This is a genomic window from Pseudomonas sp. (assembly GCF_035512415.1).
In the GTDB taxonomy this organism is placed as follows: domain Bacteria; phylum Pseudomonadota; class Gammaproteobacteria; order Pseudomonadales; family Pseudomonadaceae; genus Aquipseudomonas.
Genome location: NZ_DATKDZ010000035.1, coordinates 1 through 57,671, shown reverse-complemented (window position 1 = coordinate 57,671; position 57,671 = coordinate 1). Strand labels below are relative to the sequence as shown.

The window sequence follows — 57,671 nt, the reverse complement described above, 5'->3', positions numbered from 1 at the left end:
CTTCGCGAAAGCGCCCCTCGCGTACCATCTCATCCAGATTGAGGTTGGTGGCCGCGAGGATCCGCACGTCGGCCTGGCGGGTCACCGGGTCGCCGACGCGCTCGTAGGCCTTGTCCTGGATAAAGCGCAGTAGCTTGGGCTGCAGGATCAAGGGGAAGTCGCCGATCTCGTCGAGAAACAGGCTGCCACCATCGGCCTGGCTGACCCGTCCCAGGGTGCTCTCGCTGGCCCCGGTAAAGGCCCCGCGGCTATGGCCGAACAGTTCGCTCTCGAGCAGTTCGGCGCTCAGCGATGGGCAATTGATGGTCACGCAGGACTTTTTCGCGCGCTTGCTCCAGCGGTGGATGGCCTGGGCCAGTTCGCCCTTGCCGGTGCCGGATTCGCCGAGAATCAGGATATTGGCATCGGTGTCGGCTACCTGCCGGGCAGTCTCCAGCACCGCCATCAGCGCCGGGCTTTGCGAGTCGAGGTCGGTGCCGGGCTTGCGCACATAGCCTTCCAGGCTTTCCAGGCGCTCGACCATCTGCCGCGCTTCCAGCTGCTTGGCGGCGGCCAGACGCAGCTGCTCGGGGCTGCAGGGCTTGACCAGATAGTCCGCGGCACCGGTCTGGATGGCATCCACCGCGCTGTCCACCGCCGAATGGGCGGTGACGATCACCACCCGCATCCAGGGGGCCTGCTGACGCATCTGTGCCAGCACTTCGAGGCCATCATCCGCGCCCAGGCGCAGGTCGAGAAAACACAGGTCAAAGACCTGGCGCAGCAACAAGGCATGGGCTTGGGCCGCGGTGGTGGCAGTGCTGACCCGATAGCCCTGGTCTTCCAGGCAATAACGGAAAGTTCGCAGAATGGCCGACTCGTCATCGACCAGCAGAATGCGCCCGTTGTTCTGTTCCATCGCCGTTGCGTGCATGTCCTTCTCCATATACCGAGTGCAAGGGGTTAGTCCGCGGGATGTCGTGCAAGTTGCACGGCGCTGCACGGACGATCATGCAAGCTGCATGCAGGCGCTCATCTGTTTGATTGAATAAGTATTTGATAACAAAAGGTTTATTTATTAATTGAGGCTGGCACGGGGCTTGCGAAGTATGGGTAACAGCTGCGACAAGCGGCTGATTGATCGTGACTAAATTGGAGCAACTGCCATGCATAAACTGAAAACTCTGGCCCTGGCCACAGCAACCGCAGGCCTGATTGGCCTAGTGCCATTTAGTGCCTTCGCTGCCGAGGGCGATACCAGCCGTCAGCTTACCGAGGCCCGCCAGGAAGGCTCGATCTGGACCACCTTCGCCCTTAACCGCCACCTCAATCCCTTCACCATCGACGTGGATGTGGAAAACGGCAGCGCCAAGCTCACCGGTAGCGTCGAAACCGACGTCGAGCGCGACCTGGCCGAGCAGCTGGCCCTGGGCATCGAAGGCGTGACCAAGGTTGATAACCAGCTCAAGGTCGACCCCAACGTCGAAAGACAGACCAACAGTAAGCCGACCATGGCGCAGCGTTTCGATGACGCCACCACGGTCGCCACGGTGAAATCCAAGCTGCTGTGGAACAGCAACACCGAGGGCCTGGATATCAAGGTGAAGGCCGACAACGGCAACCTCACCCTCAGCGGTGATGCCCAGAGCCAGGCGGCCAAGGACCTCGCCGGCAGCCTGGCGAGCAACACCGATGGCGTGCGCAAGGTCGATAACCAGATCAGCGTCAGCGGTGACGCCACTGCCGCGGCCAAGACCCAGAACGCCGCTGATGATGCCGGCCAGGCCATCAGCGATACCTGGATCACCAGCAAGGTGAAATCCAGCTTTATCTACAACCGCAATCTGGACGGCCTGGACATCTCGGTCACCACCAAGGCCGGCCAGGTCAGCCTCGGCGGCAGCGTATCGAGCAGCGAACAGAAGCAACTGGCCGTCGAAACCGCACGCAATATCCGCGGCGTTCGCGGGGTCAAGGCCGACGCCCTGAGCGTCGCTGGCTAACCCATTCGGACAGCGGCCCTGTGGCCGCTCAACCCGCCCAATAGCGTGCAACCCATGCACGCCCAAGGAGTTACAAGATGAGCGACAAGACTGCGCAACTGAATGAACTGATCGAAATCACCCGTGACGGCCAGCAGTTTTATCAACATGCCCACGATGAAGTGAAGGACGTGCGTCTGCAGGTGTTGTTCCGCGACATGTCGCAGAGCAAAACCGAGTTGATTCGCGCGCTTTCGGTAAAGGTCGCGGCCAATCAGGAAACCCCGGCTACCGGTGGCACCTTTACCGGCAAACTGCGCCAGGTTTATGCCGATACCAAGGCGAGCCTGACCAGTGACAAGGAAGCCACCTACGTAGCCCAGCTGGAAGAAGCCGAAGATCGCATCCTGCATGCCTTCGAGGATGCGCTGGAAAGCGCCGAGCCGGACGTGCACGCACTGCTGACGGTAGAAATGCCCAAGGTCCGTGCCAACCATGACCGCATGCGTGCCCTCAAGCACTCCCTGCAGTAACCTCTAACGGGGCGGCCCGCCCGCCCCGTTCGTCAACAGGCCATCGCGGCCAAGGAGCAAGACCATGTTAAGTTGGGCCATTACCTTTCTGATCATCGCCATCGTCGCCGCCGTACTGGGCTTTGGTGGTATCGCCGGCACGGCTACGGGTATCGCGAAGATTCTCTTCGTGGTGTTTCTGGTGCTGTTTGTTGTGTCCTTTATCATGGGCCGCCGCCCTCGGGGCTAAAGCCACGGGCCTTGCTGTACGGGCTTAACGCCCTGCAGCGGGCCCGCCCATCGCCGCCAAGCATGCTCCGTTCAGCCGCGCTATCATCGCGCCCATCGCATTTAAGGGGGATGGGGCATGCTTAACGGCTTGTGGCTGGGATTTTTCGTGGTCGCGGCGTTCGCCGCGCTGACGCGCTGGCTACTGGGCGACGACCCGGCGGTGTTTGCCGCCATGGTCGAAAGCCTGTTTGCCATGGCCAAGCTGTCAGTGGAAATCATGGTGGTGCTGTTCGGCACCCTCACCCTCTGGCTGGGCTTTCTACGCATCGCTGAAAAAGCCGGCCTGGTCAATTTGCTTGGCCGCGCCCTCGGCCCGCTATTCGCGCGGCTGATGCCGGACGTCCCCCGCGGCCATCCGGCGCTGGGTTTTATCACCCTCAACTTCGCTGCCAACGGCCTGGGGCTGGACAATGCCGCCACCCCGATCGGCCTCAAGGCCATGCGCGCCCTGCAGGAACTCAACCCCAGCCCGACCGTGGCAAGCAATGCGCAAATCCTCTTTCTGGTGCTCAACACCTCATCCCTGACCCTGCTGCCGGTGTCGATCTTTATGTACCGGGTGCAGCAAGGCGCGGCCGACCCGACCCTGGTGTTTCTGCCGATTCTGCTGGCCACCTGCGCCTCCACCCTGGCGGGGCTGCTGGCCGTGGCCCTGGTCCAGCGCCTGCGTCTGTGGGATCCGGTGGTGCTGGCCTACCTGATTCCCGGGGCGCTGCTACTGGGCAGCTTTATGGCGCTGCTGGCGGGGCTGTCGAGCACGGCCCTGGCGGCGCTGTCCTCGCTGCTTGGCAACCTCACCCTGTTCGGCCTGATCCTGCTGTTTCTGCTGGTCGGCGCGTGGCGTCGGGTGCCGGTCTACGAGAGCTTTATCGAAGGGGCCAAGGAAGGCTTCGACGTGGCCAAGAGCCTGCTGCCCTATCTGGTGGCCATGCTCTGCGCCATCGGCGTATTCCGTGCTTCCGGGGCCCTGGATTTCGGCCTGGACGGGGTGCGCAGCCTGGTCCAGTGGCTGGGTTGGGACACCCGCTTTATCGATGCCCTGCCCACCGCGCTGATGAAGCCCTTCTCCGGCAGCGGCGCGCGCGCCATGTTGATCGAGACCATGCAGACCTTTGGCGTCGACAGCTTCCCCGCCTTGTTGGCCGCGACGGTACAGGGCAGTACCGAGACCACTTTCTACGTGCTGGCGGTGTATTTCGGCGCGGTTGGCATCCAGCGCGCCCGCCATGCCGTGGGCTGCGCGTTGCTGGCGGACTTTGCCGGGATACTCGCGGCCATTGGCGTATGTTACTGGTTCTTCGGCTAAGCGGCGCAGCCGCCAGGGCGCGCTCCGGGGCTGGTGAGGCTCTGGGTGGGAGGGGCTTTCGGCTCGGGCATCCTGCTTCGCTCTACCTCCTGCATCCCGGCAGTCGTAGCCACGAAAGCCGCGATCAAGGGCGCTGCGCGCCAACGCCGCTAAAGCGCCTCCCACGGTCAATTTGCAGTGCTCCAACCTACCCGCTACTCCGCCACCTTGAAACGCAGCACACCGATCATCTGCCCGGCTTCGGTCAGCACCTGCACCTGCCAGTTGCCCGCCGGTTGCCCGGGGAAGTTCTGCTTGTGGGTCCAGGCGCGATAGCCCTCCTTGCGCCCACCATGGATATCTAGGGCGATCCGTTCGATCTCGCGGCCATTGTGCCGCCAGACGTGGTAGATCCGCTCGCTCAGCCCGCGCGGGGCGTTGATCGCGGTATAGGCGTACAGCCCCTCGCTGCGCAGCTGGGCGACGCTGATCAGCTTGAGGCTTTGGCCCGGGGCACGGTTCTTGTTATCCAGATGGATGGTCACCGCCACCTCGGTCAGCCACAGAGTCGCCGGTGGTACCCAGACCCGCGCCAGCCAGCCGCCCGCAGCCAGCACCAGGGTCAGGCCGACCAGCAGCAGGCCGCGCCACCAGCGCCGCACGGTGATGATGGCGAACAGCGAGGGGAACGACAGTACCGCCGACGCCGCCAGCGCCAGCTGGTAACTCTGCGGGGTGGTCAGTTGGAAGATGATCGGCAGCGCCGTAAGCAGCACCGCGAACAGCGCCAGGCTGTGATAGGCGAGAAACAGCCAGCGCTTGGGGGCCAGCCAGCGGTAATACAGCGGGTCGATGATCGACAGCAGTGCGGCGATCCCCAGCAGGCCGGTGAACAGGGCCTGGCCGCTGTTCCAGGTGGTGGTGATAAAGAAGAACGGCAGGACGAAGAACAGACTTTCCTGGTGAATCATCTGGGTCGCATAGCGCAGCAGGGGCGGCGGCAGCTCGAAACCGAACCACTGGGCAATGCGCTCGCGCAGGATGTTTTCCAGCATCAGCCATAACCAGCTGACCAGCATCACCGAGGCCAGCACCTGGGCCAGTTCGGCATGGCGTTCGACCAGCAGGAAACTTGCCAGCCCCGAGGCAAAACCGAAGATCGCCACCAGCCCGGGGTGACGCTGAACCAGGGCGACCAGGCTTGGTAGCAGGTTTCTCCAGATCATCAGCGAGCACTCGGCATGGCGGTCGTACGGTCAACGGCTTGCCAGCGGTGCATGGCGCTACTCCTGGAACGGGCAGATAAGACGAGGCGCAGAGCATAGCGCGGCGCACCGGCAAAAGAACCAGCCCTTTGGCGCAAATAGTCACGGCCACTGGCCCGGCCTGCCACTGTCGTCTGGCAGCTGCCGTTTTAGGCTGCAGGGACAACCCGCCAATCCACGATCAAACCAGCGCAGGACGCGCCCGGAGTACTGCATGCGTGTCTTGATCACCGGCGCGGCCGGCTATATCGGCCAGCAACTGCTCAACCAGTTGGCCATCCAGCAGCCGCAATGGACGCTGATCGCCGCCGATATCCGCGCCCAATCCAGTGCCGCCCTGCCGGCCAATGTCGAACCGGTGCTGCTGGATATCAGCCAGACGCTGGCGGTGCAGCAGTGCGTGGCCCGCCACAAGCCCCAGGCCATCGTGCACCTGGCCTCGGTGATCACCCCGCCGCCGGGCATGAGCGAGGCGCAGCTGCACGCCATCGATGTCGGCGGCACCCGGGCGATCGTGCAGGCGGCCGTGGCTCAAGGCGTCGAGCAACTGATTGTCACCAGTTCCGGAGCCGCCTACGGCTATGACCCGCGCAATGCCGAATGGCTGGACGAAGACCAGCCCCTGCGCGGCCATGCCCAGTTCGCCTATGCCCGGCACAAGCTCGAAATCGAACAGTTACTGGCCGACGCGCGCCTGCACCAGCCGCAGCTCAAGCAGCTGGTGCTGCGGCCGGGCACCATCCTCGGCAAGCAGGTCAACAACCCGATCAGCGACCTGTTCAAGAAGCCCGCGGTGCTAGGCATTCGCGGCAGCGACAGCCGCTTCGTGTTTATCTGGGATCAGGACGTGATCGACATCATCTGCCGCGGCCTGCGCGAGCGCAGCGAGGGGATCTTCAACCTGGCCGGGGATGGCGCACTGTCGCTGCGGGAAATCGCCGCGCTGCTCGGCAAACCCTACCGCGCCCTGCCGGCCTGGCTGGTACGCGCCGCCCTGAGCCTGCTCAAGCCCCTGGGGCTAAGCCAGTACGGCCCCGAGCAGCTGGACTTTCTGCGCTATCGTCCGGTGCTTAGCAACAACCGGTTGAAACAGGACTTCGGCTATAGCCCGCGCTATAGCTCGCGGGAGGCGTTTCTAGCGTTTCTCCAGGCTCAGGGCATGGCCAGCCGCAGCTGATCCTAGTCGGGCTGTTGCCGACTGCGATATTCCCCCGGCGTTAGCCCAGTCCATTGACGAAACGCGCGGAAAAATACACTGGGCTCGGAGTAGCCCAGCAGCAGGGCTATTTCCGCGGCTGGCAGTTTGCCGCTGTTCAGGTGGTGCTCGGCCAGTTGGCGGCGGGTGTCGTTGAGCAGTTGCTGGTAATTGCAGCCCTCATCCGCCAGGCGTCGTTGCAGGGTTCGTTCGCTCAGGTGCAGGTGGCGCGCCAGCTCGGCGCGATCCGGTTCGCCGCGGGCCAGCTGTTCGCCGAGCAGGGCCACCACCCGGGCGCTCAGGCCGGCGCTGGGCAAGCGTGCAAGCAGGGCCTCGGCATGCTGGCGCAACAGGTTCTGCAGCGGCGGGTTGGCCTGGATCAGCGGCGCGTCGGCCAGGGCTCTGGGCAGAACCAGGCCGTAATCGGCGGCGGCAAACTGCAGCGGGCAGGCGAACACCGTCTGGTAGGCCTGCAGGTCCGCCGGCTGGGCGTGGACGAACTGCGCTCGGAGTAATTGCCACTCATTGAGCAGCGGTTGGAACATTTGCACCCAACAGGCCATCAAAGCCAGAACCCGGGTGCGGGTGGCCGGCAGGTCCGGGTGCAGGGGGCGATACAGCAGCTGCAACTCATCGGCCTGCTCGCGCAGTTGCACTTCGCCGCCTTCGCCGACCAGACGCTGGTAACGCAGCCCGGCAGCCAGGGCATCGCCCAGGGTTGGGCTACTCTGTAGCAGGTATCCGAGCACGCTGAACGGGCCGGGGGCGAGGTTGCTGCCCAGGGCCAGCCCGGGTTCGCCGTGGGGCATGCGGCTTAAAGCCTGCCACAGGCGCTCCTGGGTGCTGAAGGGTACGCGGGCGTCGGGGTCGCTGAGCTGGCTGTCATCCAGGCCGCATTCGCTCATTAGCTGGCTGCGCACCAGGCCCATGCGGCTGGCGGCATGCAGTACGGCCAGGGTGATGCTGGCGCTGACGGAGGTGTGTTGCGAGTCGAGTGGTGAGTTTGCCATCGCCCGATTCTGCCCAAAGCTGTGGCCTGAGGGTAGTTTTTAGACGTCTAGCTGCATAGGGCGTTGTGCAGGCCGGTCAAGCGGTCGGTTAATACTCGGTAACCAGCGCGGTGCTATTACGCCGTGCAACTTCTGACCGAGCGGTTAGACTCTCGTCCTTCCGGTGCGGCCCACAAGGTTCGATCGGTTTTAATAACAAACAGAAAAGGAGAACACCCCATGAAAGGCAAATCCCTGGCATGGGCCCTGTCCGTCGCACTCGCAGGTATCACCCTGAGCAGCGCGGCACAGGCCGAAGAGAAATTCGTGACCATCGGCACCGGCGGTCAAACCGGCGTCTATTACGTTGCAGGGCAGTCGATCTGCCGCTTCCTCAACCGTGGCGCAGCTGACCACGGCATCAAGTGCAACGCACCCGCCAGCGGCGGCGGCGTGGCCAACGTCAACGGCATCCGCAGTGGCGAATTCAACTTCGGCATCATGCAGTCGGATCACCAGTACAAGGCCCTGAACGGCGCTGCGCCGTTCGAGAAAGAAGGTGCCATGGCGGACATCCGTGCGGTGTTCTCGCTGCAGAGTGAGGTGTTCACCATCCTCGCCCGCCGCGATGCCAAGATCACCAGCTTCGATGACCTCAAAGGCAAACGCGTGAATATCGGCAACCCGGGTTCCGGTCAGCGCGACACCCTGGAAGAGATCATGCAGGTCAAGGGCTGGGATCGTTCCGCCTTCTCCCTGGCCGCCGAGTTGAAGCCCGCCGAGCAGGCGTCTGCCCTGGGCGATAACAATATCGATGCGATGACCTACTTCGTTGGCCACCCGAACGGTGCCATCCAGGAAGCCACCACCACCACCGACGCGGTACTGGTACCGGTGACCGGTGCGGAAATCGACAAGCTGCTGGCCGCGAAGAGCTACTACACCAAGGCCGATATCCCTGGCGGCGTGTACAAGGGCAACGACGCGCCAACCCCATCGATCGGCGGCAAGGCGGTGCTTTCCACCTCGGCCAAGGCCAGCCCGGAAGTGGTCTACCAGCTGGTTAAATCGGTATTCGACAACATTGATCGCTTCAAGCGTCTGCACCCTGCATTTGCCGACCTGAAGGAAGAAGACATGATCAAGGTCGGCCTCAGTGCAGAGCTGCATGAAGGTGCAGTGCGTTACTACAAGGAACGTGGCTGGATGTAAAAACCTGCTGACGATCTGCTGCGCGTCGGCCCTGCTGCGTTAAAAACAGGCTCGGAATGCTCATGTACAAAAGTACACTCCGCTTCCTCGCCTGTTTTTGCCTTGCAGGGCTCTAGCTCGCGAGATCGTAAACAGGTTTGACGCTTCCCCTTGCCCATAAACGGGTAGTGTCTCCAGATAAGCAAACCCGCAGCTGTACGGCTGCGGGTTTTGCCGTTTTCCGTACTCTCGAATGCAGGTTCAACCCATGCATGACAAGCAACTGTCCACCGAAGAACTGATTGCCCAGGATGTCGGTGCGCGCATCCCGCTGGGGGCCATGGCGCAGGTGATCACCGGCCTGGCTCTGCTCTGGTCGCTGTTCCAGCTGTGGATCGCCTCGCCGCTGCCGTTCGTGTTCGGCATTGGTGTGTTCAACGACACCGAAACCCGCTCTATCCACCTGGCGTTTGCCCTGTTATTGGCGTTTCTCGCCTACCCGGCCTTTCGCAAGTCGCCGCGTGATCGTGTGCCGCTGCTGGATATCGCCCTGGGCCTGGTCGCTGCATCCAGCGCCGCCTACCTGTTTATTTGCTACCAACAGTTGGCCTTGCGCCCCGGCAGTCTGACCACCGCGGATATGCTCACCGCGTGCATCGGCATCCCGTTGCTGCTGGAAGCCACCCGCCGAGTGCTTGGCCCGCCACTGGCGATCATCGCCCTGCTGTTCCTCGTTTACAGCCTGGCCGGGCCCTATATGCCGGGGATGCTGGCGCACCGTGGGGTCAGCTTCAATGCCATGGCCAACCACCAGTGGATCACCACCGAAGGCGTGTTCGGCATCGCCCTCGGCGTATCCACCAGCTTCGTGTTTCTCTTCGTGCTGTTTGGTGCCTTGCTCGAGCGCGCAGGCGCGGGGCATTACTTTATTCAGCTGGCCTTCAGCATGCTCGGCCACTTCCGCGGTGGCCCGGCTAAGGCAGCCGTAGTGGCGTCGGGGCTGACCGGGCTGATTTCCGGCTCGTCGATTGCCAACGTAGTAACCACCGGCACCTTTACCATTCCGATGATGAAACGCACCGGTTTCTCCGCGGAGAAGGCCGGCGCGGTGGAAGTGGCGTCGTCGGTCAATGGCCAGATCATGCCGCCAGTGATGGGCGCGGCGGCCTTTCTGATGGTCGAGTACATCGGCATGCCCTATGTCGAGATCATCAAACACGCCTTCCTGCCGGCGGCGATTTCCTATATCGCGCTGCTGTATATCGTCCATCTGGAATCCCTCAAGCTCGGCCTGCAGCCGGTGGGCGGGCACCAGCCCAAACCCTGGCTGCGCCGCCTGACCGGCTTCGCCTTCGGCGCGGCGCTGATCAGTGGCCTGTCACTGGCGGTGTATTACGGCCTCGGCTGGCTCAAGCCGGCGCTGGGTGAGTACGCCCTGCCAGGTGTCGGCGCGTTGCTGGCGCTGGTCTACCTGGGCCTGCTGAAAATCGCCGCCAGCGTGCCGGTGCTACCGGCAGAAGACCCGGACGCGCCGCTCGACAAGTTGCCGCAAACCCGCGCCGTATTGCTTTCCGGGCTGCACTTTCTGCTGCCGGTAGTGGTGCTGGTCTGGTGTCTGATGATCGAGCGCCTGTCCCCCGGCCTATCGGCCTTCTGGGGCAGCGTGATGCTAATCATCATCCTGCTGACTCAGCGTCCGCTGCTGACCTGGCTGCGCACCGATGGCACGCATGCCCACGGCTCGTTTATGGATGGCGTGATTGACCTGCGCGAAGGCCTGATTGCTGGCGCACGCAATATGATCGGTATCGGCATTGCCACGGCGGCGGCGGGCATCATCGTCGGCGCGGTGTCGCAAACCGGGGTTGGTCTGGTGCTGGCCGATCTGGTCGAGCTGCTGTCGATGGGCAACCTGTTGCTGATGTTGGTGCTCACGGCGATCTTCAGCCTGGTGCTGGGCATGGGCTTGCCAACCACCGCCAACTACATCGTGGTATCCAGCCTGCTGGTGCCGGTGATCGTCACCCTCGGCCAGCAGAACGGCCTGATCGTGCCGCTGATTGCCGTGCACCTGTTCGTCTTCTACTTCGGCATCATGGCCGACGTGACGCCGCCGGTGGGCCTGGCCTCGTTCGCTGCGGCGGCGGTGTCCAAGGGCGACCCGATCAAGACCGGGATTCAGGCCTTCTATTACAGCCTGCGCACGGCGGTGCTGCCGTTCCTGTTTATCTTCAACACTGACCTGCTGCTGATCGACGTGGATTTCTGGCACGGGGTGTTGATCTTTATCATCGCCACCGTCGCCATGCTGATCTTCGCCGCCGGCAGCCAGGGCTACTTCCTGGTGCGCAGCCGCTGGTACGAAAACGTGCTGCTGTTGCTGGTAGCGTTCACCCTGTTCCGTCCGGGCTTCTGGATGGACATCGTGCATGACCCTTACCGCGACATCCCGCCTGCACAGCTGGCCCAGGCCCTGGGTGATGTGGCCGATGGCAGCCAGCTGCGTCTGCGCATCAAAGGCGAGGATGCCGTGGGCGATGCCCGCGAGTTCAGCCTGCTGCTGCCCGTGCCGGAAGGTGCCACGGGTGAAGAGCGCCTGGGGAAACTTGGCCTGCTGACCTATGAAGAGGGCGGCAAGGTGCTGGTCGACAGCGTCACCTTCGGCAGCCCGGCGGCCGAAGCCGGCCTGGAATTCGATCAGGAAATTCTCAACGTCCGCGCCCCGACGGATCGCTGGACCAAGGAGCTGATGTGGATTCCGGGCTTCCTGCTGTTCGGTCTAGTCATCTGGCTGCAACGGCGGCGACGCGAGCCTGAAGTGAAAACCGTACAGGCCTGACTGACGTGTCAGCGCGCCTCGGGGCATTGTCCCTAGGCGCGCTGGCGCTCGGTTGGTTGGATCTTGTGCGGACGCGCATAGGCAGTTGCGCCGGCCCCGTTATGGCCTTATTCGCCCCCCGCTTCCTCGGCGTTCAGGGCCCCGCTTTCCCCCGCCTCCAGCACCACATAGGCGCTTGAGCAGAACATCGAGTTGAGCCGTTTCATATCGCCGATCAGGTCCAGGTGCAGGGAGCTGGTTTCGATGCTCTGCACCACCTGGCGGTGCAGGCGGCCGACATGGGCGTGGGCCAGGCGGCGCTCCTGGGCGCGGAAGCGGCGCTTCTCGCGCAGCAGCTGACGGGCGCTTTCCTTGTCGCCGGAGAGAAACACCGAAAGCCCCAGGCGCAGGTTGGCCAGCAACTGCGCATGCAGGCTGTTGAGTTCTTCCAGGCCGCTGTCGGAGAAGGAATGACGCTGGGCGGTCTTCTGGTCCTGCACTTTGCCGAGCATGCGCTCGATAATGTCGCCGGCCTGTTCCAGGTTCACCGCCAGTTCGATGATCTCCGCCCAGCGCCGGCTTTCGTGCTCGCTCAGCACTTCCCGCGGGACCTGGGCCAGGTACAGCTTGACCGCGCTGTACAGCGCATCGACATCGTCATCCAGGCGGCGCAGTTCCTTGCTCAAGGCCGGCTGGCTACCTTCTAGCACCTGCAGCAGATGGTTGAGCATGGTTTCCACCAGATCGCCGATGCGCAGGGTCTCGCGCACCGCATTGGCCAGGGCCAGGCTCGGTGTGCCCAGGGCGGTGGGGTCGAGGTGGCGCGGGCGGGCCACGCCGCTGGTTTCGGCGCGATCCGGCAGCAGCCAGTTGCAGAAGCGCGCCATCAGCCCGACCGTGGGCAGCATCAGCACGCAGCGCAGGCTGTTGTAGAGCAGATGGAAGCCGATTACCAGCTCCTCGGGACGCCAGTTCAGGCTGTCCAGCCAGCTCACCAGCGGGTCGAGCAGCGGCATCACCAACAGCAGCCCCAGCACCTTGTACAGCAGGCTGCCCAGGGCCACCCGGCGTCCGGCCGGGCTCTGCAGGCTGCTGTTGAGAAAGGCCAGCACGCCGCTGCCGATATTCGCCCCGATCACCAGGCCGATAGCCACCGGCAGGCTGATCAAGCCGGCACCGGTCAGCATGGCGGTAAGCAGCACGGCCGCCAGGCTTGAGTAGGAAATCAGCGCGAACAGCGCGCCAACCAGGGCGTCGAGCAGCAGGTCGCCGGTCAGCGAGGCGAACAGCACCTGGATGCCGCGGGCCTCGGTGATCGGCGTGGCGGCCGCGACTATCAGCTCCAGGGCCAGCAGCATCAGGCCCAGGCCGATGGCCACACGGCCGAGCTGGCCGGCGCGGGTCTGCTTGCGCGAGAGAAAGAAGATCACCCCGAGAAAGATCAGCAGCGGGCTTAGCCAGCTCAGGTCGAAGGTCAGCACCCGCGCCATCAGCGCGGTGCCGACATCCGCGCCGAGCATGATCGCCAGCGCCGGGGCCAGCGCCATCAGGCCCTGGGCGACGAAGGAGGTGACCAGCAGGGCGGTAGCGTTGCTGCTCTGCACCAGGGCGGTGACGCCGATGCCTGCGGCAAAGGCCAGCGGCTGCTTGCTGACGTTATGGCTGAGCACCTTGCGCAGGTGCGAGCCATACACCCGCAGGATGCCACTGCGGACGATATGGGTGCCCCAGATCAGCAGGGCGACGGCAGACAGAAGATTAAGCAGGGTGAGCATAACGGCAGCCTCCCTGGCGGCAGGCCGGCGGTTATTGGCTGCCGGCAACGGGTAACGTCACCAGCAATGTTTCTGCGGCCCTGTATTGAGCTATAGCTGCTTATACGCCGCCCGCCAGTGGCAGGTCAGAAATCTCGCATCACCTTGTGCTCGTTGTCGTCCGCGCTGAAGCCGCGTTCCAGCTTGACCTTGAGGCTCAGGTCGGTGCGCGAATCGGCGAACTTGAGCGCTTCGGTCAGGCTGATCCGCCCGCCTTCCAGCAGCCGGTAGAGGTGTTGGTCGAAGGTTTGCAGGCCCTGCTCCAGGGCCCGCCCTGTGGCTTCGCGCAGGTCGCTGAGCTGGTCGCGCTGGATCAGGTCGCGGATATAGGGCGTGCCGAGCATCAGCTCGATGGCGGCCACGCGCTTCTGCTGCAGGCCCGGCACCAGGCGCTGGCCGACCACCGCCAGAAGGTTCTGCGCCAGGTCGGCCAGCACCTGCTTGCGCGCCTCGTCAGGGAAGAAGCGCACGATGCGCTCGATGGCGTGGCTGCTGCTGGTGGCGTGCAGGGTGGCCAGGCACAGGTGGCCGGTTTCCGAATAGTGCAGGGCGTGCTGCATGGTCGCCGCGTCGCGGATTTCGCCGAGCATGATCACGTCCGGGGCCTCGCGCAGCACATTGCGCAGGGCGTCGGCAAAGCTGTGGGTGTCCAGGCCCACCTCGCGCTGGTCGATGATCGACTGCTGGTGGCTGTGGAGGAACTCGATGGGGTCTTCGATGCAGACGATATGCCCGCCCTTGTGGCGGTTGCGAAAATCCAGCATGGCCGCCAGGGTGGTGGATTTGCCCGAACCCGCCGCGCCCACCACCAGGATCAGGCCGCGGTCCTGCATGCTGAGTTTCTCCAGCAGCCGGGGCAGACCCAGGGCCTCGAAATTGGGGATGCTGCTTTTGATCAGGCGCACCACCATGCTCACTTCGCCGCGCTGGTAGTAGACGTTGACCCGAAAGCGCCCGGCGTTCTGCACGCTGACCGCCAGGTTCATCTCCAGGTCGCGCTCGAACTCCATGATCTGCTTCTGGCTCATCAGCTGGTAGGCCAGCTGCTGCACCTCGCCAGCCCTGAGCACGCGCTGATCGAGGGCCTGGCTGATGCCCTCGATCTTCATATGCGCCGGTGCACCGACACTGAAGAACAGGTCGGAGCCGCCACGCTCGTAAAGCTGCTGCAGATAAGGGAACACATCCACCGTGCCGACTGCCTCTGTATCGCTCATCACACCTCCCGCTGATCTGCACTGAATCCTAGCAGCAAGGGTCTGTTGCCGTTTCATTCGCGGCCGCGCCGGAGCCTGTTTTTGCGCGAGACAAGGCACGAGGAGCGCGGTTTGGTCATTCCAAATAAGCGACGAGAAACGCAGCATCGCGCAAAAACAGGCCTGGCCCTTCGGGTTGCGCGGGAAATGGCCCCCGCTGTTGTTGCAGGACTTGGCAAGGGAATAACCATTACCTGCGTCCTGCGCCTAACCGGGGACCATTTCTCGCGGCAACGCGGCTCGCGATGAAGCGGCAACAGACCCTAAGCGCGACACCGGCTGTCGCGCCACGCTGCCAGACTGGTTACCCTAGCGTTTCGCAAAGGACGCCATGCTGACCATGCTCAATCTTTATCACGCCCCTGACCTGGAAACCCTTGGCGCGCTGGCCACCCGCCTGCTCGCCACACCCATGCGCGAGCCTTTTGCGCCGGCGCTGGTGGTGGTGCCGAGCCAGGGAATGGGGCGTTGGCTGACCCTGGAGCTGGCGCGCAAGCAGGGCATTGCCATGCAGCTGGAGGTGCAGTTGCCGGCCAAGTTCGTCTGGGACTTGTCGCGCCTGGCCTTGGGTCAGCTGCCAGAGCAATCGGCCTTTAGCCCCAGCAGCCTGAGTTGGCGGCTGTATGACTGGCTGTGCGAGCCGGCCAACCTGGCCGAAGCGCCGCGTTTGGCGCATTATCTGGACGGCGGCGATGAACGCAGGCGGCTGTCACTTGCCGTCAAGATCGCCGACGTATTTGACCAATACCTGCTGTATCGCGACGACTGGCTGGCCGCCTGGGAGCGCAATGACTTGCAGGACCTCGGCCCGGACGAGGCCTGGCAGGCGCTGCTCTGGCGCGAACTGACCCGCGACGGCCACCCGCACCGCGCCCGTCTGCTGGAAGAGCTGCTTGCTCGTCTGCATCAACCCGAGCCCATGCCGGGTTTGCCCGAGCGCGTTCTGGTGTTCGGCATCAGCTCGCTGCCGCCGCATCATATGCGCGTGCTCGAAGGCTTGGCGCGGCATACGGAAGTGATCATTTTCGCCCTTAACCCCTGCCGTGAAGCCTGGGGTGAGATTCGCGATATCCGTGAGTTGGCCAGGCAGTCGCACAGCGCAGCGGCTAATCAAGAGATAAGCCCGGATGACTGGTATCTGGATGTCGGCCATCCGCTGCTCGCCAGCCTGGGCAAACAAGGCCGCGACTTTTTCGACAGCCTGTTTAGCCTGGCCTCCGGCGAAGGTAGTCAGGAAATCGGCCTGTATTCCGAGGATGACGACCTGCACGACGCCAGCCTGCTGCAGGCGCTGCAGAACGATATTCTGCGGCTGCGCACGCGCTCGACGGATGAGCGCTTGCAGTTGCGCGACGATGACCGCTCGCTGGAGCTGCATATCGCCCACTCGCCGTTGCGCGAGGTGGAAATCCTGCATGACCAGCTGCTTGCGCGCTTTGCCGCCGAACCCGGCCTGACACCGGATCAGGTGGTGGTGCTGACCCCGGATATCGAGCGTTACGCGCCCTATATCGAGGCGGTGTTCGCGCCGCGGGAAGGCGTTCCGCGGATTCCCTTTAGCCTGGCCGACCGCAGCCTGCGCGCGGAAATCCCCCTGCTGGAAGCCTTCCTCAATCTGCTGGCGCTGCCGGATAGCCGCTTTGCCGCCGAGGAAATCCTCGCCTGGCTGGAACAGCCGGCCATCGCCCGCCGCACCGGTATCGAAGCTGAAGATTTACCGCTGCTGCGCGACTGGCTGCGTGAAGCCGGGGTGCGCTGGGGCCGCGATGGTGCGCACCGCGAGCAGCTTGGCCTGCCCGCCGATGCCGCCTTTACCTGGTGCCAGGGCCTGGATCGTCTGCTGCTGGGCTTTGCCGCGCCGCCGCAATTGGCGGGCAGCCAGGCCCCGTTGCTGGGTGCCAGCTGGCCGCTGGATGCCCTGGAAGGCGGTCGTGCGCAACTGCTCGGTCGTCTGGCCGGTTTTGTCGAACGCCTGGCCGCCTTGGCGCAGAGCCTGCAACGACCACGGCCTTTGCGCGAGTGGGCCGAGAGCCTGCAAGTGCTGATCGACCAGCTGTTTGATGAGCGCGAGGCCGGCGACACCCTGTTGCTGCTGTCCAAGGCCTGCGCCGCGCTCAAGGAGCAGGGAGACGCCTCGGGCGTTGAGCGGCCAATCGAGCTGGCGCTGATTCGCCAGCAACTGACCGCGGCGCTTGAGCAGGGCAGCGCCGCCTCGGGTTTTCTCACCGGCGCGGTGACCTTCTGCACCATGGTGCCGATGCGCAGCCTGCCGTTTCGCCTGGTCTGCCTGCTCGGCCTGGATGACGGTGCACTACCACGCCGCACCCCGGCGGCGGGCTTCGACCTGATCGGCCAGAAACCCCGGCGTGGCGACCGCGCCCGCCGCCTGGACGACCGCTATCTGTTGCTGGAAACCCTGCTCTCGGCCCGTGGCGGCCTGTACCTCAGCTACGTCGGCCGCGACCCGCGCAGCAACGCCGAACTGCCGCCCTCGGTGCTGGTCAGCGAGCTGCTGGATGTGGTCGACCTCACCGCTGTCGCGCCAACCGCAGAGCAAAAAGCCAGCGCTCGCATCACTCACCATCACCCGCTGCAGCCCTTCGCCCCCGGCAACTTCGCCGGCAACCGGCATGCCGGCTTTGCCGCACCCTGGTTCCGCGCCGCGCAGCGTTTGAGTCAGGCGGTGGAGGCACCGGCACCCTTTGCCAGCCGCCTGGATGAGCCGGACAAGGACTGGTCGGGCGGCGCTCCGCTCAGCATCGAGCCAAGCCAGTTGATCCACTGCTTCAAGCATCCGGCGCGTTACCTGCTGGAACAGCGCCTCGGCCTGCGCCTGGCGCAGACAGAAGAAACCCTGGCCGGCGACGAACCGTTCAGCGTCGAGTGGACCAGCCAGCATGGCCTGCGCCAATTGGCGTTGCAGGCTATCGAGCAGGGCTGGAGCGAGCGCCAGGAGCGCGCCGTAGCTGCGGCCTCTGGCTGGCTGCCGGTGGGCGAATTGGGCCAGGCGCACTGGGGGCAGATTCGCGGGCCAATCCGCGCCTTCGCCCCGACGCTGTTCGACGAACGCCCGGATGACGCGCCGCAACCGCTGCTAGTGGACCTCGAACTGGCAGGTGTGCGCATCCACGGCTGGCTCGATGGCGTGACCAGCGCGGGCCTGTTCGACTACCGCCTGCGCGACCTGGGTGCCTGGGAACTGGCACCGTTTTGGTTGCGCCATCTGCTGCTTAACTGCGCCGCCACATCCGGTATCAACCGCGACAGCCGTCTGCTCTCGCCGAAAAGCGAATGGCGACTCGGACCGCTGGCCGATGCCCGAGGGCTGCTGCTGCCCTGGCTAGAGGCTTACAAAAGCGCGCTGTGCGAGCCGCTGCCGCTGTTCGCCAAATGCAGCCACGGTTTTGCCCGCAAATGGCGCAACCCCGGGCGCAAGGAGCCGATTGATGCCGCCCGCAGCGAAGCGCGGCTGATGTGGCAAGGCAACGACCATATGACCGGCGAAGGCCAAGACCCTTGGAATGCCCTGGCCTTCCGCGACCGCGAGGCATTGGACGAACGCTTCGAGGCCCTCGCCGAGCAGCTCTACGGCCCGGCGCTGGATGCCCTGCAAGGCAGTGAAGAGGACGAAGCATGAGCAGCGCCAGCCTTAACCTGCTGCAGGACAGCTTCAGCGGTCGCTCGCTGATTGAGGCCAGCGCCGGCACCGGCAAGACCTGGACCCTGACGGCGCTCTACGCCCGCCTGTTGCTGGAGAAGCAGCTCAGCGTCAGCCAGATTCTGGTGGTGACCTTTACCACCGCCGCCACCGCCGAGCTGCGCGAGCGCATTCGTAAACGCTTGGCCGAGTTGTTGGCGGTGTATGACAACGGCCCGGGCGACGATAAGTTGCTCAATGATCTGCATGCCCAGTATCCGGGCGCGGCCAGCCATCGGCGTTTGTTGCTGGCGGTGCATGGCTTCGATGAGGCGGCGATTTTCACCATTCACGGCTTCTGTCAGCGCGCCTTGCAGGACGCTGCGTTCGAGGCCGGTGGTGATTTCGACAACGAGTTGACCCATGACGATCGCGAGATTATCGACGCCCTGCTCGCCGATCTCTGGCGGCATGAGCTGGCCGCCGCCGAGCCGGAATGGGCGGCGTTTCTGGTGCAGCAGAAGATCACTCCGCAGAGTCTGCGCAAGCGCCTGCGCAATCACCTGGGCAAGCCGTATCTGCGTATCGAGCCGCAACCCGGTGCCAGCAGCGAGATGAGCGCCCTGCGCGCCGCCTGGCAGCAGGCGCAGCGCTGCTGGCTAAGTGAAAGTGCCGCCTGGCTGGCGCAGCTCAAGGCCTTCGACGGCTTTAAGAGCAATATGTGCAACTCGGCCAAGTTGGGCGTCTGGCAGGCCGAGCTGGACGGCTATTTCAGCGATGCGGCAGCGCTGTTCAGCAAAACCGAAGCGCACCGCCGGTTGGCCCGCGAGGGGCTGAACAAGGCCAGCAAAAAGGGCTGCGAAGCGCCGGCCAATCCCCTGGCTGCTGCGCTGCAGGAACTGTGCGATGCGCTGGATGCAGCGCAGCCCGAGGCCGAACAACGGTTGATCGACCTGCAGGTGCGCCTGATCGGCCAGCTCAACGAGCAACTGCCGGCGCGCAAGGCCGCGCAGCGTCTGCTGGCCTTCGACGACCTGCTCAACAAATTGCAGCAGGCGCTGCAGGGCGAGGGGGGTGAACACCTGGCGGGCACCTTGCGTACGCAATATCCAGTGGCGCTGATCGACGAATTTCAGGACACCGACCCGGTGCAGTACCGGGTGTTTCATCGCATCTATTCAGACCCTGGCGTAGCGAGCGACTTGCTGGCAAGGACAAATTCGCCGGGAGCGAATTTGGACAGCTCTGCTGGCCCGCAGGGTGAAGGTCAGGACGACCTTCACCAGGCTCCGAGCGAAGGGCGAGGCAGTACTGGCTGTACGGCGAGCCCTGAGCGAGGAACTGACGCAGTCAGCGAGGCGCGCAGTAGCCAGGCTGGTGATCTGTGTTTTGTCGGCGACCCCAAGCAGGCCATCTACGCCTTCCGTGGCGCGGATCTGGCGACCTACCTCAAAGCCCGCAGCGAAGCCGCGCGGCAATACAGCTTGGCCACCAACCATCGCTCCACGCCTGAGCTGATCGCCGCGCTTAACCAGCTGTTCGACCGGCCCATGCCCTTTGCCGAGCCGGGCTTGGCCTATCAACAGGTAGGGGCCAGCGACAAGGCGCGAGCGCAGCTGGTGCTGCCGACGGTAGAGGGCGAGGCGGACGCGCCGCTGGCGCTGGTCTGGCTGGATAACGACTACCTGGGTAAGGGTGAAGCGGGCACCTTGGTGGCGCGCGATACGGCGCGACGTATCGCAGCGGTGCTTAGCGCCAGCAGTCAGGGCCAGGCCTATTTCGAACAGTCGGGTACCCATACACCGCTTAAGGGCGGCGATATTGCCGTACTGGTCGCCAGCCACCGTCAGGCCAGCGAAGTGGCTGCGGAACTGGCCGCCCGTGGCGTACCCAGCGTGCGCCGGGGTAAGGAGAATGTCTGGCACAGCGAAGAGGCCGCCGAACTGTCCGCCGTGCTCGCCGCTTATGCCGAACCCGGCCGCGAAGGTGCGTTGCGCTATGCCCTGGCCAGCCGTCTGCTGGGCCGCAGCGCCCAGGTGCTGGCTGCTTGTGCCGAGGATGCCCAGGCCTGGGATCGCGAGCGCGAAGATGCCGAGCGCTATCACCAGCTCTGGCAGCAACAAGGCTTTATGCGCGCTTTCCGCGCCTGGCTGGATGATCAGCAGGTGGCCCAGCGCCTGCTGGCGCTGGTCGATGGCGAGCGCCGCCTGACCAACCTGCTGCACCTGGCCGAGCTGCTGCAGACCGAAAGCCTGCAACGCCCCGGTCTGGAACAGTTGCTCGCCTGGTTTAACGCCCAGCGCAGCGCCGAGGCCCATGGCGAAGACGCCCTGCTGCGCCTGGAAAGCGATGCCGAGCGGGTGCAGATCGTCACCATCCACACCTCCAAGGGCCTGGAATACCCGCTGGTGTTCTGCCCTTATCTGTGGGACGGCGCGCTGCTGCGCCAGAGCGAAGACATCAGCTGTCACGCTGACGACGGCACGCCGCTGCTGGACCTTGGTGGCGAGCAGATCGACACGCACCGCGAGCGCGCCCGCCATGAGCGTTTCGCCGAGAAACTGCGCCTCACCTACGTGGCCCTGACCCGCGCCCGTGACCGCTTGTGGTTGCACTGGGGGCCGGTGGACTGCAAACCCAGAAAAGACGGCACCCTCGGCGACAGCGGCCTGCATAGCAGCGCCCTGGCCTGGCTGCTGCACGGCCGCCACTTGCCGGGGGACGATGCTCTGGCCGAGCTTGCCGGCCATCTGCAAAGCCTCAGTCCGCAAGGTTTGCGTGCAGAAATCGAGCAGCTGATCGCCAGCAGCCAGGGCCAGATGACCATTCAGCCCCTGCGTGAGGGGGAGGCCAGCGCCGCCGGTGAGCAGCGCGCGCCAGCCCCGCAGCAACTGGCCAGCCTGCAGCGCAGCCTGCATAGCGCCTGGCGTATCGGCAGTTTCTCGGGGTTAGCCGCCGGCATGCATATGGAAGCCCCGGATCGTGACGGCCTGGTGCTACCGGATGCCAGTGAGCCGGGCACCGGCTTTTTCGCCTTCCCCCGTGGCGCGCGGGCCGGTACTTGCCTGCATGCGATTCTGGAAGATTGGGCGCGCGGCAAAGCGGCGCTGGCCGAGCTGATCGAACCGGGATTAAGCGGCCACGGTATCAGCAGCGACTGGCAGGCCGTGGCGTTTGACCATCTGCAACAGGTGATCGACGCCGATCTGGATGGCAATGGCTTGACCCTCGCCGGCCTTAATCCGGTGCGACGCTTGCCCGAGTTGGGCTTTACCTTCCCCCTGGCCGGGTTGGATGTGCAGCGCCTGCGGGCGATTCTCTGTGACCCGGCCCATGGTTTGGCCGCGCCCATGCGCGAGGCGGCGGCGCGGCTGGAATTCGACAGCCTCAAGGGCTTTCTCAAGGGCTTTATCGACCTGACCTTCGAGCACGACGGGCGCTGGTATATCGCCGACTACAAGTCCAATTGGCTCGGTCCGGACGCCAGCTACTACGGCGGCGAACGCCTGCTACAGGCCCTGGCCGCCGAGCATTACTACCTGCAATACCTGATCTACCTGGTGGCGCTGCGACGCTTTCTGCGTCAACGCCTGGACGATTTCCACAATGACCAACTGGGCGGTGCCTACTACCTGTTTCTGCGCGGCATGCCGAGCGCCGGGGTGTATTTCTCGCGGCCCAGCGATGGGTTACTGGATGCCCTGGATAACCTGTTTGCGGAGGGCGCGTGATGCTTAACGATCTGCCCTTCGGCCCGCTGGAACGCGCCCTGGTCGATAGCCTGCAACGCCTCGAACCGGCGGCCTCGCCTCTGGTGCTGGCTTCGGCGGCGCTGCTCTGTATGGCCTTGGACAAGGGCGACGTGTGCCTGCCCCTGGCGCGCCTGGCCGGGCAGCGGCCCTGGCCCGAGCACGACTTCCGTCTGCCGGCGCTGGGCGAATGGCAGGCGCAGTTGCAGGCTTCGGCACTGGTGGGCGGCGACGGCGATTTCACCCCGCTGATTCTCGAACACGGCCGCCTCTATCTGGCGCGCTACCAGGCCTACGAACGCCAGTTGGCCGAACAGTTGTTGGCGCGTGCAGCCGATCTGCCCGAAGTCGACGAAGCCCAACTGAGCGAGAGCCTGACCCGGCTATTTGCGTTCAATACGCAACAACCCGATTGGCAGCGTCTGGCTGCCGCGCAAGCGGTGCGGCGCAAGCTGGCGGTCATCTCCGGCGGCCCCGGCACCGGTAAAACCACCACCGTGGTGCGTCTGCTCTCCGCCTTGCTAGAACAAACGGGTTGTGAACATCCGGGCGGCGCTCCGCTGGCCATCGGCCTGGCCGCGCCCACCGGCAAAGCCGCTGCGCGGATGGCCGAGGCGATCCGCAATGCCAAGGCCGATCTGCCGGTCAGCGAATCGATCAAGGCGGCGCTGCCGGATGAGGCGCGCACCCTGCACCGCCTCCTTGGCAGCCGTGGCGACAGCCCGCAGGTGCGCCATCATGCGGCCAACCCGCTGGCGCTGGATGTGTTGGTGGTGGACGAAGCTTCGATGGTCGATCTGGCGCTGATGGCCAAACTACTCGACGCCCTGCCGCCCAGCGCACGCTTGATCCTGCTCGGCGACAAGGACCAACTGTGCGCCGTGGAAGCCGGCGCTGTATTCGCCGAGCTGTGCGAGGGCCGTGGCTTTGATGCTCAGGCCGCAAGTGAGCTGCAACGTATCACCGGCCAGCAGGTGCCGGTCAGCGAACCAAGCTCGCAACTCGGCGATGCGGTGGTGCTGCTTACCCACAGCCACCGCTTTGCCGGCGACAGTGGTATCGGCGAGCTGGCGCGGCGGATCAACGGCGGCGATGTCAGCGGCACCCTTAACCTGCTTAAGGAAGACCGCAGCGACCTGGCCTGGAATGCCCAGCCAGCGCCAAACGATCTGCTAGAGCGTCTGGATCAGGGCTACGCGCCCTTTATCGCCGCCGCCAAAAGCGCCGATCCGGCGGCTACCTTCGCCGCCTTTAACACCTTCCGCGCACTTTGCGCCCAGCGTGAAGGTGCCTGGGGCGTGGCCGGCATCAACGAAGCGCTGGAGGCGCGGATCAAGCGCCGCAGCCAGGTGCCCAGCCGCGAACGCTGGTATATCGGCCGGCCGGTGATGGTGCGGCAGAACGACTACGCCCTAGGCCTGTTTAACGGCGATATCGGCATCTGCCTGCAGACCGAATACGGCCTGCGGGTCTTCTTTGAGGGAGAGAGCGAAGGAGAGGACGGCTACCGCCCCTTTGCCCCGGCGCGCCTACCCAGCCACGACAGCGCCTTCGCCATGACGGTGCACAAAAGCCAGGGCTCTGAATTCAGCGAAGTGCTGCTGGTGCTGCCCGAACAACCGAGCCCCCTGTTAAGCCGCAGCCTGTTCTACACCGGTATTACCCGGGCCAAACACAAGGTGGAAATCTGGGCCCTGCCGCCACGCCTGGGCGAGGCGGTCGCCACCCGCGCCGAACGCGCCGCGGGCTTGGCTGAGCGGCTGCAGGCAAAGTCGGCGCAGGCTGAAGTGCGAGCCGCGGCGGTTAAAGCGCCCCCGGCCAATCAACTCGATCTATTCTGATGGCTGCAGACGTGATCGACTGGCTATCCCGAAGTCGTCGCGATTGCCTACAATCGCCAGCACCACTAACAGTCCGTTGAAAAACTACCTGCGTTGGCAATACTGCGTTAAAAACGGCCTCGGAATGCTCATTTACAGCTCGTAAACTCCGCTTCCTCGGCCGTTTTTGCCTTGTATTGCCTGCCTCGCCTACATTTTTCAACGGACTGTTAACCGGCGACGGACGGTTGCATCAATTGCTAGGCTCACCAAGAATGCCCCACGCCTGACCGGCCGCGCCTGACTGGCCGTGCCGTCAGTCATCGATGGATTGCCCGCTTACCGCAAGGAGACACCATGTTCGCTCGTCTGACCAATATCCTCAAAGGCATGCTGTCGCTGTTTATCAAGGACATCGAGCGGCAGAATCCGGAGGCGTTGCTGGAGCTGGAGCAGGAAAACCTGCGTAAGCAGATCGCCAATTTCAACCAGGGTCTGGCCGCCCATGCGGGCCTGGCCGAGCGTTTGATGAGCCAGGTGCGCAAGCAGGAGACCGAGGAGCGTGAGCTGCACGCGCGCACCACTGCCCATCTGCGTGCCGGCAACAAGGCGGCCGCCGCGCAGAACGCCCTGCGTCTGCAGAACCTGGCCCGCGAGCTGGAAGAGAATCGCCGCCAGCTGGCTCAGGCTGAAGAGACCTACCAGAACCTGACCAAGGCCCGCGAAGTGGCGGTAGCCGCCGCGCGCAGCAAGATCGAGGCGCTCAAGGGGGCGATCAACGACCTGCGGATGAAGACCGCCATGGCCGAGATGAACGAGATGGCCGCCGGTATGGTCAGCACCATCGGCGGTTCCGGCGACACCCTTAGCCGCCTGCATGAGATGGTCGAGGAAGAACGTACCAAGGCCGCCGGTCGCGCACGCATGGCCCGTGACTCGATGGACATGAGCGAAGTGAACCTCAAGGAGGCCGAGATGGACGCTCTAGCCGACCAGGCCCTGGCCGATTTCGCCGCCAAGGAAGGCATCAGCCTGCCCGGCCAGGAGACCAGCGAGGCCCCGGCGGCCAACCGCAGCATGGGCGGCAGCAATCCGCAGTCGGAAAGCCAGTAACTCATGCCCGAGCAATCGCCTGTACCCGCCTGGGTCGCCGAACTGCGTCTGGCCTATGAAAGCGCTGCCCACGGCCAGTTCGTGCTGTACGGCAATGTTGCCGACCGTTTCCCTCTGGATGGCCGCCTGGTCAGCCTGACCCGTTACCTCGAGGCCAAGCTGCTCGGCACCTTCGATATCGTCTTTCTCTACGACCCGGGCAACGGCCTGAGCCTGTTGCGTGGCGGCGAGCGTTTCGCCCAGTGGCCGGCCGCGGCGCAAATCCAGTGGCCGCTGGACCCGCGCGAGGCGGTGCAACTGATCAGCCGCTATCTGCGTTACCGCGCCAATCTGCAGGCCCTCGGCCGGGGTGACAGCGAGCATGTGGCGGTGATCTTGCGCGGTGCCGAGCTGGTGCTGCCGACCAGCCGCCAGGGTGATTTCGCCAGCGCCAGCCTGGCCAGCCTGGTGCGCGATTGGGCCGCCGAGCCGCCGTTCGCCGATATGGCTTTCGCCAGCCTGCTGATCGCCGACAACCTCAATGACCTGCACCCGCTGGTAGCCAATAACCCGCGCATCGACCGGGTGCAGGTGCCGCTGCCGGACGCCGACAGCCTGAGCCAGTGCCTGGCGCAACTGCGCCTGGACCATCCCGCCGCTTTCGCCGACGAAGACAACGGCGCGGTGCAGGCCCTGGCCGGGGTCAGCCTTAGCGCCCTGGCCAGCCTGGTCAAGCGCCGCGCCCATGAGGGCAAGGTGCTCGGTGCTCAGGACTGGATCGAAGCCAAGAAGGAGTTGGTGGAAAACGACAGCGCCGGCCTGGTGGAATTTATCGAATCCAAACGCACCCTGGACGACTACCACGCGCAGGAGGCGCTGAAGGTCTGGCTGCGTCAGGACATGGCGCTGTGGCAGGCCAGTGATCTGCGTGCGCTGCCCAAGGGCTATATCTTTTGCGGCCCGGTGGGCACCGGCAAGACCTACCTGGTCGAGTGCCTGGCCGGCGAGGCCGGGGTGCCGGTGGTCAAGCTGAAGAACTTCCGCGACCGCTGGGTCGGCTCCAGCGAGGGCAATCTGGAGAAGATCTTCCGCCTGATCCGTGGCCTGGGCCGCTGCATCGTCTTTATCGACGAAGCCGACCAGAGCCTCGGCAAGCGCGACGGTGGCAGCGGCGATAGCGGCCTGTCCGGGCGCCTCTATTCGATGATCGCCCAGGAAATGGGCGATGCCGATAACCGCGGCAAGGTGATCTGGATTCTCGCCTCCTCGCGCCCCGATCTGATCGAAGTTGACCTCAAACGTCCGGGCCGGGTCGATGTGAAGATCCCGCTGCTGCCGACCACCACGGTCGAGGAAAGCGCGGCGTTGCTCAAGGCCTTGCTGGGGCGTTTCGAGCTCAAGCTGGAGACCAAGGCTCTGGTGAAACTGCCCCTGCCGCTGCTGCTTACCCCGGGTGCCGCCGAGGCCCTGGCGGTCAAGGTCTACCGTCAGGTGCGCACCGCGCAGATGCAGCCCCTGGCGGCGCTCAAGCATTGCCTGCAGGGTTATCAGCCGCCGGTGGCCGAGCAGGTGCTGCGCCTGCAGATGAGCATCGCCATCCGCGAGGCCACCGATATGGCCTTCGTGCCTGAATCCCTGCGCCACCTCGGCCAGGAGCCTCCACAGCCATGAGTGGTCGTTATCTATGGGCCGCCTTTAACGCCCGCCCGCTGCGGATGCCGCTGCCGCCAAACTGGTTTGGCCTGGCAGCGTTCGGCCTGCTCGGGGCCTTTGTCAGCCCGGGTTTCTGGGTGCTGGGTGCCGGCCTGGAACTGGGCTATCTGCTTCTGCTGAGCGGTAGCGCGCGCTTTCGCCGCACCGTGGACGCCCAGCAGGCGCAACCGGCCGATCCCGCCAGCCAGCGTTACGAGGCCACAGTGGCGCTGCTCGATGCCACGCAACGCAGCCGCCAGCAGGCGGTCGAGGCCCGTGCCCGTGAGGTGTTGCAGCTGCTCTCGCGTTCGCCGCTGATGGCCTCCCATGCCGACAGCCTCGAGCAGTTGGTGTGGCTCAATCTGCGCCTGCTGGTGGCCGGCCAGGCCCTGAACGTGGTGGTGGACACCGCGGCCAAGGACAGCGTCGAACTGCAACAGCAGGAAGACCAGATTGATGCGCGCCTGGCCAGCAGCGAGCTGAACGACGAGCTGCGGCGCAGCCTGGAACAACAGAAGCAGGTGATCGATGCGCGCCAGATGGCCCATGTCGAAGGCCTGCGGCGCAAGGAACATGTGGATGCCGAACTGCAGCGCATCGAGCAGCAGATCGCCCTGATCCGCGAGCAGACCCTGCTGGCCACCGACGAGGAGCAGATCGGTGTGGCGCTAAATGCCCTGACCAGCTCGTTCAACGAGGCCAGTCGTTGGCTGAATAGCCAACGCGACCTGCTCGGCGTACTCGAACTTAACGAACACCAGGCCCTGCCGCGGTATGTATTGCAGGGCCAGGGCGACAAGCCGGCGCAAGCTGAGTCGCTGCGTCAGTGATGGCCGAGTTAGAGGTTGGTTTTTGTAGGGTGGACATAGCGAAGCTTTGTCCACCGCTGATGGCGCAGACGGCGGACAAGCCTTCGGCATGTCCGCCCTACGGATTTGCGTAAGTCTTGTAGCCCGGATGCAATCCGGGCAGCGCTCCAGGCTGTGAACACTTTTGATTGGCGAGCCGCTGGCTCGCATCCGACAGGGAGAGGCGTCATGTATCTATCCACATCCGGGCAGCGTCAGCGCGGCAATGCCGCCGGCAAGCTGCTGACCATTGTGCTGGTGATCGGCCTGTTGGGGCTGGGAGCCTGGTTGGTCAGCAAGGACATGCTCGAAGAAGGCACCGGCAGCGTGCTCAGCGGCCTGCCCGCGAGCCTTGGCGGCAGCACGGGCCCCGAGCCGATTGAGCCGGTCAGCGGCACGCCGACCCTGCAATCGGCCGCGCCCTACGAGATGAAAAACAACATCGTCGACGTCGATATGAGCGAGTACGCCGGCTACGGCGGCCTGATCGTCGCCAACGGCGGTCTCGCGCCCAATCCCGACTCCTTCTTCGCCAAGCAGTACGGCTTCCAGCTGCGCCTGAGCAAAGGCGAGAGCGAGGAATGGTCGGCGCTGAACAACGGCCAGATGGCCGCTGTGGCCACCACCGCCGACGTGCTGGCAGTGCTTGGCCGTCAGTTCGAGGTCACGGTGCCGGCGCAGATCGCCTTCTCCCGCGGGGCCGACCAGGTGGTGGTGGACAGCAACATCGCCAGCGTCAACCAGCTCAAGGGCAAGGTGCTCGCCGCCACCCAGTTCAACGAAAGCGAGTTCTTTATTCGCTACCTGGCCAGCGAGGCCGGCGTGGCGGTCAAGGTGCTGCGCGACCTCGAGGCGCGTCCGGGGCCCAACGAGCTGGGCCTGGTGTTCTACGAGGATGCCTTTATCGCCTGCGATGCCTATGTCGCCGAACTGGCCGGCAAGCAGCGCCTGAACGGCTGCGTCGGCTGGTCGCCGCGCACCGACGAGGCCGTTGCCGAGTCCGCCGGCGCAGCGAAGATGCTGGTATCCAACCGCAACCTGCTGGTGGTGGCCGATATCCTGGTGGTCAACAAGGGTTTCGCCAACGCCCATCCGAAAATCGTCAAAGGTCTGGTACATGGCCTGCTGGAAGGCAACCGCCTGCTGCGTGACGATCCCCGAACCCATGCCGGCGTGGTCGCTCAGGCGTTCGGCTGGACCCAGGAAGAAACCCTCGACGAGCTGAGCAAGGTGCACCTGAGCAACCTGCCGGAGAACCTGGCGTTCTTCGATGGCAGCATCGATTCGGCCGGCTCCTTCCAGGGGATTTTCCAGTCCTCGGTGCTGGCCTACGGGGCGTTGATCCGCAACCCCGCCGACCCGGAGCGCTTCTCCGACCTGAGCCACCTCAAGGCGCTGCAGCAGGACGGCCTGTTCCAGGGCCAGAGCATCGCCATCGCCCCGATCCGCACCAGTGGCAAGGTCGCCCTGGAAGGCGATGCGCTGCTGAGCAAGGACATCCGCTTCTTCTTCGAAGCCAACTCGGCGGCCCTGGACAACGACGCCAAGGCCAACCAGGACTACCTGGACACCATCAAGAAGTTTCTCCAGGTCAGCCCCGGCTCCATCGTCCTGCTGCGCGGCCATGTGGATAACGCCATGGTCGCCGACTTCGAGCGCCAGGGCGGTTCGGCGCTGGTGCGCAGCATGGCGCTGAAGGCCATGGAGTTGTCACGCCAGCGTACCCTGGCGGTCAAGACGGCCTTGCTGGCGCGCCACCCGGGCATCGCCGACGACCGCATCGAGCTGGTCGGGCGCGGCTGGGAAGAGCCCCTGGGCCAGGACAGCGAGCAGAACCGCCGGGTCGAGGTGCAGTGGTTTACCCTCGAATAAAGAACCTGGGAGCTCTGAGTATTGCCCTGATGCCACCGCGCGTGCTGGTCTACCTGTTGTCGAGCCTGTGCCTCTGCGCCCAGGCCGACAACCTGCGACTGGTTACCGGTGATAACTACGCGCCCTTTACCGGCCAGGCCCTGCCGGGCGGCGGCATGCTGACCCAGGTGGTAAAGGCCGCGCTGGATGAACGGAGCATCGGCCATAGCCTGGACTGGCGGCCCTGGAACCGCGGCTACCTGAAGACCCTACAGGGCGAGTACGACGCGACCTTCCCCTATGTACGCACGCCGCAGCGGGAGCAGGAATACCTGTATTCCGCCGCCTTGTTCGTTGCCGAGCAGCATATCTTCAGCCGCGCCGCCGAGCCCATCGAGCTGGATGATCCGGCCAGCCTGCAGGGCCGGCGCTTTTGCTACCCCCTTGGCTGGCAACCGCCGAAGGTTCTTCAGGAGCTGCTCGATCAGGGTTTGCTGACCCGCCATTCGCCTATTGGCCTCAAGGAATGCGCGCGCCTGCTGCTGCTCGGACGGGATGATTTCTTTATCTCCGACCTGCGTCTGGGGGAAACCGCGTTGCGCCTGACCGGTGCCGACCTGAGTCTGTTTCGCCGCTCTGTCAGCGCGATCAGCAACAGTACCCTGCACCTGATCGTGCCGCACAAGCACCCGCAGGGGCCGCAGCTGATCGAGCAGTTCAACCTGGGCCTGCGCGCCCTGCAGGACAGCGGCCGCTACCAGCAGCTGATCAGCGACTATATGAGCCAGGACGCCAGCTCAACCGAGCAGTAGCAGGCTGTTGAAAAACTACCTGCGTTGGCAATACTGCGTTAAAAACAGGCTCGGAATGCTCATTTACAACCCGTAAACTCCGCTTCCTCGCCTGTTTTTGCCTTGTCTTGCCTGCCTCGCCTACATTTTTCAACGGCCTGCTAACAGCAGCAATAGCGGCAGGCTGGCCGCCGCCAACAGGGTCTGCAGGGTAATCAGGCCGGCCATCAGCTGGCTGTCGCCGCCCAGCTGGCGGGTCAGCACATAGGCGGTGGGGGCGGTCGGCAGGGCGAAGAACAGCACCAGCAGGGTGCTTTCCATAGGCGGTAACTGCAGCCCATAGGCCACCGCCCAGGCCAGCAGCGGCATAGCCAGCAAGCGCAGCAGGCTGTTGCTGAGCAGGGCCGGAACTTCGCCGCTCAACTGTTCGGGCTTCAATGCCGCGCCGACGCAGAGCAGGCCCAGCGGCAGACTGGCGGCGGCCAGCAGGCCGAGCAGACGCTCGCTGCCGCCGGGCAGGCCGATGCCGCTGAGGTTGATCAGGGCCCCGGCCAGACAGGCGAGAATCAGTGGGTTCTTCAGGATCGGCAGCAGCAGGCTGCGCGCGCTGACGCCGCGCTCGGCGGTCAGCGACCAGACCGACAGCACGTTGACCGTGGGCACCATCAGGGCCAGCATCAGCGCGGCCAGGCTCAGGCCTGGTTGGCCAAACAGGCTGCCCACAGTGGCCAGGCCCAGGTAGGTATTGAAGCGCAGGGTGCCCTGGCTGAAGGCCCCGAAACGCCCCGCCGGCCAGCCCCGCACCCGGCGCACCAGCAGCAGGGCCAGCCAGGCCAGGCCCAGGCCCAGCATCACCGCCAGGGCCAGGCGCGGCAGCGCGGGATTATCCAGCGGAGCCGTGGCCAGGCTGCTCAGCAGCAGCGCGGGAAACAGGATGAAGTAGTTCAGCCGCTCGGCACCGGGCCAGAACGCCTCGTTGGGAAAGGCCTGGCGGCGTAGTAGATAACCGGCGACTATCAGGGCGAACAAAGGCCACAAGGCCAGCAGCAATTCGAGCACGACAACCCTCGTCTAACAGACCGTTGAAAAACTACCGGCTAAGGCACAAGCGCCCATCTTGAGCAGCCCGGGCGGGCGACGCAAGCATCGGCCGGGCGAAGGAGATAACGATGAGTTTATTGCAGAGCGGCGGCTGCCACTGTGGTCGCCTGCGTTACCGCTTCGACGCGCCCCTGGTGGATATCGCCCACTGCCACTGTTCGGACTGCCGGCGCAGCAGCGGCGGCATCCTTACCACCTGGATCACGGTGCCGCTGGCGAGCTTTCAGTGGCTGGCCGGCACGCCCACCGAGTACGCCTCGTCGGCCACCTGCACGCGCAGCTTCTGCCCGACCTGCGGCGCGCACCTGACCCTGTTTACCCGCCTCAGCCCAGAGACCCTGGATGTCACCGTCGCCACCCTCGACCACCCGGAGCAGGCCCCGGCGGATCGGCATATCTGGGTGCAGAGCGGCTTGCCCTGGCTGCAGGTCGACCCGCAACTGCCCGAGGAGCAGCAGGAGCTGATTCCCTAGAGCGGTTTGCCGGTTGATGCATACCCCGTAGGAGCGGTTGTGCGGCACTCCGCCATGCCCGCGAAATCCATCGCGGGCATGGAACTGGGCGTCCCCCCGCTCCTACAAGTGCCCAAGCCGATAGGCGCACTTACATCCCAGTTTGCTGCGCGACAGCGAGGCGTCTGGACGACGGGGGATTTCCTACGTCAGGCGCTTTAAAGCGCCTTTTCAAACACCTGGGAGTTGCGCTGGTAGTTGTACAGCGAGGCGCGGGCGGCGGGCAGGCGGTCGACGCTGCTGGGCACGAAGCCGCGCTCGCGGAACCAGTGGGCTGTGCGGGTGGTGAGCACGAATAGGGTCTTCAGGCCCTGGGCGCGGGCCCGTTCCTCGATGCGTTCGAGCAGCTCGTCGCCGCGACCGCCATGGCGGTAGGCTGGGTTGACCGCGAGGCAAGCCAGCTCGCCGAAATCCGAGTCGGCAATCTGGTACAGCGCGGCGCAGGCGATGATCAGGCCTTCGCGCTCGACGATGCTGAACTGCTCGATTTCGCGCTCCAGTACCTCCCGCGAGCGGCGCACTAGAATGCCTTGATCTTCCAGCGGGGTGATCAGCTCCATCAGGCCGCCGACATCTTCGATGGTCGCCTCGCGCAGGGATTCGAACTGCTCCTGGGCCACCAGGGTGCCGTTGCCGGTGCGGGTGAACAGTTCGCTGAGCAGCGCGCCGTCTTCGGCGTAGCTGACGATATGGCTGCGGCGTACCCCGGCCTTGCAGGCCTCGGCGGCGGCGTCGAGCAGTTCGCCCTGATAGCTGCTGCCTAGGCGCTGCAGATGCTGCGGCACCTGCTGGGGGCGCAGCTCGCGGACCAGGCGGCCGTTCTCGTCGAGCAGACCACTCTCGGCCCCGAACAGCAACAGTTTGTCGGCGTCCAGGTCGATGGCGGCGCGGGTGGCAACGTCTTCGCAGGCCAGGTTGAAGATTTCCCCGGTGGGCGAATAGCCCAGCGGCGACAGCAGCACGATGCTGCGCTCATCCAGCTGACGATTGATGCCCTTGCGGTCGATGCGCCGCACTTCGCCGGTGTGGTGATAGTCGACGCCATCGACCACACCGATCGGCCGCGCGGTGACGAAGTTGCCGCTGGTGACACGCAGGCGCGAGCCCTGCATCGGCGAGCGCGCCATGTCCATCGACAGGCGCGCTTCGATGGCGATGCGCAGCTGGCCGACGGCGTCGATCACGCACTCCAGGGCCGGCCCGTCGGTCACCCGCAGGTCGCGGTAAAAGTGTGGGGTCAGGCCCTGGTTGGCCAGGCGCGCCTCGATCTGCGGGCGCGAGCCATGCACCAGCACCAGGCGCACGCCGAGGCTGTGCAACAGCACCAGGTCGTGCACGATATTGCCGAAATTCGGATGGGCAACGCCCTCGCCCGGCAGCATCACCACAAAGGTGCAGTCGCGGTGGGCATTGATATAGGGCGAAGCGTGGCGGAGCCAATTGACGTGGTCGAACATTATTGGAGGAACCTGTGGGGCAAATAGGGAACGCATGGAGAGGCGCGGCGATGGGCATGCCCACCCTCATCCGGCGCTACGCGCCACCTTCTCCCGGGGGAGAAGGGGATGGGAGGACGTTGCTGCGCAACTTGCTGTTGATACGAGGCAGCCGATAGCAGCGGGGGTTATCGTCGCAGTTGGGGCAGCTTCACGCGTTCTCTCCTCCAGGTGGCACCGCGCTGGCGGGGTGCAGGCAATAATGTTCAATCAGTTGTTGCAGCAGACGCACGGTCGGCTGCAAACGTGACATGTCCAGATATTCCCCTGGTTGGTGGGCGCAATCGATATCGCCTGGGCCGAGCACCAGAGTTTCGCAACCAAGCTGCTGAAGATAAGGCGCTTCGGTGGCAAATGCTACCGCGCAGGCACTGTGCCCGGTGAGGCGTTCGGCGATGCGCACCAGCTCACTGTCGGCGCTTTGCTCGAACGGTGGCACGCTGGGGAACAGCGGCGCGTAGTCGATCTTGACCTGGTGTCGCTCGGCCAGCGGCTGCAGCTTCTGCCGAATCGCCGCCCGCAGCACCTGCGGGTCCATGCCGGGCAGTGGGCGCAGGTCGAACTCCAGGGCGCACTGGCCGCAGATGCGATTGGGGTTGTCGCCACCATGGATGCAGCCCAGGTTTAGGGTCGGCACCGGCACGCTGAACTGCGGGTTGCTGAATTCGCGCTGCCACTGGTTGCGCAGGCCGCGCAGCTCGGTGATCACGTCCTGCATGGCTTCCAGGGCGCTGTGACCGAGGCTGGGATCGGAGGAGTGACCGCTCTGACCGAGGATGTCGATGCGCTCCATCATGATGCCCTTGTGCAGGCGGATGGGCTTGAGGCCGGTTGGCTCGCCGATCACCGCGGCGCGCCCCAGGGGCCGGCCGGCAGCGGCCAGGGCGCGGGCCCCGGCCATCGAGCTTTCCTCGTCGCAGGTGGCGAGAATCAGCAACGGCTGCTGGAAGCGTTGTTCCAGCAAGGGTTGCACCGCCTCGATGACCAAGGCGAAAAAGCCCTTCATATCGCAACTGCCCAGGCCCACCCAGCGGCCGTCGACTTCGGTCAGTTTGAGTGGGTCGCTCTGCCACAGCGCGGCGTCGAACGGCACGGTGTCGCTGTGTCCGGCCAGCACCAGGCCGCCGGGGCCAGTGCCATAGCTGGCGAGCAGATTGAATTTACCGGGGGAAACTTGCTGCACATCGCAGTGGAAGCCGAGGTCGCCGAGCCAGCCCGAGAGCAACTCGATCACCGCGCGGTTGGATTGGTCCCAGTGGGGCTGGGTACAGCTCACCGAAGGCGCGGCGATCAGCGCGGCGAATTGCTCTTTTAAGGAAGGCAGGGGCATCGGGAGTCTCCGCGGGCGAGGCCCATCATAGGGCCATCGCCGGCAGAGATAAAACCGCTAACTCAGAGGAAGATGCCGCGCAGCACGTAGAAGAACACGATGGACAGGGCCGCACCCACTGGCAGGGTGATCAGCCAGGACATAAAGATCTTGCCGATCACGCCCAGGTTCAGCGCGCCGATACCGCGGGCCAGGCCCACACCCAGTACCGCACCGACCAGGGTATGGGTGGTGGACACCGGCAGGCCGATGGCCGAGGCACCGACCACGGTGGTGGCGGTGGCCAGTTCGGCGGCGAAACCGCGGCTCGGGGTCAGCTCGGTGATTTCCTTGCCAATGGTGGCAATCACCTTGTAGCCATAGGTGGCCAGGCCGATCACGATACCCACCGCGCCCAGCAGCAGCACCCAGGCCGGCAGCGCCGCCTTGGCCCCGACCGCTTCACCGCCGGACTGGATCACCCCGACAATCGCCGCCAGTGGGCCGACGGCGTTGGCCACGTCGTTGGAACCGTGGGCAAAGGCCATGGAGCAGGCGGTGAAGATCATCAGCACGGCGAAGACCTTTTCCACACTGGCGTAGTGGAAGTCCTTGTCCGCCTCGACGTCGATCTTGATCCGGCTGAGCAGGGCGATACCCAGCAGCATCACCAGGGCACCGACGCCCAGCGAGAGCATAAAACCCTCGGTGCTGGAGAGGTCCAGACCGATATGCTTGAGGCCTTTGGTCAGGGTCATGATGCTGACCATAAAACCAGTGGCAAACATATACAGCGGCACAAAGCGCTTGGCGTTGAGGAAGGGCTCATCGGTATCGATGATCAGCTTCTGCACACTGACAAACAGGCCAAAGGCGACGAAACCGGACAGCACCGGGGAAACCACCCAGCTGGCCACGATCGGGCCGACGCCGGCCCAGTTGACCGCGTCCATGGACACGCCCACGGCAGCGAAGCCAATCACCGCGCCGACGATGGAGTGAGTGGTGGATACCGGCCAGCCGCGGGTCGAGGCGATCAGCAGCCAGGTACCGGCCGCCAGCAGCGCCGACATCATGCCCAGCACCATCAGGTCCGGGGTGATCATCGAGGCATCGACGATACCGCTCTTGATGGTTTCGGTGACCTGGCCGCCGGCCAGGTAGGCACCGGCGAATTCGAACACCATGGCGATCAGAATCGCCTGTTTGATGGTCAGCGCGCGCGAGCCCACCGATGTACCCATGGCATTGGCCACGTCATTGGCACCCACCCCCCAGGCCATGAAAAAGCCAAAGAGACAGGCAAGCAGCAGCAATACGAGGCCGTAGTCCGCAATCAGAGACATAAATAATTAATCCGTAGATTCCAGAAAGGACACTGGCGCTTAGCGCGCCAGCAGTTGTTCCAGTCGGTTGCCGACGCGTTCGGCACGGTCAGCCACATCGCCGATCCACTCGATGATCTGGTAGAGGAACATCACGTCGACCGGGGGAAGATCCTTCTCCAGTTTGAACAGGGCGCGACGCACGTCGATCTGCATCAGATCGGTGTCGCGCTCGATCTGCTCAAGCTCCATGACCATGGACTCGACCAGGGCCGCTTCGCGACCGCCAAAGCCGGTTTCCAGCAGCTCGTCCAGCTCGTTCATGGCTTTCAGGGCCTGGGCGCTGGCATCCACGGTGCGCTGCACAAAGGTCCGCATCAGCGGTTGCAGCGCCTGGGGAATGGCCATTTCGCGGCCTAGCATCAGGCCGGCGATGTCCTTGGCGCGGTTGGCGACTTTGTCCTGTACACTCAGCAGCTCCAGCAGATCCGAACGCGGAACCGGCAGAAACAGGCTCTTGGGCAGGTGCAGACGCACGCTTTTCTTCAGCTTGTCGGCTTCGTCTTCCAGTCGTGCCATGTCCTGCTGCACGTGCTGCACCTGGGCCCAGTCCTCGACCATCACGGCTTCGAAAAACGGCACCAGGTTCGCCGCGCACTCGTGAGCTTTGGCGAAATGCTTCTGCATGGGCCCGATAGGCGAGCGACCGAACAGGCTGGCAAAAGGATTGATTGGCATAGGGTGAGCCCCGGCGTTGAGAAGGCCGCAAGTATACGGATCACCCGGTACGCCCGCCAGTTCGTGTCATCAGATGGTAATAATTCGATTGTATTGGCCCCGGCTGGGGCTGTTGCACAGTAAAGGCACCCGAGGTCGCGGCATGACATTCGCCCAATTGAAACGCTACTGGCATATCGAGTTGCTCGGCGGCGCGCACAAGCGCTTTTCCTGGCGGCGCTTGCTGGCCAAGTACCGTCAGCGTTCGCGTTATCGCTACCTGTTCTGGTACCGCTTCGCGCAATTTCTCCACCAGTCCGATTCGAAGTTCTGGCGCAATCGCGCCCGCCGGCTCAGTGACCGACTTAGCGAGCGCTTCGGCATCGAGATCCCGCTGGATACGCAAATCGGCGAGGGTCTGTTTATTCCCCACCCGGTCGGTATTGTGATTACCCGCAAGGCGGTGATCGGCAGGAATTTCAGCATCTTCCAGAACTGCACCATCGGCCAGAAGCATGACGAGGGCGGCCCGATCGTGATCGGCGATAACGTCAGCGTGGGTGCCAACGCCTGTATCATTGGCGACAATCTGCGCATCGGCGACTACGTCACCATCGCCGCGGCCTCGTTCGTCAATAAAGACATCCCCGACCGGCACACCCATATCAGCCTCTACACGTCGCGCCTGGTCGAGAATAAAACCGACTACTCACCGATTAGTACGCCGCACTCGCGCAAGGCGCGCGACAGTTCGGCCAGCTGAATTCACGTATCCAGACCTAGAGTCCCATGAACAAAGAAACCGAGATCAAGCTGCGAGTCAGCCGTGCAACCCTGACCGCCCTGCGCGACCACCCGTTGCTGAAGAAGCGCAACAAGAGTGGCTGGGAGCAGCACGAACTGTTCAACCAGTATTTCGACACCCCCGAGCGCGACCTGGCCACGGCCAAGGTCGCCCTGCGTCTGCGCCGCGATGGCGACCAGGTGATCCAGACCCTGAAAACCCGCGGGCAAAGCGTGGCCGGTTTGTCCGAGCGCAATGAGTGGGACTGGAACCTGGCCAAGGCGAAGCTGGACCTGAAAAAGCTCGATGACAGCTGCTGGCCGGCGGCCCTGGCCGAACTGGACAAGAAGCAGCTGCAGCCCATCTTCACCACCGACTTCGTTCGCCAGCGCGCGGAAATCGCCTGGGGGCGCGGCAAGGCCCGCGTGGTGATCGAAGCGGCGCTGGACCTGGGCAAGGTGATTGCCGGCGAAGGCGAAGAAGAAATCTGCGAGCTGGAGCTGGAGCTGCGTCAGGGCGAGCCTGAGGCGCTGCTCGAACTGGCCGCCGAGCTGGCGGCTGACTTGGCGCTGATGCCCTGCGATATCAGCAAGGCCGAGCGCGGCTACCGCCTGTTCGATGCCGGCAGCTACAGCTTGAGTCTGCCAGCCCCGGTGCTGAGCGGCGAAACCAGCCTGGACGACAGCGTCGCGGCGCTGGGCTGGCACCTGCTGGGCAGCAGCCAGCGCCTGGCCGAGCAATACCGCTTCAATGGCCACTGGCGTTTGCTGGTCGAGTGGCTGGAGCAGCTGATCGGCTTGCGTGCGCTGCTCAGCAGCCTTGGCCAGGCCGCGCCGCGTTCCAGCAGTCATGCCTTGCGTGAATTGCTGGATGCTTTGCTGCTGGAATGGCGTCCGCGCCTGCTGGCCGGCCAGGACGATGACAGTCTGCGCAAGAACGCCCCGGCGCTGTTCGCCGCCGAACTGCAGGGCAACCGCTGGGGGCTGTTCTCGCTGAACCTGTCGCGCTGGCTGCTGGCGCGCAGCTGGACGGTGGAGCGCAATAACCGTGGCAACCGCCAGGGCGCTGCGCCGCTGGGCAACTGGCTGCCGACCCTGATCGCCGATGAAGGGGCCGCCCTGCAGCTCAAGCGCTATGTGCAGCAGCCGGAAGACCTGGCCGAGCAACTGCCGCGTATCGAGCGTCTGTTGGTCTGGCTGCACCTGGCCCGCGAGGTGCTGGAGGTGCCGGAAGTCGACCGCCTGTATGGCGAGTTGAACAAGCTGGCCGAACTGGCCAACCAGACCATCGATCCTGAAGTGCTGGCTGCGCGCAAGGCGCAGTCACTGGCCGTTGGTTCGCTGAAAGCCTGGCGTCAGCTGGTCAAGTAAGACTTGTGAGACCGTAGGGTGCGCCGTGCGCAGCAAGACTCTCGGATACTTGCGCACCCTGCGCGGTAAGCGCAGGCCGTAGCCCGGATTTCATCCGGGCTCCTCTCGCATCATTCAACTGCCATCACGAAAGCGTGCCCATACCTCGGCCACGCTGGCGCTGTGTTTCTCCGAGACGGTTTCCAGGGCATGCAGGCGGCGTTTGGTGTCGCGGTCCGGGTACAGGCCCGGCTGATCGCGCAATGCCGCGTCGAGGAAGTCCCTGGAGTCGGCATTGCCGCTGGGATAAAGCGTTTCGGCGGTGATCAGCGCGGCCACCTCGGGCTGCATCAGGTAGTCGATAAAACGGTGGGCCAGATCGGCGCGCTCGGCGCTTGCGGGGATCACCAGATTGTCGATAAACAGCACCGAGCCTTCATCCGGCACCAGGAAGCGCACCGGCTGCCCGGCATCGGCGGCGGCCAGGGCGTCGCCTACCCAGGCCATGGCCACGCACAGCTTGCCCTGGCTGAGGTCGTCGATATAACGCTCGCTGTCGATATAGCGCAGATGCGGGCGAAGGCCGTCCAGCACCTGGCTGGAGCGCTGGATGCGGCTCGGCGCGCTGCGTGCCAGGCTGCGGCCCTGGTAGTTGAACAGCAGGGTCAGGGTTTCCTCGGGCGCGTCCAGCACGCTGATCCCGCATGCGGCCAGGCGCGCGCTCTGCTCGGCATCGAACAGCAGGCTCCAGCTATCGGGCAGCGGCCCGCCAAAGGCCGCCTCGGCTTGCGGCGTGTTGATCGCCAGGCCCACCGCGCCCCACAGGTAAGGCACCGCATGGCGGTTGCTCGGGTCGAGGGCGGCCAGAGTGCTGAGCAGCTGCTTGTCGAGGTGCTTGCGGTTGGGCAGCAGGCTGAAATCCAGGGGTTGGATGCTGCCGTTGTCGATCAGGGCCGGCAGGTCGTTGTGCGACGGCACTGCGATATCGATGGCTTCGCCGCTGGCCAGGGCCGCTGCCAGTTCTTCGGCGGTGCTAAAGGTGCGGTACTCCACGCGGATGCCGGTCTCGGCCTCGAAATCCTTGAGCACCTGCGGGGCGATATAATCGTTCCAGTTGTAGACGCGAATCACCTCTTCGGCGCTGGCCAGCAGCGGCGTCAGGGCAAGCAGCAGTGAGGCAAACAGGCGAGGCATGGAGGTCTCCCGAGTAGGTTGATGTCGCGTCAGCAGGAATTTGCGGCGCAGGTTGCCCGTCATCGCGCCGAGGCGTGAATAAAAGGGCTGGGGCTACGCCGCGTGTGGAATAGAAAACGCCGGCTCAAAGGCCGGCGTTTAGGTGTTGCATCAAACCGTGTGCAGGTACCAGTTGTACTCGAGGTCGGAGATCGAATTCTCGAACTCGGCCAGCTCGCTTTCCTTACAGGCGACGAAGATATCGATGTATTTCGGGTCGATATAACGGGCCAGCACTTCGTTGTCGTCCAGCTCGCGCAGGGCATCGCGCAGGTTGTTCGGCAGGCTTTGCTCGTTCTGCTCGTAGGAATTGCCTTCCACTGGAGCGGTCGGCTCGATCTTGTTGGTCAGGCCGTGGTGCACGCCCGCCAGTACCGCCGAGAGCAGCAGGTAGGGGTTGGCGTCGGCACCGGCGACGCGGTGTTCGATGCGTACGGCATCGGCATTGTCGTTCGGTACGCGCAGGGCCACGGTACGGTTGTCGATACCCCAGCACGGCGAGTTCGGCACGTAGTACTGCGCGCCGAAACGGCGGTAGGAGTTGACGTTCGGGCAGAGAAAGGCCATCGAAGCCGGCATGGTTTCCAGCACGCCGCCGATGGCATGACGCAGGGCGTCGTTCTGCACCGGATCTTCGCAGGCGAAGATGTTGTTGCCCTGCTTGTCGAGAATCGAGATATGCACGTGCAAGCCGTTACCCGCCTGGTTGGGGTACGGCTTGGCCATAAAGGTGGTGTCCATCTCGTGGTCGTAGGCGATGTTCTTCACCAGGCGCTTGAGCAGCAGCGCGTAGTCGCAGGCCTTGATCGGGTCAGCGACATGATGCAGGTTGACCTCGAACTGCGCTGGGGCGCTTTCCTTGACGATGGCATCGGCCGGGATGCCTTGCTCTTTGGCACCTTCGAGGATGTCCTGCAGACACTCGGCGTATTCGTCGAGGTCGTCGATCAGGTACACCTGGGTCGACTGCGGGCGCTTGCCCGACAGCGGCGACAACGGCGGCTGCGGACGGCCGTTCACGTTGGCCTGGTCGATCAGGTAGAACTCGAGTTCAAAGGCGGCGCAGATAGTAAGGCCCAGTTCGTCGAACTTCGCGACCACCTGGCGCAACACTTCCCGTGGGTCAGCGAAGAACGGCTCGCCTTCCATTTCATGCATGGTCATCAGCAGTTGCGCGGTTGGGCGCTTCTGCCAGGGCTCATTGCACAGGGTGTTGGGGATGGGGTAGCAGATACGGTCGGCGTCACCGATATCCAGGCCCAGACCGGTGCTTTCCACCGTGGAGCCGTTGATATCCAGGGCGAACAACGAGGCTGGCAGGTTGATGCCGCGCTCGTACACCTTGTGAAGGCTGGCGCGTTCGATGCGCTTGCCGCGCACCACGCCATTCATATCTGCAATAAGAAGGTCGACGAACAGGACCTCAGGATGTTTCTTAAGGAACGCGTTCGCTTCGTTAAGCTGAACGGCACGCGGGGGTACCGACATGATGCAACACCTTTGTTGTTAAAAATATCAATCATGCAACTGCACAGGGTTGAGTCAATCCCAAACGCCTGATGCTGTCAAGAGAGCTACATATTGCCCTAAAAGGGGGCTGTGTGGCCAATTTTAGGGCGTTGCAGGGCAGCGCAGTGCCGGCGAACCCCAGGTTTGACAGGGTGCTCAGTGGGGTGTGTTCAATTTTTTACATGGCTATTGTGAAAAAAAATGAACAAGGCTAAGCTCGGCTCAAACCCATAACAGCAATAAAACGGGTGTCTCATGTCGCGCCAGCCGATAATCGGCGTTAGTGCCTGTACCAAGCAGATCGGGCACAACATCTACCACACCGCCGGTGACAAATACCTGCAAGCCATCGTGCATGTTGCCGGGGGCATGCCATTGATAGTCCCCGCGCTGGGCGATCAGATCGATCAGACCTACCTGCTGCAACAACTCGATGGCCTGGTGTTCACCGGCTCGCCGTCGAACGTCGAACCCCATCATTATCGCGGCCCAGCCAGCGAGCCGGGCACGGCTCATGATATCGCCCGCGACAGCACCACATTACCTTTAATTAAAGCAGCAATTGCCGCCGGCGTTCCCGTGCTCGGCATTTGCCGCGGTTTTCAGGAAATGAACGTGGCCTTCGGCGGCACCCTGCACCAGAAGGTGCATGAGGTCGAAGGCTATATGGACCACCGCGAGCCCGGCGACATGCCGGCCGAGCAACAGTATGGCCTGCGTCACGCGCTGCAAGTGCAGCCGGGCGGGCTGCTCGCCGGTATCGGCCTGGCGGGCGAGATTCAAGTCAATTCCATTCATGGCCAGGGCGTTGAACGTCTGGCGCCGGGCCTCCGCGTGGAAGCACTGGCACCAGACGGGTTGATCGAAGCCTTCTCCGTCGAAGCGGTGCCAGGCTTCGCGCTGGGGGTGCAATGGCACCCCGAGTGGCAGGTAAGATCCAACCCGAATTATCTCGCCATCTTCCAGGCCTTTGGTGAGGCTTGCAGGAAGAGGGCGGGGCAACGCTGAACCGACTATATATAGGTCGGCTCTCACCAACCCTGAGGTCTCTATGAGCACCAAATTAGACCAGCTTTCGAGCTGGCTCAAAGAACGCAAAATCACCGAAGTTGAATGCCTGATCAGCGATCTTACCGGCATTGCCCGCGGCAAGATTTCGCCGACCAACAAGTTTCTCGACGAGAAGGGCATGCGCCTCCCCGAGAGTGTGCTGCTGCAGACCGTAACCGGCGATTACGTCGAGGACGAAATCTATTACGACCTGCTCGACGAGGCGGACATCGACATGTTCTGCCGCCCGGATGAAAACGCCGTGTTCCTGGTGCCGTGGGCCATCGAGCCGACTGCGATGGTGATCCACGACACCTTCGACAAGCAGGGCAACCCGATCGAGCTGTCGCCGCGCAACATCCTCAAGAATGTACTCAAGCTCTACGCTGACAAGGGTTGGAAGCCGATCGTTGCGCCGGAGATGGAGTTCTACCTGACCAAGCGCAACAGCGACCCGGACTTCCCCTTGGTCGCGCCGATGGGCCGCTCCGGTCGCCCGGAAGTGGGTCGTCAGTCGTTTTCCATCGATGCCGCCAACGAATTCGACCCGCTGTTCGAAGACGTCTACGACTGGTGCGAAATCCAGGGCCTGGACCTCGATACGCTGATCCACGAAGACGGCCCGGCGCAGATGGAAATCAACTTCCGTCACGGCGAGGCCCTGCACCTGGCCGACCAGATCACCGTGTTCAAGCGCACCATGCGTGAAGCGGCGCTCAAGCACGATGTGGCCGCCACCTTTATGGCTAAGCCGATCACCGATCAGCCGGGCAGCGCCATGCACATCCACCAGAGTGTGGTGGATATCAAGACCGGGCAGAACCTGTTCTCCAATGCCGATGGCAGCATGAGCGAACTCTTCATGCACCACATCGGCGGCCTGCAGAAGTACATCCCTGAGCTGCTGCCGCTGTTCGCGCCGAACGTCAACTCGTTCCGCCGCTTCCTGCCGGATACCTCGGCCCCGGTGAACGTCGAGTGGGGCGAAGAAAACCGCACCGTGGGCCTGCGCGTGCCGGAAGCCACGCCGCAGAACCGTCGCGTGGAAAACCGCCTGGCCGGTGCTGACGCCAACCCTTACCTGGTGCTGGCAGCCTCCCTGCTGTGCGGCTATATGGGCATGGTCGGCGGTCTTGAGCCCAGCGTTCCGGTCAAGGGTCGTGGCTACGAGCGCCGCAACCTGCGCCTGCCGATCACCATCGAGCACGCTCTGGAGCGCATGGAAGCCTGCAAGGATGCCGAGAAGTACCTGGGCGAGAAGTTCATCCGTGGCTATGTCGCGGTCAAGCGCGCCGAGCACGAGAACTACAAGCGGGTGATCAGCTCCTGGGAGCGCGAGTTCCTGCTGCTGTCGGTGTAACCGTCAAGTGGCTGGCGTGGGTGATCCCTGCGCCAGTCACTGCCAAGAATTTTTATCGGGCTGCAACGTGCAGCCTGTGTAAGCAAGGTGTCGTTATGAACAGTCAAGTGACCAACCCGAAAACCCGCGAGTGGCAGGCCATGAGCCGCGAACACCACCTCGCGCCGTTCAGCGATTTCAAACAGCTGGCGGAAAATGGGCCGCGCATCATCACCAAAGCCGACGGCGTGTACCTGTGGGACAGCGAGGGCAACAAGATCCTCGACGCCATGGCCGGGCTCTGGTGTGTGGCAATCGGCTATGGTCGTAAGGAACTGGCAGACGCCGCCGCGAAACAGATGCAAGAGCTGCCCTACTACAATATGTTCTTCCAGACCGCCACGCCGCCGGCCCTGGAGCTAGCCAAGGCAATCGCCGAGCTGGCCCCGCCAGGCATGAACCATGTGTTTTTCACCGGTTCGGGCTCGGAAGGCAACGACACCATGCTGCGCATGGTGCGCCATTACTGGGCGATCAAGGGCCAGCCAAACAAGAAGGTCATCATCAGCCGCATCAACGGCTACCACGGTTCCACCGTGGCTGGCGCGAGCCTGGGCGGCATGAAATATATGCACGAGCAGGGCGACCTGCCGATCCCGGGCATTGTGCATATTCCGCAGCCGTACTGGTTCGGCGAAGGCGGCGATATGAGCCCCGAGGCATTCGGTATCTGGGCCGCCGACCAGCTGGAGCAGAAGATTCTCGAAGTCGGCGAAGAGAATGTCGCCGCCTTTATTGCCGAGCCGATCCAGGGCGCGGGTGGGGTGATTATTCCGCCGGACAGCTACTGGCCGCGCATCCGCGAAATCCTCGCCAAGTACGACATTCTGTTCGTCGCCGATGAAGTGATCTGCGGTTTCGGTCGCACCGGCGAGTGGTTCGGCAGCGACTATTACGGCAACGCCCCGGACATGATGACCATCGCCAAGGGCCTGACCAGCGGCTATATCCCCATGGGCGGCCTGATCGTGCGCGACAGCGTGGTCGAGGTGCTCAACCAGGGCGGTGACTTTAACCACGGTTTCACTTATTCCGGCCATCCGGTGGCTGCTGCTGTAGCCCTGGAAAACCTGCGCATTTTGCGCGAGGAAAAGATTGTCGAGCGGGTCAAGGCAGAAACGGCACCCTACTTGCAGAAACGTCTGCGTGAGCTGGCCGATCACCCTCTGGTGGGTGAAGTGCGCGGCGTTGGCATGCTCGGGGCCATCGAACTGGTTCAGGACAAGGCCAGCCGCAAGCGTTTCGCCGGGTCTGTGGGTGTGGGCATGCTCTGCCGCAGGCACTGCTTTAATAACGGTCTGATCATGCGCGCCGTGGGCGACACCATGATCATTTCGCCGCCCCTGGTGATCAGCAAGACCGAGATCGACGAGCTGCTGGAAAAGGTCCGTCTTTGCCTGGACCTGACCGCCGCCGAGGTCCTCGGCCAGGCGCAGGGCATTTAACGGTTTCAAGCTGCAATAGCGGAAAGTTGTAAAGAGTGCCGAGACCTTGCCAGACTGCCCCCGTGCGTTGGCCAGGCTCACCGGAGGGTGATGCGGATTGGCCGCTCACCCGCTGGAAAACCAATACGACAACAGGAGCTGTACGCATGAAAACATTCGGCAAAACCCTTCTAGCGTTGTCCCTGGCGGGCGCCATTACTGGCGTTGCCCAGGCCGAGGATAAAGTGCTGCACATTTACAACTGGTCGGACTACATCGCCGAGGACACCCTGGAAAACTTCCAGAAGGAAACCGGCATCAAGGTCGTCTACGACGTGTTCGACAGTAACGAAACCCTGGAAGCCAAACTGCTCTCCGGCCGTTCCGGCTACGACATCGTGGTGCCGTCCAACCAGTTCCTGGCCAAGCAGATCAAGGCCGGTGTGTTCCAGAAACTCGACAAATCCAAGCTGCCGAACTGGAAGAACCTCAACCCTGACCTAATGAAGGCTCTGGACAGTTCCGACCCGGGCAACCTCTACGCTTTCCCCTACCTGTGGGGCACCACCGGCATCGGCTACAACTCCGAGAAGGTCAAGGCTGCCCTGGGCACTGACACCATCGATTCCTGGGATGTGGTGTTCAAGCCGGAGAACATGGAAAAACTCAAAGCCTGCGGCGTCTCCATGCTCGACGCACCGGATGAAGTCTATGGCGCTGCGCTGCACTACCTGGGTCTGCCGCCCAACCCGAGCAACGTCGAGGACGTGAAAAAGGCCGAAGACCTGCTGATGACGGTGCGTCCTTACATCACCTACTTCCACAGCTCCAAGTACATCTCCGACCTGGCCAATGGCGATATCTGCGTGGCCCTGGGTTGGTCCGGCGATATCTTCCAGGCCCAGGCCCGTGCCGAAGAAGCGAAGAACAACGTACCGGTGGGCTATACCATTCCCAAGGAAGGCGCGGCCTCCTTCTTCGACATGATGGCCATCCCGGCCGACGCCAAGAACGTTGAAGAAGCCCACGTGTTCCTCAACTACATCCTCACCCCGGAAGTGATCGCGCCGATCTCCGACTATGTTGCCTACCCGAATGGCAACAGCGCCGCCACGCCGCTGGTGGCTGAGGAAGTGCGCAACAACCCGGGCATCTACCCGACCGAAGAAGCGAGCAAGAAGCTCTACACCTTCACCGAGCTGAGCCCCGCCGTGCAGCGCGCCATCACCCGCAGCTGGACCAAGGTCAAGTCGGGCCGTTAAGCCCGCGCAGCAGTACCTTTCCGGCGGGTTCGCCCGCCGGAAACCCCCAAAACAATAAGGAAGGCGTTATGCGTCGCATCACTCTCCTGGCTGGCCTGGTTGCCGCAGCCCTGGCCGTGCCGTCCGCGCAAGCCGCCGCGCGCGAGGTCAAGGTCTACAACTGGTCCGACTATATCGGCGAAACCACCCTGGCCGATTTCCAGAAGGCCACGAGCATCACCGCCCTGTACGACGTGTTCGACTCCAACGAAACCCTGGAAGGCAAACTGCTGGCCGGCCGTAGCGGCTACGACCTGGTGGTGCCGTCCAACCATTTCCTCGGCAAGCAGATCAAGGCGGGGGCGTTTCAGAAGCTCGACCGCACGCTGCTATCGAACTGGGACAACCTTGACCCGTTGCTGCTCAAGCAACTGCAGGTCAACGATCCCGGTAACCAGTATTCGGTGCCCTACCTGTGGGGCACCAATGGCATTGGCTACAACGTGGCCAAGGTCAAGGAAGTACTCGGCGTCGAGCAGATCGACTCCTGGGATGTGCTGTTCGAGCCGGCGAACATGAAGAAGCTCGCCAGCTGCGGCGTCAGCTTCCTCGACTCGGCCGACGAGATGATTCCCTCGGTGCTCAACTATATGGGCCTCGACCCCAATACCCAGAACGCCGAGGACTACGCCAAGGCCCAGGCCAAGCTGCTGGCGGTGCGTCCCTACGTGACCTACTTCCACAGCTCCAAGTACATCGGTGACCTGGCCAACGGCAATATCTGCGTTGCGGCCGGTTACTCCGGCGACATTCTGCAGGCCGCCGACCGCGCCGAAGAGGCCGGCAAAGGCATCGAAATTGCTTACAGCATCCCCAAAGAGGGGGCCAACCTGTGGTTCGACATGCTCGCCATCCCGGTGGATGCCGGCAACCCGCAAGAAGCCCATGCCCTTATCAATTTTCTGCTCGACCCCGCGGCCATTGCCGGGGTCAGCGATTACGTCGGTTACGCCAACGCCAATACCAAGGCGGGCGAGCTGATGGACCAGGAAGTGCGTAACGACGAGTCGGTGTATCCGCCACAAGCGGTGCTGGACAAGTTGTTTATCTCGGCGGAGTTGCCGGTGAAAGTCCAACGTTTGATGACGCGTAGCTGGACCAAGGTCAAGTCGGGTCAATAATTTCCAACGCCGGGCCGTTGTGGCCAGGCGCTACTTTTGCGGGAGTTTTGGTAATGGCAGTTGCTTCTAGTGCCTATAAAAAGGTTCTTGAGGGGGATCAGAAACCGAAAGAGGTTCTGGTCAAAATCGAGCGTGTGACCAAGAAGTTCGATGAAACCATCGCGGTCGACGACGTATCCCTGACCATCAACAAGGGCGAAATATTCGCCCTGCTCGGCGGCTCCGGCTCCGGCAAGTCGACCCTGCTGCGCATGCTCGCCGGCTTCGAGCGGCCGAGCGAGGGGCGCATCATCCTCGATGGTGTCGATATCACCGACCTGCCGCCCTACGAGCGGCCGATCAATATGATGTTCCAGTCCTACGCCCTGTTCCCGCATATGAGCGTGGCCGACAACATCGCCTTCGGTCTCAAGCAGGACAAGCTGCCCAAAGCCGAAATCGACGCCCGCGTCGACGAGATGCTCAAGCTGGTGCACATGAGCCAGTACGCCAAGCGCAAGCCGCACCAGCTTTCCGGCGGTCAGCGTCAGCGTGTAGCCCTGGCCCGCTCGCTGGCCAAGCGGCCGAAGCTGTTGCTGCTCGACGAGCCAATGGGTGCTCTGGACAAGAAGCTGCGTTCGCAGATGCAGCTTGAGCTTGTCGAGATCATCGAGCGCGTCGGCGTAACCTGCGTGATGGTGACCCACGACCAGGAAGAGGCCATGACCATGGCCCAGCGCATCGCCATCATGCACCTGGGCTGGATCGCCCAGATCGGCAGCCCGGTGGATATCTATGAAACCCCGACCAGCCGCCTGGTCTGTGAGTTCATCGGCAACGTCAACCTGTTCGAAGGCCAGGTGGTGGACGATGCCGAAGGCCACGCGCTGATCGACAGCCCGGACCTGGAACGCAATATCTTCGTCGGCCACGGCGTCAGCACCTCGGTGCAGGACAAGAGCATCACCTACGCCATCCGCCCGGAAAAACTGCTGGTCACCACCGAGCAGCCAAGCTTCGAATACAACTGGTCGCGCGGCACCGTGCACGACATCGCCTACCTCGGCGGCCACTCGGTGTTTCACGTCGAGTTGCCGAGCGGCAAGATCGTCCAGTCCTTCGTCGCCAATGCCGAACGGCGTGGCGCACGGCCGACCTGGGACGACGAAGTATTCGTCTGGTGGGAGGACGATAGCGGGGTGGCATTGCGCTCATGAACATCTCAAGAAGCATTAGCCGCCGCCTGCCAACGGGCCGTCACTTCGTCATCGGGGTGCCCTTCCTCTGGCTGTTCCTGTTCTTCCTGCTGCCCTTCATCATCGTGCTGAAGATCAGCTTTGCCGAAGCCGATGTCGCCATCCCGCCCTACACCGACGTGTACACCTGGGCGGAAAACAAGCTGGCGATCTTTATCAACCTGGGCAACTACATCTTCCTTAGCGAAGATGACCTGTACCTGGCCGCCTACCTCGGTTCGCTGCAGATGGCCGCGATCAGTACCCTGCTGTGCTTGGTGATTGGCTTCCCCATGGCCTACGCCATCGCCCGGGCCGACAAGGAAAAGCAGCTGGTATTTCTGCTGCTGATCATGATGCCGACCTGGACCGCGATCCTGATCCGCGTCTACGCCTGGATGGGCATTCTCAGCAACAACGGCCTGCTCAACGGCGTGCTGCAGGGCATTGGCCTGATCAGTGAGCCGCTGCAGATCCTCAACACCAACGTCGCGGTGTATATCGGCATCGTCTATTCGTACCTGCCGTTTATGATTCTGCCGCTGTTCGCCAACCTGGTGAAACACGACCAGAGCCTGCTGGAAGCCGCTGCAGATCTGGGCTCCAGCCGCTTTAACAGCTTCTGGAAAATCACCGTGCCGCTGGCCAAGAACGGCATCATCGCCGGTTGCATGCTGGTGTTTATCCCGGTGGTCGGCGAGTTCGTGATTCCCGAACTGCTCGGCGGCCCGGAGACCCTGATGATCGGCAAGGTGCTGTGGCAGGAGTTCTTCAACAACCGCGACTGGCCGGTAGCCTCCGCCCTGGCAGTGGTGATGCTGGCGATCCTGATTATTCCGATCATCCTGTTTAACCGTAACCAAGCCAAGGAAATGGAGGGTCGTCCATGAGTCCGTTCATCCGCATGGAGCCGATCATTCTGTTTAACCGGCTCACCCCGCACTGCCGAGCCAAAGAGATGGAGGGCCGACCATGAAGCGTTTCAGTTTCTCCACCTTTATGCTGTGGGCCGGGCTGGTGTTTATCTACCTGCCGATGGTGATCCTGGTCATCTACTCGTTCAACGCCTCGCGCCTGGTAACGGTCTGGGGCGGCTGGTCGCTGAAGTGGTACGTCGGCCTGCTCGACAACACCCAACTGATGAACGCGGTGATGCGCTCCCTGGAAATCGCCACCTACACCGCGATTGCCGCGGTGGCGCTGGGCACCATGGCCGCCTTCGTGCTGACCCGGGTGACCCGCTTCAAGGGCCGCACCCTGTTCGGTGGCTTGGTCACCGCGCCGCTGGTGATGCCCGAGGTGATCACCGGTCTGTCGCTGCTGCTGCTGTTCGTGGCCATGGCCCAGCTGATCGGCTGGCCTGCCGAGCGCGGCGTGCTGACCATCTGGATCGCCCACACCACCTTCTGTTCCGCCTATGTGGCGGTGGTGGTGTCGTCGCGCCTGCGTGAGCTGGACCTGTCCATCGAGGAAGCGGCCATGGACCTGGGTGCCAAGCCCTGGAAGGTGTTCTTCCTGATCACCATCCCGATGATCGCGCCTTCCCTGGCTGCCGGCGGCATGATGTCCTTCGCCCTGTCGCTGGACGACCTGGTGCTGGCCAGCTTCGTCTCCGGCCCGGGCTCCACCACCCTGCCGATGGAAGTCTTCTCCGCCGTGCGTCTGGGCGTGAAGCCGGAAATCAACGCCGTGGCCAGCCTGATCCTGCTGTCGGTGTCGTTGATGACCTTTATCATCTGGTTCTTCGCCCATCGCTCCGAAGAGAAGCGCAAGAAGGCCCTGCAACAGGCCATGGACGAAAGCACTGGTGCCCACCTGCAGAACGGCCCGGACAGCCGCCGCGACCCGTCGCAGATCCACGCCCCCGCTTAAACGGTTGCCTGGGTAAAACAGAAAAGGGTCGCCGCGGCGACCCTTTTTTGTGGGCGTGTCCCGATGATGTGCCTTGCGATTGCACGGCTAACGCGGATAAGTCCCCTCGCCCCTCCGGGGGCGGCCGGCTAGGAGAGGGCTAGGGTGAGGGGCCAGGCCTGCGCCTCCGCCCGAGTCCTGCCCCCATGCAGCTTTCTTCCATCGAACGATTAACTGTACATCCATACAGATTAAGCTTGCCTGAGTCCACGTCACTGCGCATGCTGTGCAGCATCAGCGACAAGGAACCAATGATGGCGGCCATGCGGCTCTTCCTCTGTGAAAAACCTTCCCAGGCCAAGGACATCGCCAAGGTGCTCGGGGCCACCCGGCGCGGCGACGGTTGCTGGCTGGGCAGCAACCTGACGGTGACCTGGTGCATCGGCCACCTGCTGGAAACCGCCCCGCCGGACGCCTACGACGCCCGCTACAAGCGCTGGGTGCTGGCCGACCTGCCGATCATTCCCGAGCGCTGGAAGATGCAGGTAAAGCCCAAGACCGCCGGCCAGTTCAAGGCGGTCAAACGCCTGCTCGGCGAAGCCGACGAACTGGTGATCGCCACCGACGCCGACCGCGAAGGCGAGATGATCGCCCGCGAGCTGGTCGAGCATTGCCGCTACCGTGGGCCGATCCAGCGCCTGTGGCTGTCGGCCCTGGACGATGCCTCGATCCGCAAGGCCCTGGCCGCGCTCAAGCCCGGCGGCGACACCTTCAGCCTTTATCAGTCGGCCCTGGGCCGCTCGCGCGCCGACTGGCTGATCGGCATGAACATGAGCCGGCTGTTCACCCTGCTCGGTCAGCAGTCCGGCTATCAGGGCGTGCTGCCGGTGGGCCGGGTACAGACCCCGACCCTGCGCCTGGTGGTCGACCGAGACCGCAGCATCGCCGCGTTCGTGCCGCAGCCCTACTGGGCCATCGAAGTGCCGCTGCTGGCCGACGACACCGCGTTCAGCGCCCAGTGGCGCGCTGCGCCGCAGGTCTGCGACGAACAGGGCCGCTGCCTCAATCAGGCCCTGGCTCAGGAGGCAGCAACGGCCATGGGCAACGCCGCCAGCGCCAGGGTGGTGCAACTGCGCACCGAGCGCATGCGTGAGCCCGCGCCCCTGCCGTTCGACCTCGGCACCCTGCAGGAAGTCTGCTCGAAGAAGCTCGGTCTCGGAGCCCAGGAAACCCTGGATATCGCCCAGGCGCTCTACGAAACCCACAAACTCATCACCTACCCGCGCAGCGACTGCGGCTACCTGCCGCTCAGCCAGCACGCCGAGGCAGCGGCCATCCTCGTCGCCCTGGGCCGCGCCGATCCCGCGCTGGCTGGCCTGCGCGAACACCTTGAGCCGCAGCGCCGTTCGCGAGCCTGGAACGACGCTAAGGTCAGCGCCCACCACGGCATCATCCCGACCGCCGCCGCGCAACAGCTCGAACGCCTGAGCGGCAAGCCGCGGGCTGTCTACAGCCTGATCCGCGCGCGCTACCTGGCGCAGTTTCTGCCTAATCACGAATACGACCGCACCCAGGCCGACTTTGACTGCGCCGGCCAGGCCCTGCGTGCAGTCGGCAAGGTGATAGTCGAACCCGGCTGGCGGCGCGCCCTGCCCGAAGCCCTGACACCCGCCAAAGGCCGCGAAGCGCCCCCCGCCCAAGCCCTGCCGGCCCTGCGCGAAGGCCAGGACTGCAGAGTAACCGGCGTCACCCTCAAGGATCTCTGGACTCAGCCACCGAAACCCTTCACCGAGGGCGACCTGATCAAAGCGATGAAAAACGTCGCCAAACTGGTCGACGACCCGCGCCTTAAACAGAAACTCAAGGACACCACCGGCATCGGCACCGAAGCGACCCGCGCCGGCATCATCCAGGGCCTGCTCGACCGCGGTTACCTGCTTAAACAGGGCAAGGCCCTGGCCGCCACTCCAGCCGCCTGTAGCCTGATCGACGCCGTGCCCCGCGCCATCGCCGACCCCGGCACCACGGCGATCTGGGAACAGGCGCTGGACATGGTGCAGAGCGGCGAGATGAGCCTGGACGAATTCGTCGCCAAACAGTCGGCCTGGATGAGCAAGCAGGTGCAACGCTGCGCCGGCCTGAGCCTGATCATCAGCGGCCCCGCGAGCCCGGCTGGCGTTCCCTGGAAGGGCAAGCGCAAGCCCGGCAAACGCAAGGCCGCGGCAAGCAAACGCGGCGGGCAGCCAACGTCAGGTCGCGCGGCAAAGGCCTGAGAGCACCCATAACTCGCACGCAGCCAGATGCTTTTGTAGGAGCGGGCTTGCCCGCGAGCCTTTCCCGAGCCGCACTCGGATAGGCAAAGCCACGGCTGCGCGAACTACAGCCCGGAACCGGGCGGATATACCCCTGCAAGCCGGCTGTTACGGCGTTTTCAGCGTCACAGTGGGGATGTCGTCGGTATTCTTGATCACGGGACGCTGCGGCAGGTAATTAAGCAGCAGTTCCGTTTCTTTCTTGACCACCGCGTAGCACTCGCAACTCAGCGCTTCAAGTTTCGAGCGGTCCAGCACCTTGATCAGCCCGCGCGAATAGGAAATCACGCCTAGCTGCTGCAGCTTCGACGCCGCATGGGTCACGCCTTCGCGGCGCACGCCGAGCATATTGGCGATAAATTCCTGGGTCATGGTCAAGTGCCCGTGTGACAGGCGATCCATGGACAGCAGGAGCCAGCGGCACAGCTGCTGGTCGATCGAGTGGTGACGGTTGCAGACGGCAGTCTGAGAAACCTGGGTGATCAGGGCCTGGGTGTAACGCAGCATCAGCATCAGCAACTGGCCGTGACGGTTGAACTCCTCCTTCACCCGTACCCTGGGAAGTCGATAGGCGTAACCGGCGCTCTGGACCAGTGACCGGCTCGGCGTACTCTCGCCGCCCAGAAACAGCGTAATGCCCAGCAACCCTTCATTGCCCACCACGGAGATTGCCGTTGATGCGCCGTTTTCCATCACGTACTGCAGCGAGACGATGGAATCGGTGGGGAAGTAAACGTGGCGCATGGGCCGCCGGGACTCATACAAAAGCGCGCGCAACGGCAGTGGCACTAGCTCTAGGTGCGGAAATAAACGGGTTTGCACCTCGGGCGACAAGGCGGCCAGAAGATGATTCTGCTGAGGCGTGGGTTTGGGCGGGGATTTAGCGGACACTTTGGCGCTCTTGGAGCTAATAAGTAGCTAGAGACTACCCGATCACAGCCGTTTGAGCGCACTTATTATCTCGCGTCCATTCGGCGCATTAACCTACAGACAGCCAGAGGCTGAGCGTTCGCAATAAGACTCGGTTAGGTTAGGTTTAGTCGGTTCGCGATCAAGGGAAGGGGCCGGCTTTGGCCGGCCCGGTGAGTTCTGTCAGCTGCGTTTAAATCCACACATCATTTTGAGCGGTACGCTCACCGTCTTCATGACCCGTATTCAATACACCGCGGGGCTCAATAAGCAGAATTTGCACTTCGCTTTCTGCGAACGGTTTGTGCTCCTTGCCCTTGGGCACGACAAACATCTCACCTTTCGACAAATTGACATGCCCATCCCGGAAGTCGATGCGCAGCTTTCCGTCCAACACAATAAAGGTCTCGTCTGTGTCCTTATGCTCATGCCAGACAAAGTCGCCTTCGATTTTAACGACCTTAAATTGATAGTCGTTCATCTCGGCGATGACCTTGGGTGTCCATTGCTCATCAAAGAGGGAAAGTTTGTTTGCGAAGTTCAGTGCCTCATATTCCATTGCGTAGCTCCTGTCACTGACGATTAATAGCGGGCCGGGCGTTAGCTCGTTGCGATGGGCGAGGCGAACGGCTTGGCGCGTATGTCAGGTTCTGTTAAGCACCGCATGCTCTTTAAGCTCCGCCTCAGGGGGCAGTTATGCCGCATTACGCAAGGCCAGCAGCATGGGCTGCACCATTAGCGACGAACCCGCCCTAAGCTCCTCCAACTGCCCTGTAGGAACAAACCCCGACGCTCTATACAAGCCCACCGCCGCTTCGTTGTTTGTCGTTACCGCCAGCATCAGATGCTTACACCCTCGCCCAGCAGCCCATGCTTTGATTTCACTCAGTAGCGACCTTGCTATACCTTTGCCTCTTAGCGCAGGCGAGGTCCACATCTGATAAAGGTGTGCGGTTTCCAAATCTTCTGCGTGTATCAGCCCCCAGGCAAGGCCCACTGCCTTGCCATCCATCTCTGCGACTAATGGCAAAGCATCCAGGGCTCGCGCTTGCAAATCCAGGCGAGTTTGCCACTCCGCGTCTGAGAATATTGCTTCCTGTTCGTAAGTCGAACCAAAAGCATCGGGCGAATCCTGGAGAGCGCTCAACCGAAGCGACTTATAAAGCGCCCAATCGTTTGGGGTTAATACTCTGATCGTTAAGCCGCTCATTGTTCTGGCCGTGGTGAAAAACCTTTGACCACAAGGTAAAGCAGTGGGCCAATAGAAACGAAAAGGGCAGTAATTAGAATATATGGTGCTACCGATACAAATGACTTGCCGCTAGATTTGTTGTCGTGATACATCCAAATGCAGGCAAGTATAGCCATAATATAAAGGTCGATTACGACTTGCGCGGTGTCCAGGCTTGACATGAGTTGTATGCCAAATTGAAGAAGCGACTGCTCAGCCTGCAACATTGAGAAAATGGTGTACGCAGTAAATAAGATCAACGCCAGCAGTGGTAGTGCGGCTTTTTTCATGGGGCCTTCCGTGGTAATAAAGTAGATGTGACGTTTGGTTAAGGGGCGGGCTTTCGGCCATCCCAGTTAGCGAGGCGAACGGTTTGAAGTTGTTAGGCATGCCGTTCACAGTATGTCTTAAGGCCGATTAACCTTGCCATTACAACTTTCTTAAAATACAGGGATGCAATGTATTCGGAAATTAGTGGGATTGCCCAGGCCTTTATTTTTATCGAGTAGCGGAATTTTGCTCTGGTTGAGTTTTGGCTAAGAGGTTTAAATACCCAGCTACCGCCAAAGCTGTGAATAAATGCCGGACCTTGGGTCATGATAATAGCGGCCGTTGTTGGAGGTGCAACTTGTACAAATTGAACCTCCATTTTTAGACCTGATTTAGCTATTACGAGTGTCTTCACGCCAATACCAACTTCTGTTGCCCCGTCCAAGAGTTCAATTTTTTCAGGGAAGGGATCCCACTGGTACCTAATAGAATAGTCTTGTGATGCCTTATAAACTTCGGCAGGAGATGAGTTGATTGTCAGCTCGCACTCGATTATGGCCATGGCTGTGCCTAACGATTAAGCTAAGGGGCGGGCTTTAGCCCGTCCCAGTGAGCGCAGCGAGCGATTTGAACCACTTGTTAGGCGTTACCCAATGTCTTTGCAATGACAAAACCATAGAAGCCAATTGCAGACACAATGCGCCAGGCTTTGTAACCTTCAGATTGTAACCGAAGGCTATAATTTTGAAGATTATCCTTCCAAAACCTTACTCCATACATGCGGTTCCATTCAGTGATTTCGTTGCCATATTCTTGCATGATGTCAGAGATTTCTATTTCTTCGATATCAGTGATGATGGCGCTCGTAGTATGCGAAAAATTATAAAGCGCAACACTTGAGAACTTTATATGTGAGTCATCGGTTTCTTCTTCGGGGTAGCCATACACCAAATGAAAAGCAATGGTCTCACCACGATCTGATACTTCGTATTTCTTAAGGTGGTAATCGTGATAACGCATAAAATGCCTAACGATAGGTTAAGGGGCGGGCTTTAGCCCGTCCCAGCTCACGACGTGAGCGACTTGAACTTATTGTTATACGCCATTATCGGGAAGCTCAACGGCCTCCATTAATAATAGCGATGGGACAGGCGTTAGCCCCAATGCCTTTTCGACAAGTGAGATTATTTCCTCAAGATCTTTGATAACCCGATTGGCATCTAAGTGGTCGATAATCTTTTGCCATTTTGGTTTTGGCCAATTCTGAGGGTTAGCATGCTTCTCTTCATCGTAGGGTAAGTACTCAGTTTCGGCGTGTGCTAACTCGTTTCTTAATTCCATAACCTTTTTAAAGGTCTGAAATGGGCTTTTGCCGTAGTCTGGCTCAATTTTTGCCACTTCGCACAGGAACGCCATTTTTCCTGTTGGGCTAAGTTTAGGCTTTAAGTGTTCATCCCATGTTTGGCAGGCATAATGTCCTGCGTGATTCAGAAACGACTCATATGTGAATGCTGCAAAAATATATAAAGATAGTTGTTGCGAAAGTTTTGCCTCTGAAAAGTCTACATCTCTTTTTAACGACTCAATTGAGGCGTAAAGGTATCGAAAGCTGTAATAGGCTAACTTCTTGGCCATGCCGAACTCCGTGGCGTATAACGATTAAGCTAAGGGGCTGGCTTTAGCCAGTCCCAGTGAGCGAAGCGAACGATTTGAGCGCCTTGTTAGATGCCGTAATCACGCTCGACCTTGGATATTCTTACTTTGAATGATGAGTACCATTTCTCATGCCCGGATTTTTGAGCCTGTTTGTGCTCGATATTGGCCTTCCAGTTTTTTATTGATTCAAGATCAGACCAATATGAAACAGTGATGCCTAGATCTTCTCTCGCAGACTCGACACCTAGATAGCCGGGCTGCTGGGCTGCAAGTTCAACCATTTTAGTTGCCATATCACCATAGCCGTTATCACCATCTGTACGGTGAGAAGTAAAAATAACGGCGTAGTAAGGTGGTTTTGGTGTTGCTGCGATTATCGACATGGTTTTTCCCGCAGGCATCTAACGTAGCTGTAGAAAAACCCCAAGAACACTCAACCCTTCAACCCCCGCGGCACTTTTTTGAAGAAGCCGGGCAGGTATCGGGACATGGTTGTTCTGGGGATAGTGAAGTTGCTCTGGCCATCCTATAGCGCATATTG

General features: G+C 62.7%; 47 protein-coding genes (1 of these 47 running past the window's edge). 27 read left to right on the top strand and 20 right to left on the bottom strand.

Annotated elements, in window-relative coordinates:
• Positions 1–898, bottom strand: the 5' portion of a protein-coding gene (gene algB, locus VMP31_RS16925; protein ID WP_414705469.1) for a sigma-54-dependent response regulator transcription factor AlgB. Its footprint begins 440 nt before the window's first position; 898 of the gene's 1,338 nt are visible here — the first part of the coding sequence; it begins with the start codon at positions 896–898; the stop codon falls past the left edge of the window.
• 247 nt (positions 899–1,145) lie between these two features.
• Between algB and VMP31_RS16920 the strand changes: the two genes are divergently transcribed.
• The 4 genes from VMP31_RS16920 (at position 1,146) to VMP31_RS16905 (ending at position 4,070) form a co-directional block, all read left to right on the top strand.
• Entirely contained in the window at positions 1,146–1,982 is an 837-nt protein-coding gene (locus VMP31_RS16920) for a BON domain-containing protein (RefSeq protein WP_325508871.1), read from the top strand.
• A 77-nt stretch (positions 1,983–2,059) separates the two neighbouring features.
• Complete coding sequence (locus VMP31_RS16915) at positions 2,060–2,494, top strand: PA2169 family four-helix-bundle protein (RefSeq protein WP_325508870.1); 435 nt, start codon at positions 2,060–2,062, stop codon at positions 2,492–2,494.
• Positions 2,495–2,558: 64 nt separating this feature from the next.
• Entirely contained in the window at positions 2,559–2,723 is a 165-nt protein-coding gene (locus VMP31_RS16910) for a DUF1328 domain-containing protein (protein WP_325508869.1), read from the top strand.
• A 117-nt stretch (positions 2,724–2,840) separates the two neighbouring features.
• Positions 2,841–4,070: a nucleoside recognition domain-containing protein gene (locus tag VMP31_RS16905; RefSeq protein WP_325508868.1), complete on the top strand. Its 1,230-nt coding sequence runs from the start codon at positions 2,841–2,843 to the stop codon at positions 4,068–4,070.
• Positions 4,071–4,264: 194 nt separating this feature from the next.
• Here the strand turns inward: VMP31_RS16905 and VMP31_RS16900 are convergent, their stop codons facing one another.
• Complete coding sequence (locus tag VMP31_RS16900) at positions 4,265–5,275, bottom strand: DUF5924 family protein (protein WP_325508867.1); 1,011 nt, start codon at positions 5,273–5,275, stop codon at positions 4,265–4,267.
• Positions 5,276–5,528: 253 nt separating this feature from the next.
• On the opposite strand from VMP31_RS16900, the gene VMP31_RS16895 reads away from it, so the two are divergent.
• Positions 5,529–6,491 (top strand): SDR family oxidoreductase, encoded by a 963-nt coding sequence (locus tag VMP31_RS16895; protein ID WP_325508866.1) that lies wholly within the window; start codon positions 5,529–5,531, stop codon positions 6,489–6,491.
• Between the two features lie 2 nt (positions 6,492–6,493).
• Here VMP31_RS16895 and VMP31_RS16890 read toward each other — a convergent pair whose 3' ends face one another.
• Positions 6,494–7,519, bottom strand: a complete 1,026-nt coding sequence (locus VMP31_RS16890; protein WP_325508865.1) for an AraC family transcriptional regulator — start codon at positions 7,517–7,519, stop codon at positions 6,494–6,496.
• Between the two features lie 219 nt (positions 7,520–7,738).
• Between VMP31_RS16890 and VMP31_RS16885 the strand changes: the two genes are divergently transcribed.
• Positions 7,739–8,710 (top strand): TAXI family TRAP transporter solute-binding subunit, encoded by a 972-nt coding sequence (locus VMP31_RS16885; RefSeq protein WP_325508864.1) that lies wholly within the window; start codon positions 7,739–7,741, stop codon positions 8,708–8,710.
• A 247-nt stretch (positions 8,711–8,957) separates the two neighbouring features.
• Positions 8,958–11,528 (top strand): TRAP transporter permease, encoded by a 2,571-nt coding sequence (locus VMP31_RS16880; protein ID WP_325508863.1) that lies wholly within the window; start codon positions 8,958–8,960, stop codon positions 11,526–11,528.
• 107 nt (positions 11,529–11,635) lie between these two features.
• Here the strand turns inward: VMP31_RS16880 and VMP31_RS16875 are convergent, their stop codons facing one another.
• Both VMP31_RS16875 and VMP31_RS16870 read right to left on the bottom strand, forming a co-directional pair.
• The gene (locus tag VMP31_RS16875; RefSeq protein WP_325508862.1) at positions 11,636–13,282 is read right to left on the bottom strand and encodes a Na/Pi cotransporter family protein; all 1,647 of its coding nucleotides are present in this window, start codon (positions 13,280–13,282) and stop codon (positions 11,636–11,638) included.
• Positions 13,283–13,407: 125 nt separating this feature from the next.
• A complete protein-coding gene (locus VMP31_RS16870) occupies positions 13,408–14,538 on the bottom strand; it encodes a PilT/PilU family type 4a pilus ATPase (RefSeq protein ID WP_325508861.1) in 1,131 nt (376 codons plus the stop codon).
• 379 nt (positions 14,539–14,917) lie between these two features.
• On the opposite strand from VMP31_RS16870, the gene recC reads away from it, so the two are divergent.
• From recC to VMP31_RS16830, 8 genes are all read left to right on the top strand, one after another.
• Positions 14,918–18,214: an exodeoxyribonuclease V subunit gamma gene (recC, locus tag VMP31_RS16865; RefSeq protein WP_325508860.1), complete on the top strand. Its 3,297-nt coding sequence runs from the start codon at positions 14,918–14,920 to the stop codon at positions 18,212–18,214.
• Entirely contained in the window at positions 18,211–21,945 is a 3,735-nt protein-coding gene (locus tag VMP31_RS16860; RefSeq protein ID WP_325508859.1) for a UvrD-helicase domain-containing protein, read from the top strand. Before recC ends, VMP31_RS16860 begins: the two co-directional genes overlap by 4 nt.
• Positions 21,942–23,804 (top strand): exodeoxyribonuclease V subunit alpha, encoded by a 1,863-nt coding sequence (gene recD, locus VMP31_RS16855; RefSeq protein WP_325508858.1) that lies wholly within the window; start codon positions 21,942–21,944, stop codon positions 23,802–23,804. Before VMP31_RS16860 ends, recD begins: the two co-directional genes overlap by 4 nt.
• Positions 23,805–24,140: 336 nt before the next feature.
• Positions 24,141–24,896 (top strand): PspA/IM30 family protein, encoded by a 756-nt coding sequence (locus VMP31_RS16850; protein WP_325508857.1) that lies wholly within the window; start codon positions 24,141–24,143, stop codon positions 24,894–24,896.
• 3 nt (positions 24,897–24,899) lie between these two features.
• Positions 24,900–26,546 (top strand): ATP-binding protein, encoded by a 1,647-nt coding sequence (locus tag VMP31_RS16845; RefSeq protein WP_325508856.1) that lies wholly within the window; start codon positions 24,900–24,902, stop codon positions 26,544–26,546.
• Positions 26,543–27,397: a hypothetical protein gene (locus VMP31_RS16840; protein WP_325508855.1), complete on the top strand. Its 855-nt coding sequence runs from the start codon at positions 26,543–26,545 to the stop codon at positions 27,395–27,397. Before VMP31_RS16845 ends, VMP31_RS16840 begins: the two co-directional genes overlap by 4 nt.
• A gap of 207 nt (positions 27,398–27,604) precedes the next feature.
• Positions 27,605–29,287: a phosphate ABC transporter substrate-binding/OmpA family protein gene (locus tag VMP31_RS16835; RefSeq protein ID WP_325508854.1), complete on the top strand. Its 1,683-nt coding sequence runs from the start codon at positions 27,605–27,607 to the stop codon at positions 29,285–29,287.
• Positions 29,288–29,316: 29 nt separating this feature from the next.
• Positions 29,317–30,078, top strand: a complete 762-nt coding sequence (locus tag VMP31_RS16830) for an ABC transporter substrate-binding protein (protein WP_325508853.1) — start codon at positions 29,317–29,319, stop codon at positions 30,076–30,078.
• A 129-nt stretch (positions 30,079–30,207) separates the two neighbouring features.
• Here VMP31_RS16830 and VMP31_RS16825 read toward each other — a convergent pair whose 3' ends face one another.
• Entirely contained in the window at positions 30,208–31,116 is a 909-nt protein-coding gene (locus tag VMP31_RS16825; protein ID WP_325508852.1) for an AEC family transporter, read from the bottom strand.
• A 110-nt stretch (positions 31,117–31,226) separates the two neighbouring features.
• Here VMP31_RS16825 and VMP31_RS16820 point away from each other — a divergent pair, with 110 nt between their 5' ends.
• On the top strand, positions 31,227–31,631 hold the full coding sequence (locus VMP31_RS16820; protein ID WP_325508851.1) for a GFA family protein: 405 nt from the start codon (positions 31,227–31,229) through the stop codon (positions 31,629–31,631).
• 197 nt (positions 31,632–31,828) lie between these two features.
• Here the strand turns inward: VMP31_RS16820 and argA are convergent, their stop codons facing one another.
• From argA to VMP31_RS16800, 4 genes are all read right to left on the bottom strand, one after another.
• Positions 31,829–33,127 (bottom strand): amino-acid N-acetyltransferase, encoded by a 1,299-nt coding sequence (gene argA / locus VMP31_RS16815; RefSeq protein WP_325508850.1) that lies wholly within the window; start codon positions 33,125–33,127, stop codon positions 31,829–31,831.
• A gap of 190 nt (positions 33,128–33,317) precedes the next feature.
• The gene (gene argE, locus VMP31_RS16810; RefSeq protein ID WP_325508849.1) at positions 33,318–34,496 is read right to left on the bottom strand and encodes an acetylornithine deacetylase; all 1,179 of its coding nucleotides are present in this window, start codon (positions 34,494–34,496) and stop codon (positions 33,318–33,320) included.
• Between the two features lie 62 nt (positions 34,497–34,558).
• Positions 34,559–35,821 carry an inorganic phosphate transporter gene (locus tag VMP31_RS16805; protein WP_325508848.1) on the bottom strand — a complete coding sequence of 421 codons (1,263 nt, stop codon included), beginning with the start codon at positions 35,819–35,821 and terminating at the stop codon, positions 34,559–34,561.
• 39 nt (positions 35,822–35,860) lie between these two features.
• Positions 35,861–36,538 carry a TIGR00153 family protein gene (locus VMP31_RS16800; RefSeq protein WP_325508847.1) on the bottom strand — a complete coding sequence of 226 codons (678 nt, stop codon included), beginning with the start codon at positions 36,536–36,538 and terminating at the stop codon, positions 35,861–35,863.
• Between the two features lie 142 nt (positions 36,539–36,680).
• On the opposite strand from VMP31_RS16800, the gene VMP31_RS16795 reads away from it, so the two are divergent.
• Both VMP31_RS16795 and VMP31_RS16790 read left to right on the top strand, forming a co-directional pair.
• Positions 36,681–37,280, top strand: coding sequence for a serine acetyltransferase (locus VMP31_RS16795; protein WP_325508846.1), 600 nt, complete (start codon positions 36,681–36,683; stop codon positions 37,278–37,280).
• A 26-nt stretch (positions 37,281–37,306) separates the two neighbouring features.
• On the top strand, positions 37,307–38,671 hold the full coding sequence (locus VMP31_RS16790; protein WP_325508845.1) for an inorganic triphosphatase: 1,365 nt from the start codon (positions 37,307–37,309) through the stop codon (positions 38,669–38,671).
• 114 nt (positions 38,672–38,785) lie between these two features.
• Here the strand turns inward: VMP31_RS16790 and VMP31_RS16785 are convergent, their stop codons facing one another.
• Positions 38,786–39,844, bottom strand: coding sequence for an extracellular solute-binding protein (locus VMP31_RS16785; RefSeq protein ID WP_325508844.1), 1,059 nt, complete (start codon positions 39,842–39,844; stop codon positions 38,786–38,788).
• A 150-nt stretch (positions 39,845–39,994) separates the two neighbouring features.
• Positions 39,995–41,371 (bottom strand): glutamine synthetase family protein, encoded by a 1,377-nt coding sequence (locus VMP31_RS16780; protein WP_325508843.1) that lies wholly within the window; start codon positions 41,369–41,371, stop codon positions 39,995–39,997.
• 276 nt (positions 41,372–41,647) lie between these two features.
• On the opposite strand from VMP31_RS16780, the gene VMP31_RS16775 reads away from it, so the two are divergent.
• The 9 genes from VMP31_RS16775 (at position 41,648) to VMP31_RS16735 (ending at position 53,025) form a co-directional block, all read left to right on the top strand.
• Positions 41,648–42,400: a gamma-glutamyl-gamma-aminobutyrate hydrolase family protein gene (locus VMP31_RS16775; RefSeq protein WP_325508842.1), complete on the top strand. Its 753-nt coding sequence runs from the start codon at positions 41,648–41,650 to the stop codon at positions 42,398–42,400.
• Between the two features lie 43 nt (positions 42,401–42,443).
• The gene (locus VMP31_RS16770) at positions 42,444–43,802 is read left to right on the top strand and encodes a glutamine synthetase family protein (RefSeq protein WP_325508841.1); all 1,359 of its coding nucleotides are present in this window, start codon (positions 42,444–42,446) and stop codon (positions 43,800–43,802) included.
• A 95-nt stretch (positions 43,803–43,897) separates the two neighbouring features.
• Positions 43,898–45,286 (top strand): aspartate aminotransferase family protein, encoded by a 1,389-nt coding sequence (locus tag VMP31_RS16765; RefSeq protein WP_325508840.1) that lies wholly within the window; start codon positions 43,898–43,900, stop codon positions 45,284–45,286.
• A 146-nt stretch (positions 45,287–45,432) separates the two neighbouring features.
• Positions 45,433–46,527 carry a polyamine ABC transporter substrate-binding protein gene (locus VMP31_RS16760; RefSeq protein ID WP_325508839.1) on the top strand — a complete coding sequence of 365 codons (1,095 nt, stop codon included), beginning with the start codon at positions 45,433–45,435 and terminating at the stop codon, positions 46,525–46,527.
• 68 nt (positions 46,528–46,595) lie between these two features.
• Positions 46,596–47,687: a polyamine ABC transporter substrate-binding protein gene (locus VMP31_RS16755; protein WP_325508838.1), complete on the top strand. Its 1,092-nt coding sequence runs from the start codon at positions 46,596–46,598 to the stop codon at positions 47,685–47,687.
• A 53-nt stretch (positions 47,688–47,740) separates the two neighbouring features.
• Positions 47,741–48,883, top strand: coding sequence for a polyamine ABC transporter ATP-binding protein (gene potA / locus VMP31_RS16750; RefSeq protein WP_325508837.1), 1,143 nt, complete (start codon positions 47,741–47,743; stop codon positions 48,881–48,883).
• Between the two features lie 26 nt (positions 48,884–48,909).
• Positions 48,910–49,791, top strand: a complete 882-nt coding sequence (locus VMP31_RS16745) for an ABC transporter permease subunit (protein ID WP_325508916.1) — start codon at positions 48,910–48,912, stop codon at positions 49,789–49,791.
• A gap of 82 nt (positions 49,792–49,873) precedes the next feature.
• Positions 49,874–50,773, top strand: a complete 900-nt coding sequence (locus tag VMP31_RS16740; protein ID WP_325508836.1) for an ABC transporter permease subunit — start codon at positions 49,874–49,876, stop codon at positions 50,771–50,773.
• 302 nt (positions 50,774–51,075) lie between these two features.
• Positions 51,076–53,025, top strand: coding sequence for a DNA topoisomerase III (locus VMP31_RS16735; protein ID WP_325508915.1), 1,950 nt, complete (start codon positions 51,076–51,078; stop codon positions 53,023–53,025).
• 147 nt (positions 53,026–53,172) lie between these two features.
• Here VMP31_RS16735 and VMP31_RS16730 read toward each other — a convergent pair whose 3' ends face one another.
• The 8 genes from VMP31_RS16730 to VMP31_RS16695 all read right to left on the bottom strand — a co-directional run bounded on the left by VMP31_RS16730 (position 53,173) and on the right by VMP31_RS16695 (position 57,513).
• Positions 53,173–53,808: a Crp/Fnr family transcriptional regulator gene (locus VMP31_RS16730; protein WP_325508835.1), complete on the bottom strand. Its 636-nt coding sequence runs from the start codon at positions 53,806–53,808 to the stop codon at positions 53,173–53,175.
• Positions 53,809–54,166: 358 nt separating this feature from the next.
• Complete coding sequence (locus VMP31_RS16725; RefSeq protein ID WP_325508834.1) at positions 54,167–54,532, bottom strand: cupin domain-containing protein; 366 nt, start codon at positions 54,530–54,532, stop codon at positions 54,167–54,169.
• A 135-nt stretch (positions 54,533–54,667) separates the two neighbouring features.
• Positions 54,668–55,183, bottom strand: a complete 516-nt coding sequence (locus VMP31_RS16720) for a GNAT family N-acetyltransferase (protein WP_325508833.1) — start codon at positions 55,181–55,183, stop codon at positions 54,668–54,670.
• Positions 55,180–55,494 carry a DUF2834 domain-containing protein gene (locus tag VMP31_RS16715; RefSeq protein WP_325508832.1) on the bottom strand — a complete coding sequence of 105 codons (315 nt, stop codon included), beginning with the start codon at positions 55,492–55,494 and terminating at the stop codon, positions 55,180–55,182. Before VMP31_RS16715 ends, VMP31_RS16720 begins: the two co-directional genes overlap by 4 nt.
• A gap of 92 nt (positions 55,495–55,586) precedes the next feature.
• Positions 55,587–56,036 carry an SRPBCC family protein gene (locus VMP31_RS16710; protein WP_325508831.1) on the bottom strand — a complete coding sequence of 150 codons (450 nt, stop codon included), beginning with the start codon at positions 56,034–56,036 and terminating at the stop codon, positions 55,587–55,589.
• A 77-nt stretch (positions 56,037–56,113) separates the two neighbouring features.
• The gene (locus tag VMP31_RS16705) at positions 56,114–56,494 is read right to left on the bottom strand and encodes a hypothetical protein (protein ID WP_325508830.1); all 381 of its coding nucleotides are present in this window, start codon (positions 56,492–56,494) and stop codon (positions 56,114–56,116) included.
• 75 nt (positions 56,495–56,569) lie between these two features.
• Positions 56,570–57,109, bottom strand: coding sequence for a hypothetical protein (locus VMP31_RS16700; RefSeq protein ID WP_325508829.1), 540 nt, complete (start codon positions 57,107–57,109; stop codon positions 56,570–56,572).
• A gap of 86 nt (positions 57,110–57,195) precedes the next feature.
• Positions 57,196–57,513 (bottom strand): antibiotic biosynthesis monooxygenase, encoded by a 318-nt coding sequence (locus VMP31_RS16695; protein ID WP_325508828.1) that lies wholly within the window; start codon positions 57,511–57,513, stop codon positions 57,196–57,198.
• Positions 57,514–57,671: the final 158 nt, after the last annotated feature.

Coding starts and splice junctions, on each gene's coding strand:
- VMP31_RS16920 (WP_325508871.1), top strand. CDS start 1,146: ATGCATAAACTGAAAACTCTGGCCCTGGCCACAGCAACCGCAGGCCTG.
- VMP31_RS16915 (WP_325508870.1), top strand. CDS start 2,060: ATGAGCGACAAGACTGCGCAACTGAATGAACTGATCGAAATCACCCGT.
- VMP31_RS16910 (WP_325508869.1), top strand. CDS start 2,559: ATGTTAAGTTGGGCCATTACCTTTCTGATCATCGCCATCGTCGCCGCC.
- VMP31_RS16905 (WP_325508868.1), top strand. CDS start 2,841: ATGCTTAACGGCTTGTGGCTGGGATTTTTCGTGGTCGCGGCGTTCGCC.
- VMP31_RS16900 (WP_325508867.1), bottom strand. CDS start 5,275: ATGATCTGGAGAAACCTGCTACCAAGCCTGGTCGCCCTGGTTCAGCGT.
- VMP31_RS16895 (WP_325508866.1), top strand. CDS start 5,529: ATGCGTGTCTTGATCACCGGCGCGGCCGGCTATATCGGCCAGCAACTG.
- VMP31_RS16890 (WP_325508865.1), bottom strand. CDS start 7,519: ATGGCAAACTCACCACTCGACTCGCAACACACCTCCGTCAGCGCCAGC.
- VMP31_RS16885 (WP_325508864.1), top strand. CDS start 7,739: ATGAAAGGCAAATCCCTGGCATGGGCCCTGTCCGTCGCACTCGCAGGT.
- VMP31_RS16880 (WP_325508863.1), top strand. CDS start 8,958: ATGCATGACAAGCAACTGTCCACCGAAGAACTGATTGCCCAGGATGTC.
- VMP31_RS16875 (WP_325508862.1), bottom strand. CDS start 13,282: ATGCTCACCCTGCTTAATCTTCTGTCTGCCGTCGCCCTGCTGATCTGG.
- VMP31_RS16870 (WP_325508861.1), bottom strand. CDS start 14,538: ATGAGCGATACAGAGGCAGTCGGCACGGTGGATGTGTTCCCTTATCTG.
- recC (WP_325508860.1), top strand. CDS start 14,918: ATGCTCAATCTTTATCACGCCCCTGACCTGGAAACCCTTGGCGCGCTG.
- VMP31_RS16860 (WP_325508859.1), top strand. CDS start 18,211: ATGAGCAGCGCCAGCCTTAACCTGCTGCAGGACAGCTTCAGCGGTCGC.
- VMP31_RS16850 (WP_325508857.1), top strand. CDS start 24,141: ATGTTCGCTCGTCTGACCAATATCCTCAAAGGCATGCTGTCGCTGTTT.
- VMP31_RS16845 (WP_325508856.1), top strand. CDS start 24,900: ATGCCCGAGCAATCGCCTGTACCCGCCTGGGTCGCCGAACTGCGTCTG.
- VMP31_RS16840 (WP_325508855.1), top strand. CDS start 26,543: ATGAGTGGTCGTTATCTATGGGCCGCCTTTAACGCCCGCCCGCTGCGG.
- VMP31_RS16835 (WP_325508854.1), top strand. CDS start 27,605: ATGTATCTATCCACATCCGGGCAGCGTCAGCGCGGCAATGCCGCCGGC.
- VMP31_RS16830 (WP_325508853.1), top strand. CDS start 29,317: ATGCCACCGCGCGTGCTGGTCTACCTGTTGTCGAGCCTGTGCCTCTGC.
- VMP31_RS16820 (WP_325508851.1), top strand. CDS start 31,227: ATGAGTTTATTGCAGAGCGGCGGCTGCCACTGTGGTCGCCTGCGTTAC.
- argA (WP_325508850.1), bottom strand. CDS start 33,127: ATGTTCGACCACGTCAATTGGCTCCGCCACGCTTCGCCCTATATCAAT.
- argE (WP_325508849.1), bottom strand. CDS start 34,496: ATGCCCCTGCCTTCCTTAAAAGAGCAATTCGCCGCGCTGATCGCCGCG.
- VMP31_RS16805 (WP_325508848.1), bottom strand. CDS start 35,821: ATGTCTCTGATTGCGGACTACGGCCTCGTATTGCTGCTGCTTGCCTGT.
- VMP31_RS16800 (WP_325508847.1), bottom strand. CDS start 36,538: ATGCCAATCAATCCTTTTGCCAGCCTGTTCGGTCGCTCGCCTATCGGG.
- VMP31_RS16795 (WP_325508846.1), top strand. CDS start 36,681: ATGACATTCGCCCAATTGAAACGCTACTGGCATATCGAGTTGCTCGGC.
- VMP31_RS16790 (WP_325508845.1), top strand. CDS start 37,307: ATGAACAAAGAAACCGAGATCAAGCTGCGAGTCAGCCGTGCAACCCTG.
- VMP31_RS16785 (WP_325508844.1), bottom strand. CDS start 39,844: ATGCCTCGCCTGTTTGCCTCACTGCTGCTTGCCCTGACGCCGCTGCTG.
- VMP31_RS16780 (WP_325508843.1), bottom strand. CDS start 41,371: ATGTCGGTACCCCCGCGTGCCGTTCAGCTTAACGAAGCGAACGCGTTC.
- VMP31_RS16775 (WP_325508842.1), top strand. CDS start 41,648: ATGTCGCGCCAGCCGATAATCGGCGTTAGTGCCTGTACCAAGCAGATC.
- VMP31_RS16770 (WP_325508841.1), top strand. CDS start 42,444: ATGAGCACCAAATTAGACCAGCTTTCGAGCTGGCTCAAAGAACGCAAA.
- VMP31_RS16765 (WP_325508840.1), top strand. CDS start 43,898: ATGAACAGTCAAGTGACCAACCCGAAAACCCGCGAGTGGCAGGCCATG.
- VMP31_RS16760 (WP_325508839.1), top strand. CDS start 45,433: ATGAAAACATTCGGCAAAACCCTTCTAGCGTTGTCCCTGGCGGGCGCC.
- VMP31_RS16755 (WP_325508838.1), top strand. CDS start 46,596: ATGCGTCGCATCACTCTCCTGGCTGGCCTGGTTGCCGCAGCCCTGGCC.
- potA (WP_325508837.1), top strand. CDS start 47,741: ATGGCAGTTGCTTCTAGTGCCTATAAAAAGGTTCTTGAGGGGGATCAG.
- VMP31_RS16740 (WP_325508836.1), top strand. CDS start 49,874: ATGAAGCGTTTCAGTTTCTCCACCTTTATGCTGTGGGCCGGGCTGGTG.
- VMP31_RS16735 (WP_325508915.1), top strand. CDS start 51,076: ATGCGGCTCTTCCTCTGTGAAAAACCTTCCCAGGCCAAGGACATCGCC.
- VMP31_RS16730 (WP_325508835.1), bottom strand. CDS start 53,808: ATGCGCCACGTTTACTTCCCCACCGATTCCATCGTCTCGCTGCAGTAC.
- VMP31_RS16725 (WP_325508834.1), bottom strand. CDS start 54,532: ATGGAATATGAGGCACTGAACTTCGCAAACAAACTTTCCCTCTTTGAT.
- VMP31_RS16720 (WP_325508833.1), bottom strand. CDS start 55,183: ATGAGCGGCTTAACGATCAGAGTATTAACCCCAAACGATTGGGCGCTT.
- VMP31_RS16715 (WP_325508832.1), bottom strand. CDS start 55,494: ATGAAAAAAGCCGCACTACCACTGCTGGCGTTGATCTTATTTACTGCG.
- VMP31_RS16710 (WP_325508831.1), bottom strand. CDS start 56,036: ATGGCCATAATCGAGTGCGAGCTGACAATCAACTCATCTCCTGCCGAA.
- VMP31_RS16705 (WP_325508830.1), bottom strand. CDS start 56,494: ATGCGTTATCACGATTACCACCTTAAGAAATACGAAGTATCAGATCGT.
- VMP31_RS16700 (WP_325508829.1), bottom strand. CDS start 57,109: ATGGCCAAGAAGTTAGCCTATTACAGCTTTCGATACCTTTACGCCTCA.
- VMP31_RS16695 (WP_325508828.1), bottom strand. CDS start 57,513: ATGTCGATAATCGCAGCAACACCAAAACCACCTTACTACGCCGTTATT.